The organism is Vulcanococcus limneticus LL (assembly GCF_002252705.1).
Lineage (GTDB): Bacteria > Cyanobacteriota > Cyanobacteriia > PCC-6307 > Cyanobiaceae > Vulcanococcus > Vulcanococcus limneticus.
This window is the reverse complement of record NZ_NQLA01000017.1, coordinates 1-54,925: the sequence shown is the minus strand read 5'-3', so window position 1 is coordinate 54,925 and position 54,925 is coordinate 1. Positions and strand designations below refer to the sequence as shown.

55 protein-coding genes and 1 pseudogene (1 of these 56 cut by a window edge) are annotated in these 54,925 nt (G+C 71.4%); 26 read left to right on the top strand and 30 right to left on the bottom strand.

Going from position 1 to position 54,925, the window contains the following annotated elements:
* Positions 1 to 242 carry the 5' portion of a hypothetical protein gene (locus CJZ98_RS08990; RefSeq protein ID WP_094590533.1) on the bottom strand. 13 nt of this gene lie to the left of the window's left edge, so only the first 242 of its 255 coding nucleotides appear in the window; its start codon is at positions 240 to 242; its stop codon lies beyond the left edge, outside the window.
* A gap of 159 nt (positions 243 to 401) precedes the next feature.
* A complete protein-coding gene (locus tag CJZ98_RS08985) occupies positions 402 to 1,526 on the bottom strand; it encodes a 3'-5' exonuclease (protein ID WP_094590531.1) in 1,125 nt (374 codons plus the stop codon).
* 77 nt (positions 1,527 to 1,603) lie between these two features.
* Between CJZ98_RS08985 and CJZ98_RS18790 the strand changes: the two genes are divergently transcribed.
* Positions 1,604 to 2,068 carry a peroxiredoxin gene (locus CJZ98_RS18790; RefSeq protein WP_198537631.1) on the top strand — a complete coding sequence of 155 codons (465 nt, stop codon included), beginning with the start codon at positions 1,604 to 1,606 and terminating at the stop codon, positions 2,066 to 2,068.
* Positions 2,065 to 2,811, top strand: a complete 747-nt coding sequence (locus tag CJZ98_RS08975) for a DUF1350 family protein (RefSeq protein ID WP_094590529.1) — start codon at positions 2,065 to 2,067, stop codon at positions 2,809 to 2,811. Before CJZ98_RS18790 ends, CJZ98_RS08975 begins: the two co-directional genes overlap by 4 nt.
* 34 nt (positions 2,812 to 2,845) lie before the next feature.
* Here CJZ98_RS08975 and acs read toward each other — a convergent pair whose 3' ends face one another.
* Entirely contained in the window at positions 2,846 to 4,816 is a 1,971-nt protein-coding gene (gene acs / locus CJZ98_RS08970; RefSeq protein WP_094590527.1) for an acetate--CoA ligase, read from the bottom strand.
* Between the two features lie 215 nt (positions 4,817 to 5,031).
* Between acs and CJZ98_RS08965 the strand changes: the two genes are divergently transcribed.
* Positions 5,032 to 5,706: an HAD family hydrolase gene (locus CJZ98_RS08965; protein ID WP_094590525.1), complete on the top strand. Its 675-nt coding sequence runs from the start codon at positions 5,032 to 5,034 to the stop codon at positions 5,704 to 5,706.
* 8 nt (positions 5,707 to 5,714) lie between these two features.
* Here CJZ98_RS08965 and sds read toward each other — a convergent pair whose 3' ends face one another.
* The 5 genes from sds to CJZ98_RS08940 form a co-directional block, all read right to left on the bottom strand.
* A complete protein-coding gene (sds, locus tag CJZ98_RS08960) occupies positions 5,715 to 6,686 on the bottom strand; it encodes a solanesyl diphosphate synthase (RefSeq protein WP_094590523.1) in 972 nt (323 codons plus the stop codon).
* A 22-nt stretch (positions 6,687 to 6,708) separates the two neighbouring features.
* Entirely contained in the window at positions 6,709 to 7,632 is a 924-nt protein-coding gene (murI, locus tag CJZ98_RS08955) for a glutamate racemase (protein WP_094590522.1), read from the bottom strand.
* A complete protein-coding gene (locus tag CJZ98_RS08950; RefSeq protein WP_390902059.1) occupies positions 7,629 to 8,723 on the bottom strand; it encodes an N-acetylmuramoyl-L-alanine amidase in 1,095 nt (364 codons plus the stop codon). Before CJZ98_RS08950 ends, murI begins: the two co-directional genes overlap by 4 nt.
* Before the next feature lie 5 nt (positions 8,724 to 8,728).
* Entirely contained in the window at positions 8,729 to 9,547 is an 819-nt protein-coding gene (locus CJZ98_RS08945; RefSeq protein WP_094590520.1) for a carbon-nitrogen hydrolase family protein, read from the bottom strand.
* Between the two features lie 87 nt (positions 9,548 to 9,634).
* A complete protein-coding gene (locus tag CJZ98_RS08940; RefSeq protein ID WP_094590518.1) occupies positions 9,635 to 10,390 on the bottom strand; it encodes a 2-phosphosulfolactate phosphatase family protein in 756 nt (251 codons plus the stop codon).
* Positions 10,391 to 10,557: 167 nt separating this feature from the next.
* Between CJZ98_RS08940 and CJZ98_RS08935 the strand changes: the two genes are divergently transcribed.
* Both CJZ98_RS08935 and CJZ98_RS08930 read left to right on the top strand, forming a co-directional pair.
* The gene (locus CJZ98_RS08935; protein WP_094590516.1) at positions 10,558 to 12,132 is read left to right on the top strand and encodes a UbiD family decarboxylase; all 1,575 of its coding nucleotides are present in this window, start codon (positions 10,558 to 10,560) and stop codon (positions 12,130 to 12,132) included.
* Position 12,133: 1 nt separating this feature from the next.
* Complete coding sequence (locus tag CJZ98_RS08930) at positions 12,134 to 12,619, top strand: Rrf2 family transcriptional regulator (RefSeq protein WP_094590514.1); 486 nt, start codon at positions 12,134 to 12,136, stop codon at positions 12,617 to 12,619.
* 40 nt (positions 12,620 to 12,659) lie between these two features.
* Here the strand turns inward: CJZ98_RS08930 and CJZ98_RS08925 are convergent, their stop codons facing one another.
* Positions 12,660 to 12,917, bottom strand: a complete 258-nt coding sequence (locus CJZ98_RS08925; RefSeq protein ID WP_094590512.1) for a Nif11-like leader peptide family natural product precursor — start codon at positions 12,915 to 12,917, stop codon at positions 12,660 to 12,662.
* A 166-nt stretch (positions 12,918 to 13,083) separates the two neighbouring features.
* On the opposite strand from CJZ98_RS08925, the gene CJZ98_RS08920 reads away from it, so the two are divergent.
* The 4 genes from CJZ98_RS08920 to glmU all read left to right on the top strand — a co-directional run bounded on the left by CJZ98_RS08920 (position 13,084) and on the right by glmU (position 17,388).
* Positions 13,084 to 13,473 (top strand): hypothetical protein, encoded by a 390-nt coding sequence (locus tag CJZ98_RS08920; protein ID WP_094590510.1) that lies wholly within the window; start codon positions 13,084 to 13,086, stop codon positions 13,471 to 13,473.
* Positions 13,474 to 13,555: 82 nt separating this feature from the next.
* The gene (aroA, locus tag CJZ98_RS08915) at positions 13,556 to 14,881 is read left to right on the top strand and encodes a 3-phosphoshikimate 1-carboxyvinyltransferase (protein ID WP_094590508.1); all 1,326 of its coding nucleotides are present in this window, start codon (positions 13,556 to 13,558) and stop codon (positions 14,879 to 14,881) included.
* The gene (locus CJZ98_RS08910) at positions 14,856 to 15,887 is read left to right on the top strand and encodes an MnmC family methyltransferase (RefSeq protein ID WP_094590506.1); all 1,032 of its coding nucleotides are present in this window, start codon (positions 14,856 to 14,858) and stop codon (positions 15,885 to 15,887) included. Before aroA ends, CJZ98_RS08910 begins: the two co-directional genes overlap by 26 nt.
* Before the next feature lie 100 nt (positions 15,888 to 15,987).
* The gene (gene glmU, locus CJZ98_RS08905) at positions 15,988 to 17,388 is read left to right on the top strand and encodes a bifunctional UDP-N-acetylglucosamine diphosphorylase/glucosamine-1-phosphate N-acetyltransferase GlmU (RefSeq protein ID WP_094590503.1); all 1,401 of its coding nucleotides are present in this window, start codon (positions 15,988 to 15,990) and stop codon (positions 17,386 to 17,388) included.
* Here glmU and CJZ98_RS08900 read toward each other — a convergent pair.
* A complete protein-coding gene (locus CJZ98_RS08900; protein WP_094590501.1) occupies positions 17,309 to 19,747 on the bottom strand; it encodes a cation-translocating P-type ATPase in 2,439 nt (812 codons plus the stop codon). The two genes, glmU and CJZ98_RS08900, sit on opposite strands and share 80 nt — an antisense overlap.
* Positions 19,748 to 19,929: 182 nt before the next feature.
* On the opposite strand from CJZ98_RS08900, the gene CJZ98_RS08895 reads away from it, so the two are divergent.
* Positions 19,930 to 20,187 carry a Nif11-like leader peptide family natural product precursor gene (locus CJZ98_RS08895; protein ID WP_094590499.1) on the top strand — a complete coding sequence of 86 codons (258 nt, stop codon included), beginning with the start codon at positions 19,930 to 19,932 and terminating at the stop codon, positions 20,185 to 20,187.
* Between the two features lie 140 nt (positions 20,188 to 20,327).
* Here the strand turns inward: CJZ98_RS08895 and CJZ98_RS08890 are convergent, their stop codons facing one another.
* A complete protein-coding gene (locus CJZ98_RS08890) occupies positions 20,328 to 21,347 on the bottom strand; it encodes a catalase family peroxidase (RefSeq protein ID WP_094590497.1) in 1,020 nt (339 codons plus the stop codon).
* Between the two features lie 199 nt (positions 21,348 to 21,546).
* Between CJZ98_RS08890 and epsC the strand changes: the two genes are divergently transcribed.
* On the top strand, positions 21,547 to 22,512 hold the full coding sequence (epsC, locus tag CJZ98_RS08885) for a serine O-acetyltransferase EpsC (protein ID WP_094590495.1): 966 nt from the start codon (positions 21,547 to 21,549) through the stop codon (positions 22,510 to 22,512).
* 210 nt (positions 22,513 to 22,722) lie between these two features.
* On the top strand, positions 22,723 to 23,055 hold the full coding sequence (locus CJZ98_RS08880) for a PilZ domain-containing protein (RefSeq protein WP_094590494.1): 333 nt from the start codon (positions 22,723 to 22,725) through the stop codon (positions 23,053 to 23,055).
* Here the strand turns inward: CJZ98_RS08880 and CJZ98_RS08875 are convergent.
* Genes CJZ98_RS08875 through CJZ98_RS08865 form a run of 3 tightly spaced genes read right to left on the bottom strand, consistent with a single transcriptional unit; the run spans position 23,028 to position 27,446 of the window.
* Positions 23,028 to 26,021, bottom strand: a complete 2,994-nt coding sequence (locus tag CJZ98_RS08875) for a cation-translocating P-type ATPase (protein ID WP_094590492.1) — start codon at positions 26,019 to 26,021, stop codon at positions 23,028 to 23,030. The genes CJZ98_RS08880 and CJZ98_RS08875 overlap by 28 nt on opposite strands.
* Before the next feature lie 27 nt (positions 26,022 to 26,048).
* A complete protein-coding gene (locus tag CJZ98_RS08870; RefSeq protein ID WP_157910934.1) occupies positions 26,049 to 26,537 on the bottom strand; it encodes a YbjN domain-containing protein in 489 nt (162 codons plus the stop codon).
* A gap of 45 nt (positions 26,538 to 26,582) precedes the next feature.
* Positions 26,583 to 27,446 carry a S1C family serine protease gene (locus CJZ98_RS08865; protein WP_108723292.1) on the bottom strand — a complete coding sequence of 288 codons (864 nt, stop codon included), beginning with the start codon at positions 27,444 to 27,446 and terminating at the stop codon, positions 26,583 to 26,585.
* Between the two features lie 210 nt (positions 27,447 to 27,656).
* Here CJZ98_RS08865 and CJZ98_RS08860 point away from each other — a divergent pair, with 210 nt between their 5' ends.
* Positions 27,657 to 28,043, top strand: coding sequence for a hypothetical protein (locus CJZ98_RS08860; RefSeq protein ID WP_094590486.1), 387 nt, complete (start codon positions 27,657 to 27,659; stop codon positions 28,041 to 28,043).
* Positions 28,044 to 28,079: 36 nt separating this feature from the next.
* On the opposite strand, the gene CJZ98_RS08855 is transcribed toward CJZ98_RS08860, so the two are convergent.
* On the bottom strand, positions 28,080 to 28,355 hold the full coding sequence (locus CJZ98_RS08855) for a hypothetical protein (protein WP_094590484.1): 276 nt from the start codon (positions 28,353 to 28,355) through the stop codon (positions 28,080 to 28,082).
* 130 nt (positions 28,356 to 28,485) lie between these two features.
* Between CJZ98_RS08855 and CJZ98_RS08850 the strand changes: the two genes are divergently transcribed.
* Positions 28,486 to 29,574 carry a calcium/sodium antiporter gene (locus tag CJZ98_RS08850; RefSeq protein WP_094590482.1) on the top strand — a complete coding sequence of 363 codons (1,089 nt, stop codon included), beginning with the start codon at positions 28,486 to 28,488 and terminating at the stop codon, positions 29,572 to 29,574.
* Positions 29,575 to 29,680: 106 nt separating this feature from the next.
* Positions 29,681 to 29,944 (top strand): hypothetical protein, encoded by a 264-nt coding sequence (locus tag CJZ98_RS08845; RefSeq protein ID WP_157910933.1) that lies wholly within the window; start codon positions 29,681 to 29,683, stop codon positions 29,942 to 29,944.
* Positions 29,945 to 29,977: 33 nt separating this feature from the next.
* Here the strand turns inward: CJZ98_RS08845 and CJZ98_RS08840 are convergent, their stop codons facing one another.
* Positions 29,978 to 32,740, bottom strand: coding sequence for a cation-translocating P-type ATPase (locus CJZ98_RS08840; protein WP_094590478.1), 2,763 nt, complete (start codon positions 32,738 to 32,740; stop codon positions 29,978 to 29,980).
* A gap of 63 nt (positions 32,741 to 32,803) precedes the next feature.
* Positions 32,804 to 33,817 carry a CNNM domain-containing protein gene (locus tag CJZ98_RS08835; RefSeq protein ID WP_094590476.1) on the bottom strand — a complete coding sequence of 338 codons (1,014 nt, stop codon included), beginning with the start codon at positions 33,815 to 33,817 and terminating at the stop codon, positions 32,804 to 32,806.
* A gap of 164 nt (positions 33,818 to 33,981) precedes the next feature.
* Here CJZ98_RS08835 and CJZ98_RS08830 point away from each other — a divergent pair, with 164 nt between their 5' ends.
* From CJZ98_RS08830 to CJZ98_RS08805, 6 genes are all read left to right on the top strand, one after another.
* Positions 33,982 to 35,388, top strand: a complete 1,407-nt coding sequence (locus tag CJZ98_RS08830) for a TrkH family potassium uptake protein (protein WP_094590474.1) — start codon at positions 33,982 to 33,984, stop codon at positions 35,386 to 35,388.
* A gap of 76 nt (positions 35,389 to 35,464) precedes the next feature.
* A complete protein-coding gene (locus tag CJZ98_RS08825) occupies positions 35,465 to 36,169 on the top strand; it encodes a potassium channel family protein (protein ID WP_094590472.1) in 705 nt (234 codons plus the stop codon).
* Positions 36,170 to 36,296: 127 nt separating this feature from the next.
* A complete protein-coding gene (locus CJZ98_RS08820; RefSeq protein WP_094590470.1) occupies positions 36,297 to 37,610 on the top strand; it encodes a ferredoxin:protochlorophyllide reductase (ATP-dependent) subunit N in 1,314 nt (437 codons plus the stop codon).
* A 90-nt stretch (positions 37,611 to 37,700) separates the two neighbouring features.
* Positions 37,701 to 39,362, top strand: coding sequence for a ferredoxin:protochlorophyllide reductase (ATP-dependent) subunit B (locus CJZ98_RS08815; protein WP_094590468.1), 1,662 nt, complete (start codon positions 37,701 to 37,703; stop codon positions 39,360 to 39,362).
* Between the two features lie 55 nt (positions 39,363 to 39,417).
* Positions 39,418 to 40,302: a ferredoxin:protochlorophyllide reductase (ATP-dependent) iron-sulfur ATP-binding protein gene (gene bchL / locus CJZ98_RS08810; RefSeq protein WP_094590466.1), complete on the top strand. Its 885-nt coding sequence runs from the start codon at positions 39,418 to 39,420 to the stop codon at positions 40,300 to 40,302.
* A gap of 48 nt (positions 40,303 to 40,350) precedes the next feature.
* On the top strand, positions 40,351 to 40,707 hold the full coding sequence (locus CJZ98_RS08805; protein WP_157910932.1) for a hypothetical protein: 357 nt from the start codon (positions 40,351 to 40,353) through the stop codon (positions 40,705 to 40,707).
* Between the two features lie 48 nt (positions 40,708 to 40,755).
* On the opposite strand, the gene CJZ98_RS08800 is transcribed toward CJZ98_RS08805, so the two are convergent.
* The 6 genes from CJZ98_RS08800 to psaM form a co-directional block, all read right to left on the bottom strand.
* The gene (locus CJZ98_RS08800) at positions 40,756 to 41,643 is read right to left on the bottom strand and encodes a hypothetical protein (protein WP_094590462.1); all 888 of its coding nucleotides are present in this window, start codon (positions 41,641 to 41,643) and stop codon (positions 40,756 to 40,758) included.
* A complete protein-coding gene (locus CJZ98_RS08795) occupies positions 41,640 to 42,254 on the bottom strand; it encodes a hypothetical protein (RefSeq protein WP_198537629.1) in 615 nt (204 codons plus the stop codon). The genes CJZ98_RS08800 and CJZ98_RS08795 overlap by 4 nt, the downstream gene beginning before the upstream one ends.
* A 97-nt stretch (positions 42,255 to 42,351) precedes the next feature.
* The gene (locus tag CJZ98_RS08790) at positions 42,352 to 43,044 is read right to left on the bottom strand and encodes a fumarylacetoacetate hydrolase family protein (RefSeq protein WP_157910931.1); all 693 of its coding nucleotides are present in this window, start codon (positions 43,042 to 43,044) and stop codon (positions 42,352 to 42,354) included.
* Between the two features lie 23 nt (positions 43,045 to 43,067).
* Entirely contained in the window at positions 43,068 to 44,072 is a 1,005-nt protein-coding gene (locus CJZ98_RS08785; RefSeq protein ID WP_094590458.1) for a protochlorophyllide reductase, read from the bottom strand.
* A 27-nt stretch (positions 44,073 to 44,099) separates the two neighbouring features.
* Positions 44,100 to 44,738, bottom strand: a complete 639-nt coding sequence (locus tag CJZ98_RS19080) for a hypothetical protein (protein ID WP_232756346.1) — start codon at positions 44,736 to 44,738, stop codon at positions 44,100 to 44,102.
* Between the two features lie 61 nt (positions 44,739 to 44,799).
* Positions 44,800 to 44,904: a photosystem I reaction center subunit XII gene (gene psaM, locus CJZ98_RS08775; protein ID WP_094590456.1), complete on the bottom strand. Its 105-nt coding sequence runs from the start codon at positions 44,902 to 44,904 to the stop codon at positions 44,800 to 44,802.
* A gap of 285 nt (positions 44,905 to 45,189) precedes the next feature.
* On the opposite strand from psaM, the gene CJZ98_RS08770 reads away from it, so the two are divergent.
* Together CJZ98_RS08770 and CJZ98_RS08765 are read left to right on the top strand one after the other, a co-directional pair.
* On the top strand, positions 45,190 to 45,672 hold the full coding sequence (locus tag CJZ98_RS08770) for a CRR6 family NdhI maturation factor (protein ID WP_255082353.1): 483 nt from the start codon (positions 45,190 to 45,192) through the stop codon (positions 45,670 to 45,672).
* Positions 45,673 to 45,696: 24 nt separating this feature from the next.
* Positions 45,697 to 46,515, top strand: coding sequence for a lipoyl protein ligase domain-containing protein (locus tag CJZ98_RS08765; RefSeq protein ID WP_232756345.1), 819 nt, complete (start codon positions 45,697 to 45,699; stop codon positions 46,513 to 46,515).
* Here CJZ98_RS08765 and CJZ98_RS08760 read toward each other — a convergent pair.
* Positions 46,428 to 47,711 (bottom strand): site-2 protease family protein, encoded by a 1,284-nt coding sequence (locus tag CJZ98_RS08760; protein ID WP_094590454.1) that lies wholly within the window; start codon positions 47,709 to 47,711, stop codon positions 46,428 to 46,430. The genes CJZ98_RS08765 and CJZ98_RS08760 overlap by 88 nt on opposite strands.
* Positions 47,712 to 47,829: 118 nt before the next feature.
* Between CJZ98_RS08760 and CJZ98_RS08755 the strand changes: the two genes are divergently transcribed.
* Together CJZ98_RS08755 and CJZ98_RS08750 are read left to right on the top strand one after the other, a co-directional pair.
* Positions 47,830 to 48,531, top strand: a complete 702-nt coding sequence (locus tag CJZ98_RS08755) for a phosphoribosylanthranilate isomerase (RefSeq protein ID WP_094590452.1) — start codon at positions 47,830 to 47,832, stop codon at positions 48,529 to 48,531.
* 9 nt (positions 48,532 to 48,540) lie between these two features.
* Positions 48,541 to 49,173, top strand: coding sequence for a hypothetical protein (locus tag CJZ98_RS08750; RefSeq protein ID WP_094590450.1), 633 nt, complete (start codon positions 48,541 to 48,543; stop codon positions 49,171 to 49,173).
* 62 nt (positions 49,174 to 49,235) lie between these two features.
* Here CJZ98_RS08750 and folE read toward each other — a convergent pair whose 3' ends face one another.
* The 6 genes from folE to CJZ98_RS08720 form a co-directional block, all read right to left on the bottom strand.
* On the bottom strand, positions 49,236 to 49,979 hold the full coding sequence (gene folE / locus CJZ98_RS08745; RefSeq protein ID WP_094590448.1) for a GTP cyclohydrolase I: 744 nt from the start codon (positions 49,977 to 49,979) through the stop codon (positions 49,236 to 49,238).
* A 9-nt stretch (positions 49,980 to 49,988) separates the two neighbouring features.
* On the bottom strand, positions 49,989 to 50,738 hold the full coding sequence (locus tag CJZ98_RS08740; RefSeq protein ID WP_094590541.1) for an SDR family oxidoreductase: 750 nt from the start codon (positions 50,736 to 50,738) through the stop codon (positions 49,989 to 49,991).
* Between the two features lie 82 nt (positions 50,739 to 50,820).
* The gene (locus CJZ98_RS08735) at positions 50,821 to 51,810 is read right to left on the bottom strand and encodes an acetyl-CoA carboxylase carboxyltransferase subunit alpha (protein WP_094590446.1); all 990 of its coding nucleotides are present in this window, start codon (positions 51,808 to 51,810) and stop codon (positions 50,821 to 50,823) included.
* Positions 51,811 to 51,948: 138 nt separating this feature from the next.
* Positions 51,949 to 52,992, bottom strand: coding sequence for a long-chain acyl-[acyl-carrier-protein] reductase (locus CJZ98_RS08730; RefSeq protein ID WP_094590444.1), 1,044 nt, complete (start codon positions 52,990 to 52,992; stop codon positions 51,949 to 51,951).
* A gap of 108 nt (positions 52,993 to 53,100) precedes the next feature.
* Positions 53,101 to 53,820 (bottom strand): aldehyde oxygenase (deformylating), encoded by a 720-nt coding sequence (locus tag CJZ98_RS08725; RefSeq protein WP_094590442.1) that lies wholly within the window; start codon positions 53,818 to 53,820, stop codon positions 53,101 to 53,103.
* 26 nt (positions 53,821 to 53,846) lie between these two features.
* Positions 53,847 to 54,668, bottom strand: a complete 822-nt coding sequence (locus tag CJZ98_RS08720) for a creatininase family protein (RefSeq protein ID WP_094590440.1) — start codon at positions 54,666 to 54,668, stop codon at positions 53,847 to 53,849.
* A gap of 54 nt (positions 54,669 to 54,722) precedes the next feature.
* On the opposite strand from CJZ98_RS08720, the pseudogene CJZ98_RS08715 reads away from it, so the two are divergent.
* Positions 54,723 to 54,925: pseudogene (locus tag CJZ98_RS08715) on the top strand (S1 RNA-binding domain-containing protein); the annotation flags it as partial.

Sequence of the window (54,925 nt, the reverse complement as noted above, 5' to 3'; positions counted from 1 at the left end):
GTGCTCACGCCATAGCAGGCGAGCCAGCGGTTGACGCGGGGCCGCAGCTCTGGCGGGACCTCCTCCAGCAGCTGGCCCAGCTCCATGGCGCCGAGGCGCCGCAAGTCGCGCACATCGACATGCCAGAGGGCCTCGGCCTCACGGATCAACCGGGCCCAGGTGCGGATGTCCTGCCAGCGCCGCACCTGCTCCCGCAGGCGGGCACCCCGGTGAAACCAGTGGGAGGGGGGCTGCCTCACCATCGCCACGGCGTGATGCGTCCAGCTTGGCCAGGCGAGAGCGGAGCGGGCCAAAGCCGCCGATCAGCTTCGGAAAGCGAAAGAGAATCGGAGCCGGTGAGACGGGCTGTTCAACTGGCGGAGTTCCTCAGCCGATGGAGCCCCTCCGGCGACAGGGCTGCCTCAGGCGGAGCGACGCAGCCCTGCGCCATCGCTCGGCACGGGCACCACCGGGAAGGGCAGCAGGGCCGCCTCCCGCTCCGAGAGCCGGCGGCTCCAGGCGCCACTGACAGGCTCGTTCCAGCGGAATCCCGCTTCGCGGGCCTTGTGGCGCTCCTCATAGGAGAGGCGGGCCCGATAGAGCTGGCGGGGCTCCAGGCCCGCCTGCAGCAGGGCCTCCAGGTCGGCGCAGCGCTCGAACACCTGGGCCAGGTAGATGCAGTCGGTGAGGGCGCGGTGGGCCGCCCAGACCGGCACGCCATAGGCCAGGGCCAGATCCCGCACCGAGGGGGTGGCCCGCAGGTTGCGCTCGGCCGGCCAGCGCAGGTCCTCCATGCTGCAGAGCCAGGGCTTGCGGATGGCGGGCAGCTCGCCCCGGCCGAACCACTGGCGATCAAAGGCCGCGTTGTGGGCCAGCACCACGTCGGCGGCCTCCAGCATCGCCTCGAAGCAGACCAGGCCGGAGCGCCAGGGCTGGGGCAAGCGGCTCACGGCGGCCGGGATGCCATTCACCGCTTCGGCGGGGTTGCTCTGGCAAGGGATCAGAAACGACACCTGGCTCAGCACGGCCCGGTGGGGCACGTCGAACAGCACGGCGCCGAGCTCGATGCAGCTGTGGTGCTCGGGATCCAGGCCGGTGGTCTCGGTGTCGAGGATCAGCAGGCGCTGGGGGCAGCGGGGCTGGCCGCCACCAGCCACGAAGGAGGGGAGCTGGACGGGCTCCGCGGCAGGCGGCGCCGGCAGCGCGACTGGGGCTGGGGCCTGGGGAGCCGGTGCTGGCTCCGGAGCCGGGGAAGCCGCCGCCTGCGGTTGCGCGCTCTGGAGCAGATCGGATTCGGTGCTGGCCGGCTGATCCGATGGTGTTGTTGGCTCCTGGGGTGGGCCAGCGGCGGCTTCCCCTGGGGCGCGGGGGTCGGGCAGGCCAGCGGCAGGAGCTGGCTGCTCCGGAGGGACGGCCTGCTCCAGGGTCGCGACCAGGGAGAGCAGGTCGGTCTGCTCCCACACCGCAGGGCCGGGCTGGATCGGGTCGCACTCGGCCGCGGCGGGGCGCGTCTGCCGCTCCGGCTGCTGGTCCCCCGCGCTGGCCATGGCCCTTCCCTGGATCGCGCCATGATCCCAGGCCAGGCAAGCCGCTGCCTAGGCTGGATCTACTGCTTAAGCACCCCGTGGCGAAGGCCCTTGGCGTCGGTGATCGCGCTCCCCTGATCGCCCTGGGCGACCAGGACGGCATCGAGCGGCGCAGCGATCAGCTGGCCGGCCGGCCACTGGTGCTGTTCTTCTACCCGAAGGACGACACCCCCGGCTGCACCATCGAGGCCTGCACCTTCCGCGACAGTCACGGCGTCCTCACCGAGCTCGGCGCCGAGGTGTGGGGCGTCAGCGGCGACGATGCCGCGAGCCACCGGCGCTTCGCCGAGCGCCACAGCCTGCCCTACCCCCTGCTGGCCGACCAGGGCAACCGCCTGCGCCAGGCCTTCGGGGTGCCCAACAGCCTGCTGGTGCTGCCCGGGCGGGTCACCTACGTGATCGATGGCGAGGGGGTGATCCGCCACGTCTTCAACGACCTGCTCAACGCGCCGGCCCACGTGGCCGAGGCCCGTCGGGCCCTGGAGGCCCTGCAGAGCGCATGAGCGCCAGCCCCCTGGCGGGCAACTGGCGGCAGCAGGGCAGCCTCTGGGTGCTGACGCCCCCTCGGCCCAGCGCCCTGGTGGAGTTCATCGGCGGCAGCTACCTGGCCGCCACGCCCCAGCTGAGCTACCGGCGCCTGCTGGAGGCCCTGGCCCGGCAGGGCCTGATGGTGCGGGCCTGGAGCTACGTGCCGGGCTTCGACCACCAGGCCCAGGCCAACGAGGCCTGGCGCGCCTTCCGTCAGGCCCGTGAGCGCCAGCCCCTGGAGCTGGCTGGCGGAATCCTGCGGCTGGGCCACAGCCTGGGCTGCAAGCTGCACCTGCTGGCCCCGGACAACGGCAGGGCCTGCAGCGGCCTGGCGGCCCTGAGCTTCAACAACTTCTCCGCCGAGCGCTCGGTGCCGCTGCTGGCGGAGCTGGGGCCCCGGCTGGGCATCAGCAGCGAGTTCAGCCCCTCGCCAGAGGAGACCCTGCGCCTGGCCGGGGCCCACTACCGCCAGCCCCGCAACCTGCTGGTGCGCTTCAAGTCCGACGGTCTGGACCAGAGCCAGCGGCTGCTGACGGTGCTGCAGGCCCGCAGCGGCGACCGCTCACGGCTGGTGGAGCGGTCGGGAGATCACCTCACCCCGGCCAGCGCCGGCCTGCGCCAGAACCTGCTGGGAAGCTGGGCCGACGATCCGCAGCGCCAGCGGGAGATCGACGCCCTGGCCGAGGGGATCCAGCGCTGGCACGCCGGCGGGGACTGACCCCCGCCCCCGCAGCCTGGTCGCGCCGCCACCGTCAGACCCGCAGGGCGTCCAGCACCGAGCGGTCCTCCAGGGTGGAGGTGTCGCCGCTCACCTCCTGGCCGGAGGCCAGGGAACGCAGGATCCGACGCATGATTTTGCCGCTGCGGGTCTTGGGCAGCGAATCGGTGAAGCGGATCTGATCGGGCTTGGCAATCGGACCGATCTCCTTGCCCACGTGGGCCCGCAGCTCCGCCACCAGGGCGTCATCGCCGCTGCGGCCGACCTCGAGGGTCACGAAGGCCACCACGCTCTCGCCCTTGAGTTCATCGGGGCGGCCCACCACAGCGGCCTCGGCCACGGCCGGATGACTCACCAGGGCACTCTCAATCTCCATCGTGCCCAGCCGGTGGCCACTCACGTTGATCACGTCATCGACCCGACCCATCACCCAGAAGTAGCCGTCGCCGTCGCGGCGGGCCCCATCGCCGGCGAAGTAGAGGTAGCTGCCGTCGGCGGGGCGGATCTCCTCCCAGTAGCTGCGGCGGAAGCGATCGGGATCGCCGTGAACGGTGCGCATCATCCCCGGCCAGGGGCGCCGGATCGCCAGGTACCCCCCCTGGTCCGCCGCCTGGGACACGCCGTTGTGGTCCACGACGTCGGCCACGATGCCAGGCAGGGGCAGGGTGCAGGAGCCGGGCTTGGTGGGGGTGGCTCCGGGCAGGGGGCTGATCATCACGCCGCCGGTCTCGGTCTGCCACCAGGTATCGACGACAGGACAGCGGCCGTGGCCGATCACCTGCTGGTACCAGATCCAGGCTTCCGGATTGATCGGCTCACCCACGGTGCCGAGGATCCGCAGACTGCCCATGTCGTACTGATCGGGCACCTCACGGCCGCTCTTCATGAAGGCGCGGATCGCCGTGGGGGCGGTGTAGAAGATCGTGACGCCGTGCTTCTGGATCACCTCCCAGAAGGCCCCAGGCTTGGAGGGGCGCGGCGCCCCCTCGTACATCACCGTGGTGGCCCCGTTGGAGAGCGGGCCGTAGACGATGTAGCTGTGGCCGGTGATCCAGCCCACATCGGCGGTGCACCAGTGGATGTCGTCCTCGCGGATGTCGAAGATCCACTGGAAGGTGAGGTGGGCCCAGAGGTTGTAGCCGGCGGTGGTGTGCACCACCCCCTTTGGCTTGCCGGTGGAACCGGAGGTGTAGAGCACGAACAGCCGGTCTTCGCTGGCCATCGGCTCGGCCGGGCAGTCAGCGCTCTGGCCATCGACGAGCTCGTGCCACCAGTGGTCGCGCCCAGGCTCGAAGGCCACCGGCTGGGCGGTGCGGCGCACCACCAGCACGTGCTCCACGCTGGGGGCCCCGCCCTGCTCCGCCAGGGCCTCATCCACCGCGGGCTTCAGCGCGACGGCCTTGTCCTTGCGGAAGCCGCCATCGGCGGTGATCACCGCCTTGGCCTCGCCGTCGATCAGGCGATCACGCAGGGCATCGGCGGAGAAGCCACCGAACACCACCGAATGCACGGCGCCGATGCGGGCGCAGGCCAGCATGGCGATGGCGGCCTCGGGGACCATCGGCATGTAGAGGGCCACCAGGTCACCCTTGCCGATTCCCAGGGCCTTGAGGGCGTTGGCGGCCCTGGCCACCTCGGCGTGCAGCTCCCGATAGGTGAAGCGGCGCACATCGCCGGGTTCGCCCTCCCAGATCAGGGCCGTCTTGTCAGCCCGGGGCCCGCCGAGGTGCCGATCCAGGCAATTGAAGGAGAGGTTGGTGCGGCCACCCTCGAACCACCTGGCGAAGGGCGGGTTGCTCCAATCGAGCACCGTGTGGAACGGCTCGAACCAGTGCAGCTGCTGGCGGGCCTGCTCGCCCCAGAAGCCGTCGGGATCAGCCTCGGCCTGGGCCACCAGGGCGCGGTAGGCCTCCAGGGAGCCGATGCGAGCCGAGGCCGCCAGCGCCGCCGGGGGCTGGAACACCCGCTGCTCCTGGAGCACCGATTCGATGGTGGCATCACTCATGGCGACGGGGACGCGGTGGTCGGCGAGCTGCCATTCAAGCGAGAAACGGGCCCGGGACACTCCGCTGTAACGGGCCGGGGTCGCCGCGCCGCTGCCAGGGCCGCCGACCGGGTCGGCCCAATCCAACGGCATCGCGTTCATGACGTGGGCAGAGACTCGCGCTGCCGTGCCGTGCACCGCGCTGACCCAGGCCCGCGTTGACCCAGGATGGCTCGATGGCCCGACCCGCCGCCTGCCTGTTCGACCTCGATGGCCTGCTGCTCGACACCGAGCCGCTGCACGCCCGGGCCTGGCGAGAAGCCGCCGCCCACTTCGGCCGCCAGCTCAATGCGGCGGAGCTGATGCAGCTGCGGGGCCGCCGCCGCCTCGACTGCGCCGAGCAGGTGCGCGGCTGGATCGCGGGGGCATCCGAGCAGGCAGAAGGCGCGGTCAGGAGCGATCCGCCGAGTCTCGAGGCCCTGCTAGCGGTGCGCCAGCCGATCGCCGAGGCCCTGCTGGTGCACGCCCAGCCGATGGCAGGGGCGCCTGAGCTGGTGCGGCGCTGCGCCGAGCTGGCGATCCCGATGGCCCTGGCCACCAGCAGTGCCCGAGCCGCCGTGGCCCTCAAGGCCGCGCCCCACCCCTGGCTGGAGCTGATCAGGGTCCGCGTCCATGGCGACGATCCGGAGCTGCGGGAGGGCAAGCCGGCGCCGGATGTGTTCCTGCTGGCGGCGGCGCGGCTGGGCCAGGCGCCCGGCAGCTGCTGGGCCTTCGAGGACTCGCCCGCCGGCGCCAAGGCGGCCGACACGGCCGGCTGCCGCGTGCATGTGCTGCTGCCGGAGGGCGGCGATCCGGCGGCCTATCCCGAGGGGGTGCGCTGGCTGGACTCGCTGCGGGAGCTGGTGCTGTGAACAGCGGCTCAGTAGAGCCGGCTCAGCACGAACTCCGGCAGGGCCAGCAGGGCACTGCGGCACTCGGAGGCGGGCAGCCAGGTGAGGGCCTCGCGGGCCTCGTTGGCGAAGCCCTCCGCCAGCACCCGCGAGCGGGGGATGGCCTCACTGCCCCGCACCAGCTCCAGGGCCTGCTCGAGATCGCCCTCCTGGCTGAACTCGCGCTCGATCAGGCCCGCCAGGGCCGGTCGCTCCTGCAGGGCATAGAGGGCGGGAGCCGTGAGGTAGCCGCTGGCCAGGTCGCTGGCGGCGGGCTTGCCCAGCTGCTGATCGCTGCCGGTGAAGTCGAGGATGTCGTCCACCACCTGGAAGGCCAGGCCCAGCTGGCGACCAAAGCGGTAAAGCGCATCGAGCTGGGACTCAGCCAGGCCGCTGAGCACGCCGGCGGCGCGGGCGCTGTTGGCGATCAGCGAGGCCGTCTTGCAGTAGCTCTTCTCGAGGTAGGTCTCGAAGCTCTGGCCGGTGTCGTAGCGGAACAAGCCCTGGCGCACCTCGCCATCGGCCAGATCCATGATCACGCGGCTGAGCAGCTTCACCACCTCGAGGTCGTCGAGGTTGGCCAGGTGCCAGCTGGCCTGGGCGAACAGGAAATCACCGGCCAGCACCGCCACCCGGTGGTTGAAGCGGCTGTGGACCGTGTCCACGCCGCGGCGGGTGGAGGCCCCGTCCACCACGTCGTCGTGGACGAGCGAGGCGGTGTGGATCATCTCGGTGATCTCCGCCAGGCGCCGGTGGCGAGCACTCAGCTCGCCATCGGGCGCCAGTGCCCGGGAGATCAGCAGCACGATGCCGGGCCGCAGGCGCTTGCCGCCGGCGCTGAACAGGTGCTCGGCGGCGGCCTGCAGGATCGGGTGACCTGCGCCGATCAGGCTGCGCAGGTCGCTGAGCAGGGCCTCCAGGTCGGCCTCGACGGGCTGAAGCAGCTCTGCGACCGTTGCCATGACCCCCTGCGGTGGGCCGATCCTAGAAGGCGCCCGCTGCTGGCCGGGAGTGCTGGGCCTCCCGGATCAGGGCCTGGCGCTCCGAATCGCGCCATAGCAGGCCCTCGCTGCTGGCGTGGAGGCCCAGCAGCCGACCGGCGGCGCGATCGAAGCAGGCGGGCTCGGCGCTGGTGAAGAACCGGTGTCGCGGGAAGCCGACCCCGGCCGGGGCCTCCAATGCAAAGTGGCGCAGCACCTGCCCCAGGTGGCGCGCCACAGCAGGCGCCGGATCCACCACCTCCAGCGCGGGACCCGCCAGGCGGCGGATGGCCTCGATCACGAAAGGGTAGTGGGTGCAGCCCAGCACGATCGTGTCGGCGCCGGCGGCGAGCATCGGCCCCACGAAGCCCTGCAGCAGCGCCTCGCAGCCGGGCCCCTCCAGCTCGCCCCGCTCCACCAGGTCCGCCAGGCCGATGCACACCTGCTCCACCACCCGCACATCGGCGGCATGGCGGCCCACGGTGGCCCGGTAGAGGCGCCCCTGGAAGGTGGCCGGTGTGGCCATCACCCCCACCACGCCCGAGCGGGTCAGCGACACCGCCGGCTTCACCGCCGGTTCCAGGCCCAGGATCGGCACGCCGGGAAAGCGCTCGCGCAGGCCGTGCAGGGCCACGGCCGAGGCCGTGTTGCAGGCCACGACGATCGCCTTGCAGCCCTCGGCCACCAGGAAGTCGGCGATGGCCTCGCTGAAGCGGCGGATCTCGGCGCTGCTGCGGTTGCCGTAGGGAACGTGGGCCCGGTCCGCCACGTAGACCGTGGATTCGGCGGGCAGCTGGGCCACCAGCTCCCGCCAGACGCTCAGCCCGCCAACCCCGGAATCGAAGATGCCGATCGGGGCAGCCGCCCGCTGGCTTCCAGAACGCTGGCTCCCGGGATCCCCAGAGTCAGTCGGTCGCGGGCGGCTCATCGGCCGCCGAGGTGGTTGAGCAACCCGGTGGCGATCGCCACGGCCAGGCGGCGGCGGAAGCCGGCATCGGCCAGGCGCGGAGCGTCGATCTGACCGGTCACGAAGCCCATCTCCACCAGGGCCGAGGGCATCACGGTGCGGCGGATCACGAAGAAGCGGCCCGGCCGCACGCCGCGATCGGGGGAGCCCGGTGAGATGGCCACCATCTGCTCCTGCACGGCCTGGGCCAGGGCGCGGGACAGGGAACTCTGGAAAAAGAAGGTCTCGATGCCGTTCACATCCGGGCGGGCCATGCTCAGGGCATTGGCGTGGATGCTCAGGAACACATCGGCGCCGCTGTTGTTGGCCAGGGCCACCCGTGGCGGCAGGTCCACATCCACCTCGGAGGTGCGGGTCAGCAGCACCTGCACGCCGCGGGCCTGGAGCAGCTGGGCCACCTGCAGGCCCACATCCAGCACCACATCGGTCTCGCGCAGGCCGCCGATGCCCACGGCCCCGGGATCGGGGCCGCCATGGCCCGGATCGAGCACCACCTTGAAGCGGCCCCGGGGCACCTGGGGCAGGCTGCCGGCGTTGACCGAGCCGCGGGGCACGAAGGCGGTGGCCGGCGGACCCTGGCGCCAGGTGGGCGCGCTCGGGGCCTCCACATCCCCTTCCCCCAGGGGCACCAAGCCGGCCCCCAGGGCCTTGAGATCCATGCGCCAGCGGTCCCGGGCGGTGCCCACCAGGCGCAGGTCCGCCGGGTTGATCGGCGTGCCGGGCTGGAACTCCAGCACCAGCCGGGTCTCGTAGGGGGTTGGCTTGCCGATCCGCACCTGGCGCACCAGGCCGGCCCCCGGAATCGTGCGGGTGCGGATCGGCGCGCCGGGCAGGTCCACCCAGATGCGCGGCCCGGAGCGGCCGCGGCCCGACTCGTAGAAGGCCTGGATCTGGATGTCGGGGGAGGTGCGCAGCTCCAGCTGCCCCTCGCGACTGATCCGCCAGGCGCCCAGCGCGCTGCCCGCCCAGGCCGGCAGGGCCGAGAAGAGCGTGGCCAGGCCCGCCACTAGGGGAAGACCCGCCGCCAGCAGAGATCGGCCGCGCACGCTCACCGTCTTCAGAACAGGGCGGGACGGCGGTGCTGGAGGCTGGGCATCTGGGCCCGCACCCGCTCGCGGTGCACCGGATCGATCGGCGCCACCGCCAGCCCCGGAGCCACCCCCGCATCGGCCAGCACCGTGCCCCAGGGGTCGATCACCAGGGCGTGGCCATGGGTCTGGCGGCGGCCGCCGTGGTTGCCGGTCTGGGCCGGGGCCACCACGTAGGCCGTGTTCTCGATCGCCCGGGCCTGCAGCAGCACCTGCCAGTGGTCCTTGCCGGTGAAGGCGGTGAAGGCGGCGGGGATCATCAGCAGGTCGGCGCCGGCGCCGGCCAGGTGGCGGTACAGCTCAGGAAAGCGCACGTCGTAGCAGATGGACAGGCCTACGCGGCACAGGCCCGGCACCTCCACCACGGGGGGCAGCTCATTGCCCGGCTGCACCGTGGCCGACTCCCGGTAGGTGTTGCCGTCAGGCAGGTCCACATCGAACAGGTGGATCTTGTCGTAGCGGGCCAGCAGCTGCCCGTCCTTGCCCACCAGCTCGGACCGGTTGAGGGTGAGCCGCTCGCCGGCGGGCACCGGGAAGCCACCGCCCAGCAGGGTCACCTGGTAGCGGCGCGCCATGGTGACGAGAAAGCGGCTACAGCGCTCCGCGAGGGCCGGGGCCAGCTCGAGCCGGCGCCCATCGTCGCCCATGAAGGCGAAGTTCTCGGGCAGGCCCACCAGTTCGGCGCCGCGGCGCGCTGCCAGCTCGATCTGCTCCTCGGCGGCGGCGAAGTTGGCCTCGGGATCCGGCGTGCTCGTGAGCTGCAGGGCTGCCGCCAGAAAGCTTGTCACCGCTGGAGTCTCGCTGTCGGCGGCACTGTAGGGGAGCCGCCGCGGCCAGCCACGGGGCCCACGGCCAGCCTGAGGCGCCGGCGGCCCTCAGACCAGCTGGAGCACGCCCGGGCTGGTCTGGGTCGGCACCACCGGCAGGCTGTCCACGGCGGCGCAGCAGGCGAAGTCGGCATCGTGGTCTCCCAGGCCGATCAGGCGCTGGCCATGGCTGGCGGCCCGCAGGCAGGTCTCGGGCTCATGGCGCCACTGCTGCCACAGAGCCAGGGCCGCCAGGGCCTCGTCGTTGCCGGTGGTCACACCCACATGGGGGGCCACCGCCAGCTCGGTGGCGGCCGAGATCACCGCGCCGGCCGCCAGGCTGTCCTCCAGGGAGTAGTCGCCCTCCCAGCCGCTGCCCACGATCCACACCCGCTGGGCGCCGGCGGCGATCAGCCGCTGGGCCACGGCCGTGCGGTTGGGCAGGCAGGCGGTGAGGAGCAGCGGCACGGCACGCACCGCCGCCAGGGAACGGGTGCCGTTGGTGGTGCTCATGAAGATGCGCTTGCCCCCCACCAGCTCCGGTGTCACGGCCAGGGGCGAATTGCCCAGCTCATAGCCGTCGACGCGCTTGCCGCCCCGCTCGCCGGCCCGCAGGCGCCGCTCGGCCGGCCAGGCGGCGGCCGCCGCCTCCAGCTCCGCCAGGTCGGCGAAGGCCTGGATCGCCTCGGCGCCATTGCGCAGCGACCAGGCGATGGTGGTGGTGGCCCGCAGCACATCGATCGCCACGGCGGCATCCGGGCCGCCCTCGGCCATGGGACGCACCGCCGGCACGGCTTCGGAGGTGTGGAAATAGGAGATCTGCACGGCCGCCGCCAGGGGAAGAGTTGGCCACCGTAGGCAGCCGAGCCTGGGGCGGGCTGCAGGCTGGACCGCCCGCTTCCGGGCTGAACCGCAAGCGATGCCGCGCACCCGCGGGCACCCACCCGCCTGCGTCACAGTGGCCAGATCCCTTTCCCCACCCCAGCCAGCCCATGGCAGCGCCCCTGATCAGCCAGCGCAGCCGCCGGGATCTGCGCGGCTTTCTGGAGCTGCTGGAGCAGCGGGGCCGGCTGCGGCGCATCACCGCCCCGGTGGATCCCGATCTGGAGCTGGCGGCGATCGCCGATCGGGTGCTGAGCCTGGGGGGCCCGGCCCTGCTGTTCGAGAACGTGATCGGCAGTTCGATGCCGGTGGCGGTGAACCTGCTCGGCACCCAGGAGCGGGTGCTGTGGAGCATGGGCATGGAGCGGCCCGAGGAGCTGGAGTCCCTCGGTGAACGGCTGGCGCTGCTGCAGCAGCCGCGGCCGCCCAAGGGCCTCAAGGAGGCCGCCCGCTTCGGCGGGGTGCTCTGGGATGTGCTGAAGGCCCGGCCGGATCTGGATCTCACCCCCCCCTGCCACCAGCAGGTGTTCAGGGGCGAGGCCGTGAACCTCGATGCCCTGCCGCTGCTGCGGCCCTGGCCGGGGGATGGCGGCCGGATCATCACCCTGGGCCTGGTGATCACCAAAGACCCCGAAACTGGCACCCCCAACGTGGGCGTGTACCGGCTGCAGCAGCAGTCGATCAACACGATGACCGTGCACTGGCTGAGCGTGCGCGGCGGCGCCCGCCACCTGCGCAAGGCGGCGGCGATGGGCAAGAAGCTGGAGGTCGCCATCGCCATCGGGGTGCACCCGCTGCTGGTGATGGCGGCGGCCACGCCGATCCCGGTGCAGCTGAGCGAGTGGCTGTTCGCCGGCCTCTATGCCGGTGAAGGGGTTCGCCTGGCCAAGTGCAAGACGGTGAACCTGGAGGTGCCCAGCCACAGCGAGGTGGTGCTCGAAGGCACGATCACGCCCGGCGAGGAGCTGGCCGATGGCCCCTTCGGTGACCACATGGGCTTCTACGGCGGTGTGGAAGATTCTCCGCTCTTGCGCATCCAGGCCGTCACCCAGCGGCGCGACCCGATCTACTTCACCACCTTCAGCGGCCGGCCGCCCAAGGAGGACGCGATGCTGGCGATTGCGCTCAACCGGATCTACACACCCATCCTGCGCCAGCAGATCCCGGAGATCGTCGATTTCTTCCTGCCGATGGAGGGCCTCAGCTACAAGCTGGCCGTGATCGCCATCGACAAGGCCTACCCGGGCCAGGCCAAGCGAGCGGCGATGGCCTTCTGGAGTGCCCTGCCCCAGTTCACCTACACCAAGTTCGTGGTGGTGGTCGACAAGAGCATCAACATCCGCGACCCGCGCCAGGTGATCTGGGCGATCAGCGCCCTGGTGGATCCCCAGCGGGATCTGTTCGTGCTGGAGAACACGCCCTTCGACACCCTGGATTTCGCCAGCGAGCGCCTGGGGCTGGGCGGCCGGCTGGCCATCGATGCCACCACCAAGATCGGCCCCGAGAAGCGCCACGACTGGGGGGAGGCCCTGGAACGGCCCGCCGAGCTGGAGGCGCGCCTCGATGCCCGCTGGGCCGAGCTGGGCCTGGCGGACCTCGGCGATGCCGCACCCGATCCGGCCCTGTTCGGCTACACGCTGGAGCACGTGCTCGAGCGGCTGGCGGGCGATCGGACCAGACGCTGAGATGCTGCGCCAGAGCGGGGTGCAGGCGCTGCGGGCCGCCCTGGAGCTGGCGGCGGGGGATCCGCGCCAGTGGCGCTCGGTGGCCGCCATCGCCAGCGCCCAGGACCTACCGGCCCCGATGCTCGAACAGCTGCTGCTGCAACTGCGGCGGGCCCAGCTGGTGGAGGCCCGGCGGGGGCGCCTCGGGGGCTACCGGCTGCGCCGGCCGGCGCGGGAGATCCCGGTGGCGGAGCTACTGGCGGCGGTGGGGGCGATGCCCGACCTGGGGGGACGGGCTCCCCAGGCCATGGCCGCGACATCAGCTAGCGGCCCAGACGGTGACACGGCTCCGGCTGATCCCGAAGCCCAGGTGCTGCTGGCCCTGGAGCGGCGGCTGCGGCGGGCCCTGGAGCGGGAACTGGCCGCCCTCAGCCTGGAGGAACTGCTCTACGACCTGCGCAGCTGGCGGGAAACCCTCAGCAATGGGGGCGGCCTGATGCTCGGCTGAACCCGGACCCGGCGAGCCTGCTGCGGGCTGAGCCGGGCCGTCAGCCAGCGACCAGGCTCTGGCGCCGCAGCCAGACGCGAATCAGCTTCTCATCCATCAGGCCGCTGCGGGCGATCGGTGCCTCGTTGCAGCGCTGGAACAGTTCCAGCAGGGTGGCCGCCGGCACGGCGTAGCCCCGCTCGGCGGCGATCGCCTCCACTTCGTCTGCGGTGCAGACCTCATTGAGGCGGGCGCGCAGGTCGGCATCGCCCTGGATCAGGCCCAGGAACACGAAGACGGCCTCAAGCTGGTTGGCCATGGAATGGCGGCAGGGCGTCCTCGTGGTAGCGGCGCCGGCGGAGCGGCGCCACCGGGGGAAGGAGAACTGGGCGCCCTGGTGACCTGGCGCCAAAGGATCGGGCGACCCATGCCGCAGGATTGGGACCCTGGGGTTCCGCCGACCCTGGCCTCCGCTGCGCTGCGCCATGGCCGACGCCCCCTATCTGATCATCCTGGCCCTGCTGGAGCAGGGGGGCCAAAGGGCCATGCCCCTGCAGGGCCTCTCGTTGCGGGAGCCGTTGCCGCCCGCTGGCGATCCCGGCGAGGTGGCCCGGGCCCAGGCCCTGGAGCTGCTGCTGCGGGTGTGGCAGCGCAGCGCAGCCGCGCCCCTACGCCAGGCGGCGGGCGACCAGAGCCTGCTGGTGCTCACCGTGCCGATCGACGCGCTGCAGGAGCAGCTGCCGGCCCTCAAGGCCCGCTGGATCGCCACGGGCGACACCACCGCCCTGGTGGAGGAGCTGCGAGCCCTGGCGGGCGGTCTCTGGAGCCTGGGGATGGAGCCCCGGGGCCCGTTGCGCTTCCTGCCTCTGGCCTGAACGGCTCTGGCGGGGCCAGCAACGTCCGACCGGCCCCCTCCGGGGCGCTCCATAGGATCCCCCCACCGGATCCCCTCCCGCCTTGGCCCATCCCGCCGCTGACCCCAGCCCGCTGACCCTGACGGGAGGCGGCAGCCTGCGGGGCACGGTCACGGTGCCGGGCGATAAATCCATTTCGCACCGCGCGCTGCTGTTCGGCGCCATCGCCGAGGGCGCCACCCGCATCGAAGGGCTGCTGCCGGCCGAGGATCCGCTCAGCACCGCCGCCTGCCTGCGGGCGATGGGGGTGGCCGTCTCGCCGATCGAGGCGGGCCAGCCGGTGACCGTGCAGGGCGTGGGCCTCGATGGCTTCCGGGAGCCGGAAGACGTGCTCGACTGCGGCAACTCCGGCACCACGATGCGGCTGATGCTGGGCCTGCTGGCGGGCCGCGCCAGTCGCCACTTCGTCCTCAACGGCGACGCCTCGCTGCGGCGCCGGCCGATGCGGCGCGTCGGCGGGCCGCTGGCGGAAATGGGCGCCACGATCGCCGGGCGCGACGGCGGCAACCTGGCCCCACTGGCCATCCAGGGTCGGGGGCTGCAGGGCGCCACGGTCCGCACGCCCGTGGCCTCGGCCCAGGTCAAGAGCGCGATCCTGCTGGCGGGCCTGACCGCTGACGGCCCCACCACCGTGATCGAGCCGGTCCAGAGCCGCGACCACAGCGAGCGGATGCTGCGGGCCTTCGGGGCCGACCTGGTGGTGGGGGGGGCAGGCAACACGCAAGTCACCGTCACCCCCGGCGCCGCCCTGCGGGGCCAGCATGTGATCGTGCCCGGCGACATCAGCTCGGCCGCCTTCTGGCTCGTGGCCGGCGCCATCACCCCCGGCGCCGAGCTGACGGTGCAGAACGTGGGCCTCAACCCCAGCCGCACCGGCATTCTCGAGGTGCTGGAGCAGATGGGCGCCCGCATCACCGTGCTCAATGCCCGCGACGTGGCCGGCGAGCCCGTGGGCGACCTGCAGGTGAGCCACGGCCCGCTGCAGGCCTTCACGATCGGCGAGGAGCTGATCCCCCGGCTGGTGGATGAGATCCCGGTGCTGGCGGTGGCCGCCTGCTGCGCCGAGGGCGTCAGCCGCGTCACGGGGGCCGCCGAGCTGCGGGTGAAGGAGACCGACCGGCTGGCGGTGATGGCCCGCCAGCTGGGCGCCATGGGCGCCCGCATCGAGGAGCACGCCGACGGCCTCACCATCCAGGGGGAGACGACGCTGCACGGCGCCGAGGTGGACAGCGAGACCGACCACCGGGTGGCCATGAGCCTGGCGGTGGCGGCCCAGATCGCCAGCGGCACCACCAGGCTGCATCGCCCCGAGGCGGCGGCCGTGTCCTACCCGACCTTCTGGGATGACCTCGAGCGACTGCGGGCCTGAGGGGGCCCGCGCCGCCGCCGCCGCCGAAGTTGGCGCGCCCGGCGGCCGGCTGGAGGCCCGCCGCACCGGCGACGGCAGCCTGAGCCTCTGGAGCGAGGACTTTGGCGAGGCCTTCCACTGCGGCCGCGGTGCCCTGGCGGAGGCCCATGCCAAGTTCGTGGCCCCCGCCCAACTGGAGCGCTTTGCCCCGGGCAGCAGCCTGCAGGTGGTGGATGTGTGCGTGGGCCTTGGCTACAACAGCGCCGCCCTGCTGGAAGCCGCCGCCGATCGGGGGCTGGCGGTGCGCTGGTGGGGACTGGAGCTCGATCCCCGGCCGCTGCAGCTGGCCCTGGCGGATCCGGGCTTTCGGGGCCTGTGGCGGCCGGGCACCGTGGCACTGCTGGAGCAGCTGCGGGATCAGGGCGCCTGGCACCGCCCCGCCGCGGGGGCGGTGCCAGGCGGCAGCCGCGGCCGCTGGTGGCTGGGCGATGCCCGTCAGCAGCTGGCGGCGGTGCTGGCCGAGGCGCGGGGCCAGTGCGATCTGGTGCTGCACGACGCCTTCTCACCGGGCCACTGCCCCCAGCTCTGGAGCATGGAGTTCCTGGCGGCTCTGGCGGCCCTGTTGCGGCCTGACGGCCGGCTACTGACCTACTGCGCCGCCGCCGCCGTGCGCCGGAGCCTGCAGCTGGCTGGGCTGCAGCTGGCCAGCATCGCGGCGGCCGGTGAGGACGCTGCCGACGCCCAGGGCCAGCCTCCCGGGGCGGGGCAGCTCTGGAGCCACGGCACCGCCGCCAGCCCCCAGGCCCTGCCGGTGCTGGACGGCCGGGGGCTCCCGCCAGCCAGGATCCTGCGGGCCCTGGGCCCCCTGGAGCTGGAACACCTGCAGACCCGCGCCGCCGAGCCCTACCGGGACCCCAGCGGCAGGGCCCCAGCCGCCGAGATCCTGGCGGAGCGGCAGCGGGCCCAGGGCACCAGCACGGCCGGCAGCACCAGCGCCTGGCGCCGCCGCTGGGGCCTGGCTCCCTGAGCTGACCCGGCCGCCCGCCGGACTCCACGGTGCCGGTCCAGCGGCTTCGGCCCAGCGGGCCAGCCCCGGTAGATTCCCGCCCAACCGCCCGCTGCTGCCGATGCTCGCCGTTGCCGTCCTGGCCGCCGGAAAGGGCACCCGCATGAAGAGCGAGCTGCCCAAGGTGCTGCAGCCGATCGCCGGCGCCACCCTGGTGGAGCGGGTGCTTTCGAGCTGCGAAGCGCTGGAACCGGAGCGGCGCCTGCTGATCGTGGGCCACCAGGCCGAGCGCGTGGAGCACTCCCTGGCGGCCCACAGCGGCCTGGAATTCGTGCTGCAGCAGCCACAGCGGGGCACCGGCCACGCCGTGCAGCAGCTGCTCGAGCCCCTGGCCGGCTTCCAGGGCGACCTGCTGGTGCTCAACGGCGATGTGCCGCTGCTGCGCCCCCAGACCATCGCCGAACTGGTGGAGCGGCACCGCGCCAGTGGCGCCGCCGTGACCCTGCTGAGCGCACGCCTGGTCGACCCCACGGGCTACGGCCGGGTGTTCGCCGATGGGGCCGGCAACGTGTCCGGGATCATCGAGCACCGCGACTGCACCGACGCCCAGCGCGACAACACCCTCACCAACGCCGGCATCTACATCTTCAACTGGCCCAAGCTGGCCGCCGTGCTGCCCCAGCTGCGCGCCGACAACGACCAGGGCGAGCTCTACCTCACCGACACCGTGGCGCTGCTGCGGCCGGCCATGCACCTGGAGGTGGCGGACCCGGATGAGATCAACGGCATCAACGACCGCCTGCAGCTGGCCCAGTGCGAGGCGGTGCTGCAGCAGCGGCTGCGCCAGCACTGGATGCGCGAGGGCGTGACCTTCGTGGATCCGGCCAGCTGCACCCTCAGCGACCGCACCGTGTTCGGGAGGGATGTGCTGGTGGAGCCGGGCTGCCACTTCCGCGGCGCCAACCAGATCGGCGATGGCTGCCACATCGGCCCCGGCTCCCTGCTGGAGAACGCCCACCTCGGCCGCAATGTGGAGGTGCTCTATTCGGTGGTGCGCGAGGCCCGCGTGGCGGACGACTGCGCCATCGGCCCCTTCGCCCAGCTCCGCCCAGGAGCCGATCTGGCAGCGGACTGCCGTGTGGGCAACTTCGTGGAGATCAAGAAGAGCCGCATCGGCGCCGGCTCCAAGGTGAATCACCTCAGCTACATCGGCGATGCCGAACTCGGCGAGCGGGTGAACGTGGGGGCCGGCACGATCACCGCCAACTACGACGGCGTGGCCAAGCACCGCACCGTGATCGGCTCCGGCAGCAAGACCGGGGCCAACAGCGTGCTGGTGGCGCCGATCGCACTCGGCGCCAACGTGACGGTGGCCGCCGGCTCCACACTTACCAAGGATGTGCCCGCCGGCGCCCTGGCCCTGGGCCGCGCCCGGCAGCTGGTCAAGCAGAACTGGCAGCCCCGCCAGGACGCAGCCGACGCTGCAGCAACCCCGCCAGCAGCAGCGCCAGAGCCGCGCTGATCAGGACCGCCAGGATCTGGGGGCCGGCCAGGGGCGTCAGGCCCAACAGCCGCTGCAGCCCCGGAACGACCAGTACCAGCAGCCACAGGCCCAGGCCCAGCCCGGCACCCATGGTCGTGATCGGGCTGCGGGGATCGCCGTTGAGCCATACCAAGCCCCCGCCCGCCACCAGCAACAGCCCGAACACCAGGCTTCGCTGAACCGCCACGGCGTCTGCCCCGTCGCGCAGCCCGCTGGCCAGCACGCCCCCCAGGCCGGTAGCGGCGGGCCAGAACAGCAGCGCCAGGGCAGCCAGGGTCACCAGCCCGCCCTGGACCAGGGCGCGGTGCCAGGTGGCGGGCCCGAACAGGGGCGCATCAGGCCGCCGCGGCGGCTGGCGCAGCAAGGCGGCACCACCCGGCAGGGCCTCGAAGACCACCGTGCAGGCCGGATCGATCACCAGGTGCAGCAGGGCGATGTGCACCGGCAGCAGGATCAGGGCCTGGCCCGGCAGCAGCAGAGGCACCAGCCCGAGCACCGCGATCGGCAGGTGCACGGCCAGGGTGTAGGCCAGGGCGCGGTGCAGGTTGGCATCCACCCGCCGCCCCAGGGCCAGGGCCTGCACCAGATCGCTGAAGGTGTCGTGGAGCAGTACCAGATCGGCGGATTCACGGGCCACGGCCGTGCCGCGCTTGCCCATGGCCACGCCGATGTCGGCGGCCTTGAGGGCGGGGGCGTCGTTGACGCCATCGCCGGTCATGGCCACCACCTCCCCCGCCGCCTGCAGGGCCCGCACCAGCTGCAGCTTCTGCTGGGGCATCACCCGCGCAAACACCGGCGCCGTAGCGGCGGCGGCGGCCAGGGCCCCGGGCTCGAGCGATTCGAGCTCCGCTCCGCTGAGCACGGCGCCCGCGGGCAGGCCGGCCTGATCGGCGATGGCCCGCGCCGTGGCCGGGCCATCGCCGGTGATCATCACCACGCGCACCCCGGCCGCCTGGGCCGTGGCGATCGCCGCCGGCACGTCCGGGCGCAGCGGATCGGCCAGGGCGATGAACCCGAGCGGCTCAAACAGGAAGTCGTGCACCTGCTCGGGGGGCTGGCCGGGGGCACTCGCCGCCCGCTCGGGCTGCAGCTCCGGATGCAGCGGCGCCCCATCCAGGCCGCAGGCCACCGCCAGCACCCGCAGCCCCTGGCAGGCCAGGCCGTCAGCGGCGGCCAGCAGCGCGGCGGCCGGCCCAGGCTCCAGGTGGCAGAGGTCGGCGATCGCCTCCGGCGCCCCCTTGGCGGCCAGCTGCCAGGCCCCCGCGCCATCGCGCCACAGCTGGGAGAACACCAGCAGGTCGCTCTGCAGGGGATAGTCCCGCTCCAGGGGCCAGTCGGGATGGAGGTGCTCCGTGCCCCCCAGCTGGGCCGTCGCGAGCCGCTGGATGGCCAGCTCCATCGCATCCACCGGATCGCCACGGCTAGCCAGCACGCCCAGCTCCAGCAGCCGGTGAAACGGTTCCTCCAGGAGGCTGCCCGCGCGCCAGCCCAACTGCCCGGGCCAGGTGAGCAGCTGCTGCACCGCCATGCGGTTCTCGGTGAGGGTGCCGGTCTTGTCGACCGCCAGCACCGTGGCGCTGCCCAGACTCTCCACCGCCGCGGGCCAGCGGGCCAGCACGCCGATCCGCGCCAGCCGCAGCGCCCCCAGGGCCAGGAACAGGGCCAGCACCACGGGGATCTCGTTGGGCAGCACCGCCAGGGCCAGGGCCAGGGCGGCCAGCAGGGCCCGGGGCCAGTCGCCGCTCACGGCCCCCTGCACCACGGCCAGGGCCGCGCACAGCCCCAGGGCCAAAAGGGTGAGCCGGCCGGTGAGCCGGCGGGTCTGGCGCTGGAGGCGGGTGGAGGGCGGCTGCACCGTGGCCAGACTGCGGCCAAGCCGACCCAGCTCGGTGCCCTCCGCCACGGCCACCACCTCGGCCCAGCCGCGGCCGCTGGCCACGAGCGACCCCGCCAGGATCCGCTCGCCGGGCTGGGTCCGGGCCACCGGCAGCGATTCGCCCGTGAGCAGCGACTCATCCAGCCACAGCCCCACGGCCTCCGTGATCGCCGCATCGGCCGCCACCCGGTCGCCCTCCTCCAGGCGCAGCAGGTCGCCGAGGCGCAGCTGCTCGGCGGGCAGCTCCAGCTCCTGGCCATCGCGGCGCACGTGGGCCCGGGGCGCCGAGAGCCGCGCCAGTTCCGCCAGGGCCCGGCTGCTGCGCCGCTGCTGCACGGCATCGAGCAGCGCGATCGCCACCACGAACACCAGCAGGATGGCGCCGTCCACCGGCTCGCCGATCAGGGCGTAGATCAGGGCGCAGGCCAGCAACAGCAAGTTGGTGGGCTCCAGCAGGCTCATGGGTCTCCCCGGGGGCTCACGGTGCTCCAGGGCTAGCCAGATCGGCCCGCCAGCGCCGGCCGCCCACCCAGCCCATCGCTGGGGTGGGCGGGTAGTGGGAGCGATAAAGGCATGTGGATGCCGCTACATCACAGTGCGGAGGTGATTTTTAGGGTCAAGGGCGTTCGATTGCGCTGTCACCGATGTCGTCGGATCATTTCTATCTGTTCACCGCCCTGGCCACCTTCAGCAGCCCCGTGCAGGAGAAACTCCGCCAGGTCCAGTCCCCGGAGGAGATCGTCGCCGTCGCCGCCGAGAACGGCTACCAGATCACCGTGCCCCAGCTGAGCTTCTTCTCCAAGCGCCTCAACGGCGACCACTGGGTTTGGGCCCGCAAGGGTGATGACTGGCGCGAGAGCTTCTTCGCCGCCGCCGAGCGCTCCAACCTGCAGGCGGTCTGAGCCGCTACGCCTTCTCTCGATCAATGGAAAGCCGGGGAGATGGATCCATCTCCCCGGCTTTGTTGTCAGAGGCTTGGTTATCAGAGGCTTTGTTATCAGAGGCTTTGTTATCAGAGGCTTGGTTATCAGAGGCTCTGTTGTCAGACGCCGCGGTTGCGCCGGTCGTAGGAGATGGCATAGGACCCGGAGCGGAACTGCAGCACCGGATCGTTGGTGGCCACGATGCCATCGCCCAGCACCAGCGGATCGAACGCCACCGCCTCGCAGGCACCGCCCTTCTGGGGTGAGGCTCCGCTCAGCGTCAGGGTGCCGACGGTGACGGTCTTGCGGTCCTCGGGCCAGGCCACGGAGGGGTCGTTGTCCACATCGCCGGGCCTGCCGAGGGTGAGAACCAGATCCCACTTCACCGGCCCCTGCTGGGTGCGCTCCAGCAGCCGCTGCTCCAGGAAATTGGCGGGCGCCGCCTTGAGCTCCTCATCGCTCAGGCGCCGTTCACCGTCCTGGGGAACGAAGGCCCAGCGCACCAGCTGGGAGCGGTTGGCGCTGTTCAGAAAGCGGAAAGCGTGCAGGCTGTAGTAGCTGCTGCTCGTGTAGCTCGCCACCGGATTGTTGGCGGCCAGGAAGGCAGCCTGGGGCTTGGTATCGGGATGGCTGGCGCGGAACGCCTTGACCGTGTCCGGATCGGGTTTACCGGTGGCCGGATCGGGCCGGGTGGCGATCAGGTTGCCGTGGAAGCTCTCGGGCGTGGCCGCCCCGAACACGGGGGTGTTGATCAGTGCCATGTTGACCACCCCGGCACCCCTGGGCTTGAACTGCAGCCCCAGGCCCCTGGGCGAGCGGGCGGTATCGGGGGCCTTGGGATTGCCTCCGGCCAGGGAGAAGCGGGCGACCACCGGCACCGGCTGGCCAGAGAAGATCGGCGAGCGCGAATACTGGCGCGCGTTGGCGTTGGCCACGAAGCTGCCGCTGGCGCAGCTGCCCTTGATGTGGTTGCGGCGCTGGCCGGAGTGCACGCCGAAGTTCTGCTCGAAGGTGGCGATCACCTGCTGGGGGGTGACGCCGCCCGCCGCCAGTCCTGCCGTGGCGATTCCCACCGAGGCCACCAGCGCCACCAGGGCCAGGGAGAGGCGGCGCTGCCAGCGCGTGAGCGGGTCAACCATGGACGACGTGATGGATCTGGCCTGGGACCCTATGCAGCGCCAGCCCCGCCAGGGCGTGCCCCCAGGCTGGCCCCGGCGTGCCCCAGGGAACAGGCCAAGCGCCCTGTCCCGTCCCCGTTGCCAGGGGCTGGAGGGGGCACGGCCCACCCCATCAGTACCGTGCAGCACAGATGCCCCACACTGAGCAGGGTCTGGCCCCATGAGCACGCCGCTGAGCCACTGGGACCTGGACTGGATCGTGGGGGCCCTGCGCGATGGACGCGAGCGCTGGCAGCAGGAGTGGCCCCATCCCCGCACCCTGCTGCCCCTGCCATCCCAGGCTGTCCTGACCCAGGTGGTGGAGGCCCTCAGCAGCGCCCTCTACCCCACCAGCCGGGTCGCGGGCGATGACCACGACGTGGACGGCGCCGTGGCCCGCAGCCTGGAGGAGGCCCTGGAAGCCCTGGCGAAGCAGGTGCGCATCGAGCTGGAGGTGAACCAGGCAGAAGGGCGCAGCGCCCAAGGTCCGGGCGCCCCGGATCCGGCGGAACCCGGGGGCACGGACAGCGCCGACCTCCTGGCCAGGGCACGGGCGCTGGTGCAGGACTTCGCCAGCCAGCTACCCACCATCCGCCACCTGCTCGACACCGATCTGCGCGCCGCCTACATCGGCGATCCCGCCGCCGACAGCCTGCACGAGGTGCTGGCCTGCTATCCAGGCTTCAAGGCGATCACCTACCACCGCTTCGCCCATGCCCTGCATGGGCTGGGGGTACCGGTGATCGCGCGGATCATCGGCGAGACGGCCCACTCCTGCACCGGCGTGGACATCCACCCCGGCGCCCGCATCGGCGACAGCTTCTTCATCGACCACGGCACCGGCGTGGTGATCGGCGGCACGGCGGTGATCGGCAACCGGGTGCGGCTCTACCAGGCGGTGACCCTGGGAGCCAAGCGCTTCCCGGTGGACCAGAACGGCCATCTGGTCAAGGGCGAACCGCGCCACCCGATCGTCGAAGACGACGTGGTGATCTACTCCGGCGCCACGATCCTGGGGCGCGTCACCATCGGCAGCGGCGCCACGATCGGCGGCAATGTGTGGCTCACCTCCTCGGTGCCGGCGGGGGCCACGGTGACCCAGGCCATGGCCCGAAACGAGACCTTCGCCGACGGCGCTGGCATCTGAGGGCAAGCCCCCCGGAGGGCGAGAGACCGCACAGGACACCTCCATGGGAGGTAGGAGCATCCCCTAAGAGGCCCCATGAAGGGACTTGTCCTGGCCCGGACCCCTGGCTAGTAAAGATCGGTGGATTGGTTTGAAGTGAGAAAGGGCGACAGCGCGGCGAGGGATCGGCAGCTCCATCAGCAGGCAGGACAGCGAATCGAGCGCCGGGCCATGAGGCGAACCCCCGTGCCGCTGATGACGGGGGCGGTGCGGGCCGAGCTGGTGACGGCGGAGCAGGTCTTCCCGCGGGGTCAGCTCTGGGACATCAGCCCGATCGGGGCCTGCCTGGTGGTGCGCGACTTCATCGACGAGCTGCTGGACGGTGCGCTGGTGACGGTGCGCCTGATCTGCGAGTCCACCCACCAGAGCCTGGAGGTGCAGGGCCAGGCACGCTGGAGTCACCCCGAGCTCAGGTCCACCTTCCTCGGGATCCACTTCGCCGAGGGAAGCCTGCGCCAAGGGCAGTTCCTCGAGTCCTATCTGGACCCGCACTGGGCTGACTGAGCCGGGAGCGTCTGATCCGGATCCAGCTGAACGGTCGGCGTCTGGATGGTCGGCGCCCGCCGCCACAGGCGCACGGCCTTCTCGGCCTCCAGGTAGGCGACGAACAGCCCACTGCAACCCAGGCAGATGGCCAGGTTGGTCGCCGTCAGGGGCGTGAGCTGAAAGAAACGGGCCAGGGCAGGCACCTGCAGCAGGGCCAGCTGGGCCGTGGCGCTGAGCAGCACCGACCCCAGCAGCCAGGGGTTGCGCAGGGGGCTGGTGGCCAGCAGGGGCCGCTCGCTGCCGGCCGAGAGGGCATGGCCCAGCTGGGCCAGGCAGAGGGTGGTGAACACCATCGTGGGCCAGGGGGCTCCGGAGCGCGCCGCCACCAGCATCAGCCCCAGGGTGAGGGCCGCGAACACCAGGCCGATGCGCAGGATGGCGGCGCCGGTGCCCTGGGCGAAGATCGGCTCGCGGGCCGGCAGTGGCGGCCGCTGCATCAGCGCCTGATCCACGGGGCCGAGGGCCAGGGCCAGGGCCGGCACCCCGTCGGTCACCAGGTTGATCCAGAGGATCTGCAGGGGGGTGAGCGGCACACCCAGCAGTGGGGCGGCGCTGATCGCCACCAGCTCGCCGATGTTGCTGGCCAGCACGTAGGTCACGAAGCGGCGGATCGTGACCAGCACCCGCCGGCCCTCCTCCACGGCACTCACGATCGTGGCGAAGTCGTCGTCGAGCAGCACCATGTCCGCAGCCTCCTTGCACACCTCCGTGCCCTGCTGCCCCATGGCCACGCCGATATGGGCCTGGCGCAGGGCCGGGGAGTCGTTGATGCCATCGCCGGTCATCGCCACGATCGCGCCCCCCGCCTGCAGCGCCTGGACGATGCGCAGCTTCTGCTCCGGTGGCACCCGGGCGTAGATGTCGCAGCCGGCAACGGCGACCGCCAGTTCGGCGTCGCTGAGCAGCTCCAGCTCCTGGCCCAGCAGCACCGGGCTCTGGGGGTCGGCCAGGCCGATGCCGGCGCCGATGCTGCGGGCCGTGAGGGGATGGTCGCCGGTGATCATCACCACGCGGATGCCGGCGCTGCGGCAGCGGGCCAGGGCCTCCGGCACCTCCGGCCGGGCGGGATCCCGCTGGCCCACAAGCCCCAGCAGGATCCAGTCGTCGCTGGCGTCGAACTGGGCCAGCGCCCGGGGCGATCCGCAGGCCAGGGCCAGCACCCGCTGGCCGGAAGCCGCCAGACCCTGGGCCTGCTCCAGCCACCAGCGCCGCTGGAGATCGTCCAGCGGCGCCACGCCAGCGCCATCCAGCCAGCGGTTGCAGCGGGCCAGCAGCACTTCGGGCGCCCCCTTGGCGAGGGCGAGCTGCCCGGCTGCGGCCAGGGAGTCCGTCCCAGCCGCCGGATCCGCCAGGCCAGCTTGGAGAGCGCCGTCGCCGTCCAGCACCGCCACCGCCATCCACTGGCGCTCGGCCGAGAAGGCCAGCTCGGCCGAGCGCGGGTGGCGCCGGCGGATCGCCTCGCCATCGAGGCCGGCGCGCTCGGCGGCCAGCAATAGGGCCCCCTCGGTCGGATCGCCCAGCAGGGTTCGCGCCTCAAGGGTTGGCCCCGCAAGGGTTGGCCCAGCGCAGGCCGTTGGCTCGCCAGTCGCCTGCTTCCCGCCAGCCGCCGGGCTGCCGGCGATCACCGCCGCACTCCAGCGGGCGTCATTGCAGAGCACCCCGGCGCTCAGCAGCAGCGACAGGGCCCCGGACGTGCTGCCGGGCCGGGCCCCGGCCGGTGGTGGCAGCACCTCCCGTCGCAAGGGCTCGGGATCTGCCGGATGCCCGGGGACCTCCCGGGTCCAGGAGCTGCGAGTGAGCTGGCCGGGAACAGCAGGATCTGGAGCGAGCCTGGACGCGCTCCCCCAGCCCAGGCTCACGGTGCCCACCCGCAGGGTCTGCACCACCTGGCGGTTTTCGGTGAGGGTGCCGGTCTTGTCGGTGCAGATCACCGTCACCGAACCGAGGGTCTCCACCGCCGGCAGGCGCCGGATCAGGGCATGGCGGCGCACCATCCGCTGGGTGCCGAGGGCCAGGGTCACGGTGATCACGGCCGGCAGCCCCTCCGGAACCACCGCCACCGCGGCCGCCAGCGCCATCTCCAGCAGCTCCAGCAGGGGCTGCCCCCGCCAGGCTCCCACCAGCATCGCCGCCCCCACCAGCACCAGGGCCCCGCCCACCAGCTGCTGCGAGAGCTGATCCAGCCGCCTCTGCAGCGGCGAGCGCTCCCGCGGCGTGCGGCGCAGCAGCAGGGCGATGCGCCCCAGCTCGGTGGCCAGGCCGGTGGCGGTCACCAGCGCCAGGCCCTGGCCGCGCACCACCTCGGTGCCCTGGAACACGCAGTTGCGCCGCTCCGCCACCGGCGTGCCAGCGGGAAGCACCAGCTCGGCCCGCTTGTCCACCGTGTCCGACTCGCCCGTGAGGGACGCCTCGCGCACCCCCAGTTCGCTGCCCTCCAGCAGGCGGGCATCGGCGGCCACCCGATCGCCCGCCGCCAGGCGGATCAGATCGCCCGGCACCAGCTGCTCGGCGGCCAGAACCTGCCACTGACCGTCGCGGCAGACCGGCACCTGGGGCTGGGCCAGCTGGCGCAGGGCCAGCAGGGCCCGCTCGGCCCTGCTCTCCTGCAGGTAGCCCAGTGCTGCGTTAAGCACCACGATCAGGCCGATGGCGATCGTGTCCCGCGGGAGCCGCTGGGCGCTGAGATCCAGCCAGGCCGCCACCCCGGCCACCGCCAGCAGCAACAGGAGCATCACGTTGCCGAACTGGTCGAGCAGGATGCGCACACGGCTCCGGCCCCGCTCCGGCTCCAGCCGATTGGGACCCGACTGAGCCAGCCGTCTGGCCGCCTGTTCCGACGTCAGCCCCAGCGGCGCGGCCGCGAGGGCAGCCAGGCAGGCCTGCGGCGCGAGGGCATGCCAGCTCGGCGGGGCGGGATCAGACACGCGCCGAGGGGCGGCTTGAACCCCACGCTAGGGAGCCTGGCCCAGTTGCTCGGCGCCGAATTCCCGGGCCAGCTCGTCATCGAACTGGTCGGCCACGCTGGCCACATCCAGCAGCATCCGCGCGACCTCCGGCTTACCCAGGCCGGGCAGGGTGCGCTCCGTCGCCACGACCACCACGTCCTCGTCCACCCCGAAGCAGCAGCCCACCACGATCCGGTTCAGCTCCAGGCAGCGCCGGTAGAAGGCCAGCAGGTTGCGCTCGGGCAGCCGCAGGATCGGGGAACGCACCTCCAGGGTGTCCTCATCGAGGATCACGTTGTGGTGCAGGCCCAGCTCGAGGGTGGCGCTGCCCACCTGCAACGACCAGTCGGCCCCGTCGTCGCCGTCCTCGCGCTGGCCATCGATGCCCAGCCCCGCCAGCACCTCATCCACCAGGTCCACCACCTGCTCCAGGGAGGGGCTGGCCGGTTCGTGGGGCAACCAGCGGGCCAGCAGATCGGGGAGGAAGCCCGTCATCGCCACGTCCGCCCGTGTCGCGGCTGCCCGTGCCGCGGCCGACCGTCAGAGGGTGGCGCCGCAGACCGGGCAGTAGGGCAGGTGCTCGGGGTTGGGCACCCCACAGACAGGGCAGCGCTCGGCGGCGGGGGGCTCAGGATCTGCCGCGGCTCCGGGGGCTTCCGGGGATCCGGCCGTGGCGCCCAGCTCCTCGAACGCATCGGCCAGGGCGATCAGGGCGCCGCAATTGTGGCAGTAGTCGGCGCTGCGGGAGGCCATGCCGCAGCTGGGGCAGTAGTGGACGCCGCCCTGGGCCCGCTCCTGCAGGTAGTCGTTGAAGCGGCGGTAGAGCAGCGGCGCAGGGATCGCGAAGTTGAGGCCCTGGGATTCGGCCCGACTGCAGGTGATCAGCCCCACCAGCCGGGCCCGGTCGTCGCAGATGGGGCCACCGCTGTTGCCCGGATTGATCGCCGCATCGAGCTGGATGTAGCGGCGCCCTTCGATCGACCGATCGATGCCACTCACCACGCCGGAGCTGAGGCTGTACTCGAGGCCGAGGGGATGGCCGATCGCATACACGGTCTCACCCACCTGGGGCATCCGCCCCTCCGGGGCCCGCTCGCCGATCAGGGGCTGGGAGGCCAGGCCGATCGCCTCCTGCAGCAGCGGCGGCTCCAGCTGCACGAAGGCCAGGTCGGGATCGCGGTAGGCCCGCACCACCCGGCCCGCCCCCCGGTGGCCGTTGGTCAGCCGCACCAGCACCGTGCTCCAGCCCTCCACCAGGTGGTGGTTCGTGGCCACCAGCCCCGCGCGGCTGAGCAGCACGCCGCCGCCGGACCCGTCGGGCACGTCGATCGCCACCACCGAACCCGAGACCCGGCGGAACACCTCGGAAGCCGGCAGCGGCGGCTCCAGGCACTGCAAGGCCATCCGCAGGCGAGACCATTGGGTTGGCAGCCCCCGCCGCCACCGCACGAGCCAACGCCCGAGCCACCTCCCGAGCCAACGTCCCAGCCTCCGCACGCACCGCACGCCTGCCTGGCCCATGCCGTCGCCCAAGCCCTGCGGCGAACCGTAAGCACCCAGCTAGCAACCCTGGGAAACATCCCTAGGCTGAGGCTGCGTCCTCCCACGGCTGCGATGCCGAACGTGCAGAAGGTCCCCCGGGGCCACAAGCGTCAGCCGATCCCCTTCTCCGCCGGGGTGATCGTGGTGGAGGTGAGCTTTGCCGGGGACGGCGATGGCCAGGACGGCGCTGGCCTCACCTACCCGGCCACCCTTTGGGACATCACGCGGGAGGGCTGCTGTGCCCTGGTGCAGGGCCATCTCGACGAACAGGTGGGCCACCGCTGCCAGCTCACGATGCGCGATGCCCAGTCGCCCGAGGTGGTGAGCCTGGAGGCCACGGTGCAGTGGTGCGATCCGGAGATGCACAACGCCTTCTGTGGCTTCTCCTTCCTGCAGCAGGGCGGCCTGCCGGTCGATACGTTCCTGGAGAGCTACCTCCAGGACAGCTGGGCCGACTGAGGCCAGGCCCAGGCCATCCGCCCTACCCCCAGCCCGTCAGAACAGGATCGGCAGGTTGCTGGGCTGGGTGCCGCTGCGGTCGCTCCAATCGACACGGCAGGTGTAGGTCACGGTGCCGCCCTGGCGGCCGACCCATGCCCGGGTGCGGGTGACGATGGCGTTGGCCGGCAGTGGCAGCTGGGCCCGGTTGCAGGCATCCACCTCAGAGATGTAGGAGCCGAAGGTCGCGCTGGCGGCCTGGGCCGGGCTCGCCGCGCCGCTCAGGCCCCCGATGGCGCCGAGGAGGGCCAGGCAAAGCAGGGGTCGGGTCATGGCGGGGGTGGGGGGAGTGGATGGGCGGGGCTCGCGGCCATCGTATGGAGATCGGCCCGGCCCGGCCACGGCGCTCGGCCGCAGCCTGCGGGCCGCAGGTGCCGATAATGCCCGCACCCTTGCCCCCGCCATGCCCTACCTCTGGAACGTGCTTGAGATCCTCGGCGGGATCCTGCTCCTCTTCGGCGGAGGTGAACTGTTCGTGGCCGGCTCGATCGCCATCTCGCTGCTGCTGGGCATTCCCCAGATCGTGATCGGCCTCACGGTGGTGTCGCTCGGCACCAGCGCGCCGGAGCTGTTCGTGAGCCTGCTCTCCACCATCCAGGGCAACGCCGCCGGCGATGCCATCGCCGTGAGCAACGTGGTGGGCAGCAACATCTTCAATGTGCTGGTGGTGCTCGGCGCCAGCGCCCTGGTGATGCCGCTGCGGGTCAAGAGCCGGCTGGTGCGCCGCGACGTGCCGCTGTTGCTCGGGGTGTCGATGGCCACCTGGGGCATGGCCTCGGGCGGCCGGCTCACCTGGGTGGCGGGCCTGGCGCTGCTCACCGGCACGGTGATCAATGTGATCTGGGAGATGCGCACGGCCAAGGAGGAGCCGGAGGCGGACGGCGATGAGCTCGATGCCGCCGACGCGGCCCCCACCCCGGTGGCCTTGGCCAAGCTGGCCGCGGGTCTGGGCCTGCTGGTGGTGGGTTCCCAGCTGCTGGTGAAGGGCGCCACCGCCGCGGCCCTGGGCCTGGGGGTGAGCGAAACCGTGATCGGCCTCACGATCGTGTCCGCCGGCACTTCGATGCCCGAACTGGTCACCTCGCTGGTGGCCGCCTACCGCGGCAAGGCCGACATCGCCATCGGCAACGTGGTGGGCAGCAACCTGCTCAACCAGCTCGTGATCCTGGGGCTGTGCGGGGTGGTGAGCGGCGGGCGCGGCCTGGGGGTGGATCCCGTGATGCTCGTCCGCGATTTCCCGGTGATGGTGGCCACCACCCTGGCCTGCCTGCCGATCTTCTGGACCGGGGGCGTGATCAACCGCCTGGAGGGCGGCCTGCTGATGGCCCTCTACGGGCTCTACCTGGTGGACCAGGTGCTCTCCACCAGTCTGCCGGACTCGGCGGATGAGTTCCGACTGGTGGTGCTGGTGGGGATCCTGCCGCTGCTGCTGGTGTTCCTGGCCTGGAGCAGCCTGAAGTGGCGGCGGGTGCGCCGCATCGCCGAGATCTGAACCGCCCTCCAGCTCCGGACAGACGGCCCCACAGCCCGACTGTTCACAGGGAACAGCGGGCATTCAGCCCCAGCTGCCAGGGTTGAACCTTGTTTCAAGATTCCGCATGGCCTGTCCCCACTGCGGTGACCACATGCTCAGCCTGGTCGGCCGGCAGCTGGTGTGCTGTGGCTGCGGGCGTCCCCAGCCGCAGCATGCCCCCAACCCAATGGTGGGCTGGCTGAGGGCCCACGGCCTGATCCTGCTGGGGGTGGTGATGCTGGTGCCCCTCGCCATCGGTATCGGCATGCTGGAAGAGCTGCAGATGGCAGCCGAAGCCCATGCCGATGAACCCACCGCAACGGAGCGGGTCGTGGAGCGCCAGCCCTGAGGGCGGCCGGCGCTGCTGGATTCAGCGGCAGATTCAGGCGTTGGCGCTGGAACGGCGCCGCCACAGCCGCCACCACTTCTCCAGCTCCAGGTAGACGAAGAACACGAGGCTGAAGCCCACGCACACCAGCAGGTCGTGGCCGGCCAGGGGCACCGTGCCGAAGAAGCTCGAGAGGGCTGGCACGTAGAGCAGGGCCAGCTGCAGACCCGTGGTGAGCACCACGGCCCAGAGCAGCCAGGGGTTGGAAAAGGGGGCGACCCGGCTCAGGGGCAGGTCACTGCGGGCCGACAGGGCGTGGCCCATCTGGGCGAGGCAGAGGGTGGTGAACACCATGGGCTGCCAGGGGGCTCCGCTGCGGGCGGCATACACCATCATCACGATCGTGATGGCAGCGAACACCAGGCCGATGCGCACGATGTAGCGGCCGATGCCGCGGGCGAAGATCGACTCGCCGGGGCGGGCCGGTGGCCGCAGCATCAAGCCGTCCTCCCCAGGCTCCAGGGCCAGGGCCAGGGCCGGAACGCCGTCGGTCACCAGGTTCATCCAGAGGATCTGCAGCGGCGTCATCGGCACGCCGGTGAGGCCCAGCAGGGGCGCGGCACCGATGGTGATCAGCTCGCCAACGTTGCTGCCGAGGATGTACTTCACGAAGCGGCGGATGTTGGCGTACACCAGCCGCCCCTCCTCCACCGCGCTCACGATCGTGGCGAAGTTGTCGTCGAGCAGCACCATGTCGGCGGCTTCCTTGCTCACCTCGGTGCCGGTGATGCCCATGGCCACCCCGATGTGGGCCTGCTTCAGGGCCGGGGCGTCGTTGACGCCGTCGCCGGTCATGGCCACCACCTGGCCGTTGGCCTGCAGGGCCTTGACGATCCGCAGCTTCTGCTCGGGGGCCACCCGGGCGTAGACGCTGCAGCGGGCCACCACCTGCTGCAGGGTGGCGTCATCGAAGCCCTCCAGCTCCCGGCCCAGCACCACCTCGCCATCGGCGCTGGTGAGGCCGATGCCCGCGCCGATGGCCCGGGCGGTGAGCGGGTGGTCGCCGGTGATCATCACGGGGCGGATGCCGGCCTGCCGGCAGGTGGCCACGGCCTCGGTCACCTCGGGGCGGGCGGGATCGAGCTGGGCCATCAGGCCCAGCAGCACCTGCCGCTCCAGCTCCAGCTCCGGGCTGGGATGGTGGGGGGCGCAGGCGAAGGCCAGCACCCGCAGCCCGCCGGCGGCCAGCTCCCGGGCCTGCTCCAGCCACCACTGGGCCTGGGCCGGATCCAGAGGCACCACGCCGGAGCCATCCAGCCAGCGGTCGCAGCTGGCCACGATCACTTCCGGAGCGCCCTTGGTGATCAGCAGCCGGCTGGAACCCGCGGCCACCGCCCCCAGGGGCGCCTGCAGAGTGCCGTCCGGGTCCTCCACCCAGACGGCCATCAGCTGGCGCTCGGAACTGAAGGGGATCTCAGCCGAGCGCGGGAAGCGGTTGCGCAGGGCGAAGTCGTCCACCCCGTCCTTGGCGGCCACCACCACCAGGGCCCCCTCGGTGGGATCACCCAGGATCTCCCAGGCGCTGGGGCCATCCTGCTTGAGTTCGGCGTCGCTGCAGAGCACCCCGGCCTGGAGCAAAAGCGACCGACCGCCGGGCACGCTGCCCGGGCTGGCCCCGGCCGGGGCGGTCAGGGCGGTGGCGCTGAAGGAGCCCACCGGCTCGTAACCCTGACCCCCCACGGTCACCGCCTCGGTGCCGCTGCGCAGTTCCTGCACCACCTGGCGGTTCTGGGTGAGGGTGCCGGTCTTGTCGGAGCAGATCACGGTCACCGACCCGAGGGCCTCCACGGCCGGCAGGCGCCGGATCAGGGCGGCGCGGCGCACCATGCGCTGGGTGCCGATCGCCAGGGTCACGGTGATCACGGCGGGCAGACCCTCCGGCACGATCGCCACCGCCATCGAGAGGGCCACCTCCAGCAGGTTGAGCAGGTCCAGCCCCATGGCCACACCAACCCCCATCACCACCGCCACCAGGGCGAGGGCACCGCTCACCAGCACCTTGGCCAGGCCATCCAGCCGCTGCTGCAGGGGCGTGTCCTCGCCGCCGGCCGTGTTGATCAGCTCGGCGATCTGGCCCAGTTCGGTGGCCATGCCCGTGGCCGTCACCAAGGCCACGCCGCGGCCGCGCACCACCTCGGTGCCCTGGAACAGGCAGTTCTGGCGCTCGAGCACCGGCGTACCCGGCTCCAGCACCAGCTCCGCCTTCTTGAACACGGCCTCGGCCTCGCCGGTGAGGGCCGCCTCCCGCAGGCCCAGTTCGGCCACCTCCAGCAGGCGGGCATCGGCGGGCACCCGGTCGCCCGCCTCCAGGCGGATCAGGTCACCGGGCACCAGCTGCTCGCTGGACAGCCGCTGCCACTGGCCATCGCGGCGCACCTGAACCATCGGTTGGGCCATGTTGCGCAGGGCCAGCAGCGCCTGCTGGGCCTTGCTCTCCTGCAGGTAGCCCAGCAGGCCGTTGAGCACCACGATCAGCACGATCGCGATGGCGTCCTTGGGGAAGCGGGCTTCCACGTGGGCCACCACCGCCGACACCGCCGCCACGGCCAGCAGCATGATCAGCATCACGTTGCTGAACTGATCCCAGAGGATCTGCAGATCGCTGCGGCCGGCCGCCAGCTCCAGGCGGTTCAGGCCCAGGCGGGCGAGGCGCTCGGAGGTCTGGGCCGTGGACAGGCCGGCCCGGCTCGCGTCCAGCTGCTGCAGGCACTCATCGGCGGCCAGGGCGTGCCAGGCAGGAGACGCTGGGCGTGTCAAGGGCGCGTTTACAAAGCTGGCCCGAACCTTAGATGGGGTGGGGGCGAACTTGGCCAGCACCCTCTAGGCGTCGAGACTCTCGGGACGGCCCTGAATCCGCTTCCATCCCGCCAGCACCCCCAGGATGGCCGCGGCGCTCACCAGGCCCACAAAGGCCCCGTGCTCGTCGACCACCACCCGCACGGCGCTGCGGTCACCGCGGCGGAAGCTGGTGAGCAGGCGGTCGACCCGGATCATTTCGGGCACGAACAGGGGCGCATCGCACACCTCGCACACCTGGCGACCTCCGCCTCCCCGCAGCAGGATCGCCATCGCCTCCTCGCGGCTCAGCACCCCCAGCACCTGGTCGACTCCTTCGCCCAGCACCACCCACCAGGTGTCCTCCGGGGCCGCCACGATCTGGTCGCGGGCCAGCTCCAGGCTCAGGCTCCCCGCCAGGGCTGGGGTGGCCACCCGCGACACCATCAGCTCCCGGGCCGTGAGGTCGTTGAGGGCGAAGACCTTGCCGATCATGGCGGCCTCGTCCGCCTCGATCTGGCCCTGTTCGGAACCGAGCCTCGCCAGCAGGTGGATCTCCCGCTCGTTGGTGGTGAGTTCGGCCTCGGCGGTGATGGCCGGCATCAGGCGCTCGAGCAGCAGCAGCAGCGGCAGGCTGAGGCGTTCGATCACCAGCAGCACCCGAGCCGACACCAGCGACAGCGGCATGGCCAGGTTGTTGCCGATCGCCTTGGGCAGGATCTCGGCGAAGAGGATCACCAGCAGGGTGAACACCACGTTGAAGATCACCAGGCCGGCCGCGCCGCCATAGCCGCCCTGGAACACCCCGTCGGCATGGCTGCCCAGCACCATCGAGCCGGAGATGTTGAACAGGTTGTTGGCCACCACCAGCACCGCCAGGGCCCGACCGGGTCGGTTCTTGATCCGCTCGAGCGCCCGGGCCCCCGGGACGCCCCGCTTGGTGAGGGTGTGCACCTGGATCGGGTTCACCGTGAGAATCGCCGCCTCCACCCCGGTGGCGATGGCGGAGCCCACCAGAATCACCCCCGCCATCAGCAGCAGCACGACGATCGGATCCATCGACGGGTCCTGCAGAGCTGCGGGGAACCTACCGCCGGTCTTCTTCTGGGCCGTTGCGAGACAGAGAAAGACCAGCACTCCGGCTACGGTTGCCCGTCTGGCGCCCGTGCCACGCCTCCCGATCCGGGAGTTCCACCACCCCGCCGCCGCCGCAACAGCACCCGATGACCCTGAGCGCGCCGCTGACCCTCTGGGTGCGCCTGCAGCGCTGGCGACACCAGCTCACGGTGCCCCAGTTCACGGCTGTCACGGGCCTGCTGGTGATCGCCTCCGGCACGGTGATCCTGGCCTCGCCGCTCTGCTCCACCGACGCGGTGGGCCTCTGGCAGGCCCTGTTCACCGTCACCTCCGCCATCACGGTCACGGGGCTGTCGGTGATCGTGGTGGAGCGCGACCTCACGCCCTTCGGCCAGATCGTGCTGGCCGGCCTGATCGTGACCGGCGGCCTGGGCCTGATGGCGATCACCACCTTCCTGCAGGGCTTCGTGCAGGGGCGCTCCGGGCTGCGCCACCGGCTCGACAAGGGCCGCTCCCTCGATGAATTCGGCGTGGGGGGCATCGGCCCCACCTTCCACAGCATCCTGCTCACGGGCTTCTGCGTGATGGGGCTGGGCACGGTGGTGCTCTACGCCTTCGGCTTCGCCGACATCCCGAACCCTCTGGCCCGCCTGTGGGCCTCGCTGTTCCACTGCATCAGCGCCTACAACAACGCCGGCTTCGGCCTATGGGCCAACAACCTGGAGAACTACCGCGACAACCCGGTGGTGAACGGCGTGATCGCCAGCCTGATCGTGGTGGGCGGCATCGGCTGGCGGGTGATCAACGACCTCTGGGCCAACCGCCGGCGACTCGCCAGGCTGCGGCGCCTGAGCCTGCACACGCGCCTGGTGCTGCGCAGCACGATCGGCCTGATCCTCTTGGGGGCCGTGGGCCTGCTGCTCACCGAGCACTTCGCCCCAGACGGCACGCTGCAGAAGTTCAGCCTCTTGCAGCAGCTGCAGATCACGCTGTTCCAGTCGATCACCACCCGCACCGCCGGCTTCAACACCATCCCCCTCACGATCGAGACCCTCTCGGACGCGGGTCTGCTGCTGATGGTCGTGCTGATGTTCATTGGCGCCAGCCCCGGCGGCACCGGCGGCGGCATCAAGACCACCACCTTCGCGATCCTGATGGGGGCCACCCGCTCCACCCTCGAGGGCCGCGACGACGTCGTGATCGGCCGACGGCTGATCCCCTCCTCCACCGTGCTGCGGGCCGTGGGGGTGACCCTGGCCTCGGCCCTGTTCGTGGTGCTGATGACCCTGCTCCTGCAGGTGGGTCCCAGCGCGGCGGGGGTGCCCGGCCATGAGCCGTTCAGCTTCCTCGAGAAACTGTTCACCTGCGTGTCGGCCTTCGGCACCGTGGGCCTGGATGTGGGCGTGACGGCCAACCTCAACCGCTGGGGCCAGCTGGTGCTGATGGTGTGCATGTTCGTGGGGCGGCTGGGGATCCTGCTGCTGCTCTCGGCCCTCTATGCCAATCGACCCCAGGCCCGGGTCGGCTATCCCCGGGAGGACCTCTACGTGTAGGCCCCCCATTGCCTGGCTTGCCGGCCAGCGCCTCTCTCTGAGCTTTTCCCCTTTTTCCGTTGTGCCTTCCAGTCCAATGAACCAATGGTGGCAATGGCCCGCCGACCAGGCGGGCGGGCGGGCCAGTTTCGCCGTGATCGGCGTGGGGCGTTTCGGCTCCGCCGTGATCACCGAACTGGTGCGCTGCGGCGCGGATGTGCTGGCGGTGGACCTGAACCAGCGGGCCATCGACGAGCTGCGTCAGATCGACCCCTCGATCGAGGCCCGGGTGGTGGACTGCACCGACGAGGAGGCGCTGCGGGCGGCCGGCGTGCTCGACCTCGACACGGTGGTGGTGGGCATCAGCGAGCCGATCGAGGCCAGCATCACCGCCACCCTGATCTGCAAGGACGGCGAGGGCACCCGGGTGCGCCAGGTGATCGCCCGCGCCACCAGCGACCTGCACGAAAAGATGCTGCGCCGGGTGGGTGCCGACCGGGTGGTGTTCCCCTCCAAGATGCAGGGCCAGCGCCTGGGCCTGGAGCTGATGCGCCCCAACCTGCTGGAGCAGCTGCGCCTCGACGACCGCAACAGCATCGAGGAGATCCGCGTGCCTTCGGCCTTCGTGGGCCGCACCCTGCGGGATCTGAACCTGCGCAAGACCCACAACGTGAGCGTGCTGGCGGCTGGCCCCAGCCAGCGGCTCACGGTGAACCCGCCGGCCTCCCAGGTGCTCCAGGCCGGCGAGTTGCTGGTGGTGATGGGCTCCGCCGCCGCCCTGGAGGCCCTGCCTCCTGAGTGAGGCCGCCAGGGGCCAGCGGGGCTGCTGGCGTGCGGATCCGCACACCTGATCCCGAAGACTTCCCCCCAGGGGCTGCCGGCCAGGGCCGGCGCGGCTACCCAGGAGGGGACCTTCGGCATGGGCATCCATGGCCCAGACCCTCGCCAGCCCCAAACCCACCGGCAGCCCGGACGCCCCGGCACTGATCCGGGAGAACGGCCAGCGGGAAGTGTTCTGCGGCCTCACCTCGATCGTGTGGCTGCATCGGCGTATGCCGGATGCCTTCTTCCTGGTGGTTGGCTCGCGCACCTGCGCCCACCTGGTGCAGAGCGCCGCCGGCGTGATGATCTTCGCTGAGCCCCGCTTCGGCACCGCGATCCTGGGGGAACGGGACCTGGCGGGCCTGGCCGATGCCAACGCCGAACTGGACCGGCTGGTGGGCCATCTGCTGGAGCGGCGCCCCGAGATCCGCACCCTGTTCCTGGTGGGCTCCTGCCCCAGCGAGGTGATCAAGCTCGATCTGGCGAAGGCAGCGGAGCGGCTCAATGGCCAGCTGGCGGGCCGGGTGCAGGTGCTGAGCTACTCCGGCAGCGGCATCGAGACCACCTTCACCCAGGGGGAGGACAACGCCCTGCTGGCCCTGGTGCCGCTGCTGCCGGCGGCGCCGGTCGCGATGGCTGCAGGCAGCGGCGCAGCTCCCCCGGACCAGCTGCTGATCGTCGGCACCCTCGCCGATGGGGTGGAGGACCGCTTTCGCTCCCTGTTCAGCCGCCTCGGCATCCCCAGGATCGACAGCCTGCCGCCGCGCCGCGCCAGCGAGCTGCCGCCGGTGGGGCCCGGCACCCGGGTGCTGCTGGCCCAGCCCTTCCTCTCGGCCACGGCCCGGGCCCTGGTGTCGCGGGGGGCCCAGCTGATCCCGGCGCCCTATCCCCTTGGGGTGGAGGGCAGCCGGGCCTGGATGGCGGCGGCGGCGGCGGCCTTCGGGGTGGCGCCAGCCCACGTGCAGGCGGTGCTGGCGCCGCTGGTGGAGCGGGGCCAGCGGGCCCTGGCGCCCCACCGGGAGGTGCTGGCCGGTAAACGGCTGTTCCTCATGCCCGATTCCCAGCTGGAGATTCCCCTGGCCCGCTTCCTGGCCCGCGAGTGCGGCATGGAGCTGCTGGAGGTGGGCACGCCCTATCTGGACCGCAGCCTGATGGCCGAGGAGCTGGCCCTGCTGCCGCCGGGTGTGCAGCTCAGCGAGGGCCAGCATGTGGAGCACCAGCTGGATCGGCTGCGGGCCGCCCGCCCCGACCTGGTGCTCTGCGGCCTCGGCCTGGCCAATCCGCTCGAGGCCGAGGGCATTGCCACCAAGTGGTCGATCGAGCTGGTGTTCAGCCCCATCCACGGCATCGACCAGGCGGGCGATCTGGCCGAACTGTTCGCCCGCCCGCTGCGCCGGCGCGCCCTGCTCAGCTTCGCCTGAGACGGCCGCCAGCCTCCGATCCACCACGCCCGGCTCACCAACCCGTCCGCGACGGGTTCCGCTTTCCCCACTCGCTCCCACCCGAACCCCTTGGAACTCACCCTCTGGACCTACGAAGGTCCCCCCCACGTGGGCGCCCTGCGCGTCGCGGCCTCGATGGAAGGGGTGCACCTGGTGCTGCATGCCCCCCAGGGCGACACCTACGCCGACCTGCTGTTCACGATGATCGAACGGCGCGGACGGCGCCCCCCCGTGACGTACACCACCTTCCAGGCCCGCGACCTGGGCGGCGACACCGCCGAGCTGGTGAAGCGCTCGATCGCCGAGGCGGCGGAGCGCTTCCAGCCCGAGGCGCTGCTGGTGGGCGAGAGCTGCACCGCCGAGCTGATCCAGGACCAGCCCGCCGCCCTGGCCCAGGGCATGGGCCTGGGGGATCTGCCGGTGGTGGGCCTGGAGCTGCCCGCTTACTCCAAGAAGGAGAACTGGGGCGCCGCCGAGACCTTCTACCAACTGGTGCGGAGCTTGCTGAAGGGCCAGATGCCGCCACCGGGCCAGCCGAAGCCGGAACCGACCCGCTGGCGCCAGGAGGGCCGCCGGCCGCGGGTGAACCTGCTGGGACCCACCCTGCTGGGCTTCCGCTGCCGCGACGACGTGCGGGAGATCAGCCGACTGCTGGCCGAACACGGCATCGACGTGTCGGTGGTGGCGCCCCTCGGCGCCCGCCCCGCCGACCTGCAGCGGCTGCCCAGCGCCGATCTGAACGTGTGCCTCTACCCGGAGCTGGCGGGGCCGGTCTGCAGCTGGCTGGAGCGCAGCTTCGGGATGGCGACGGTGCGCACGGTGCCGATCGGCATCGGCGCCACCGCCGCCTTCCTGCGGGAGCTGCACGGCCTGCTGGGCCTGGAGCTGCCGGCCGAGCTGGAGCCGGGTGCCGGTGGGGTCTCCGAGGCTGAGCGGCGCTCGCGCCTGCCCTGGTATTCGCGCTCGGTGGATTCCACCTACCTCACCGGCAAGCGGGTGTTCATCTTCGGCGACGCGAGCCACGCCATCGCCGCGGCCCGGGTGGCGACCCAGGAACTCGGCTTCCAGGTGGTGGGCCTGGGCAGCTACAGCCGCGAACTGGCCCGGGAGGTGCGCGCCGCGGCGGCCGAGCTGGGGCTGGAGGCCCTGATCTCCGACGACTACCTGGCGGTGGAGGCGGCCATGGCCGCCGCGGCGCCCGAGCTGGTGCTCGGCACCCAGATGGAGCGCCACAGCGCCAAGCGGCTCGGCATCCCCTGCGCCGTGATCAGCACGCCGCTGCACGTGCAGGACGTGCCGGCCCGCCAGGCCCCCCAGATGGGCTGGGAGGGGGCCAACGAGCTGTTCGACGCCTGGGTGCACCCGCTGATGATGGGCCTGGAGGAACACCTGATCGGCATGTTCCGCCACGACTTCGAGTTCGTGGAGGGCCACCGCAGCCACCTGGGCGGGGCGCCAGCCGCCGAGGCCACGGGGACAAACACCGTGCCGGCGGAGACCTCAGGGGTGTCGGCGGCGGCGGCCACCGCAACACCCGCCGCTGCTCCGGCCTCGGGGGCGATCGACGCGGCTCTGGCCTGGACCCCGGACGGCGAGGCCCAGCTGGCCCGCATCCCCTTCTTCGTCCGCGGCAAGGTGCGCCGCAACACCGAGCGCTACGCCCGCGACCACGGCCTCAGCGCCATCAGCGAGGAGGTGCTGTTCGACGCCAAGGCCCACTACAGCGCCTAGGTCCCGCCCCCGCTGTTCCATCCCTCTACCCCTTTTCCCCCCTTTTCCCCCTCCCATGACCACGACCCTCTCCCGTCCCGATGGCGAAGGCTCCCTGCAGGTGCACCAGGACCCGAGCCTTCACATCGAGGCGGGCGCCCTGGTGATCGCCGTTTACGGCAAGGGGGGGATCGGCAAATCCACCACCTCCTCCAACCTCTCGGCGGCCTTCTCCAAGCTCGGCAAGCGGGTGCTGCAGATCGGCTGCGATCCCAAGCACGACAGCACCTTCACCCTCACCAAGTCGATGGTGCCCACCGTGATCGACATCCTCGAGACGGTTGACTTCCACACCGAAGAACTGCGGCCCGAGGACTTCGTGTTCCAGGGCTTCAATGGCGTGATGTGCGTGGAATCGGGTGGCCCGCCGGCGGGCACCGGCTGCGGTGGCTACGTGACCGGCCAGACCGTGAAGCTGCTCAAGGAGCACCACCTGCTGGAAGACACCGACGTGGTGATCTTCGACGTGCTCGGCGATGTGGTCTGCGGTGGGTTTGCGGCGCCCCTGCAACATGCCGACTACTGCCTGATCGTGACGGCGAATGACTTTGATTCGATCTTCGCCATGAACCGGATCATCGCCGCGATCCAGGCCAAGGCCAAGAACTACAAGGTTCGGCTCGGCGGCGTGGTAGCCAACCGCTCCAAGGACACCGACCAGATCGATCGTTTCAACGCGCGGGTGGGCATGAAGACCATGGCCCACTTCCCCGATCTCGATGCCATCCGCCGCTCGCGCCTGAAGAAGTGCACGATCTTCGAGATGGAGGCCAGCCCCGAGGTGGAGGCTGTGCAGCAGGAGTATCTGAACCTGGCCCAGCGCATGCTCGACAAGGTGGAGCCCCTGGAGGCCGAGTCACTCAAGGATCGCGAGATCTTCGACCTGCTGGGCTTCGACTGATCGGGATCCCCCTGTTCAGGTCAGGTCATCCATGGCATGGTGCAACCCATGCCGTCCTCCAGACCCACCCCGGATTCCAGGGGCCGCAGCAGCGGGATCCGGCGGAGTGCCGGCCCCGGCCAACGGCGCCGTGGGGGGATCAGCCAGGCCAGCCAGTGGATCTCCGGCCTGATCGGCCTGCTGTTTCTCGGCACGGCCCTGTTGTTCGCCTACCTGGTGGTGGGTGAGGGAATCGACCACATGGCCCAGGACTACGAGGCCGGAGCCCTGATGGAGAGCCCTTCGCTGGAGGAGGCTGAACGGCGCCGGGCCCAGCGCCCCCCCAGGCCCTACCCCCTGGAGCCCACCCTGCAGGGGCGGATCCTGAGCCGACTGCAGCGGCTGCTCCAGGGCCGCATTCCCTGATCTGGGCGGGCAGGGCCCGGATCCTGGCGTCAGCTCAGACGCGACTGCTCAGATCTCGGCAACGGCCCGCTCCACCAGCCGCCGGGCCACCGCCTGCACGCCAGTGTGGGCATAGGTGTCGGTGAAGGCATCCAGGAAGGCCGCCAGCCCTTCCATCCGCCCCTGCCAAGGCCCGAGCGTGCCCTCCAGCGCCTGCACCGCCCTCTGGCCTGTGAGACCGAGCTGGCCGATGAAGCCGCCGGCCCAGCCCGCCCAGCTCTCCACGCCACGGCGCAGGAAGCCCAGGTGGGCCTGGTCGCCGCGGCCGGGCAGCAGGCCACTGAGGCGGCCGTAGGCCGGAAGCTGCCGCAACTCGCCGCCGCTCACCTGGCCCAGCAGGCCGTCGAGGCGCTCCAGGGCCTGGTTGCCCAGGGGCAGTAAGGCGTCGAAGCAGATCAGCGCCGCCATGCGCACCCGGGCATCGCCGGCGTAGTCCGCCAGGGCGGCCGTGAAGTCGCCGAAGGAGTCTCCAGGCAGGCCATTCACCTGGGTGAAGGCCAGCAGCTCGGCGCCCACCTTGAGGCTGAGGTCGGCGGCCTGGAGCCTGTCGCTGGGGGGCGTGATGCTGCCGATGCGCTTGAGCAGGGGCAGGCCCGCGGTCACGTTGGCCAGCACCCGCAGGCCGCCACTGGCCCGCTGGGAACGGTTCACGGCGTCGTAGAGGCTGAGGGCCCGGCCGTAGCCCTCGTGGCGGGCGCGGCTGAGCAGGTCAGCCCGGGCCCGCACCTGGCGCACCAGGGACGGATCGTCGTCGCCGAGTACCTCGGCGATCAGGGCATCGGCGTTGGTGGGGTTGCTCCAACCGCCGGGCACCAGGGTGGCGATGCCCCGCAGGGCCAGCACCGTGAGGCCCCGGCGGGGCAGGCGATCGAGGCGATCGAGAACGGTGGGGCTCATGCGGCCTCCTGCAGGGCGGACTCAGAGCTGTAGGCGCCGTTGCGGATCCCCGGGGCGGCCGCTACCGGCGGAGGGCCCGCCGCTCCGGCCGGCAGGCGGCCCGCGGCAGTCCGCCCCCGGGCGGGGGCCAGGGCCGCCAGACCCGGCAGATCGAAGCCCTCCAGCAGCACGTGGCGCTGATCGGCCGCCAGGCCCTGGCCCTGGCCGATCACCTTCACCTGGAAGCGATCGGCCACCAGCAGGGCACTGGCCTGGGCCCCCTGCTCCAGCAGCGGCCAGCCCTGGAGGCGCTCCCGGCTGCCCTCAAACTTGGCGCGGGCTTCAGGGGCGGTGCGGGTGTCGGAGATGGCGAGCAGGGCCAGGGCCTCGCCGCCCTGCTTGAGCCTGGCCTCGCTGAAGCCGCGCTTCTCCTGGGTGAACACCAGTTGCTGGCCGGCCTCCGGAGCCGGGAACAGGCGGTTGAAGGCGCTGCCATTCACCACCTGGGCCAGGGGCACATCGGCCACGGTGCCGCCGGGCAGCCAGGAGCTGAAGGGCGCCAGCACCACGGCACCCACCAGCAGACCTGTCGCCAGCAGGGCCGCCAGGCCCCAGCGCAGGGCACGGTTCATCGTCTGCTCAGGCAGTGCCCCCGGGTCTTAGCAACGGAGGGCCCGGCCGGCTGCCCTGGCCCGTCGGGAAGACGGAAGGAGCGGCGGGGCCGCCGGTTCAACCCTCTGACAGCAGCGGATCGAGCACCGGATTGCTGAGGGTTCCCACGCCGCTGATGCTCACCTCCACCCGGTCGCCATGGCGCAGGAAGCGGGGCGGCGTGCGGCCGGCCCCCACGCCCGAGGGGGTGCCGGTGAGAATCACCGTGCCCCGCAGCAGGGTGGTGCCGCGACTCAGATCGGCGATCAGCCGCGCCACCGGGAACAGCATCGAGGCGGTGCTGTCGTGCTGCACCAGCGCGCCGTTGAGGCTGGTGCGCAGCTCCAGGGCCTGCAGATCCGGCACCTGGCCGATCGGCACGGGCTCACCCAGGGGACAGAAGCCATCGAAGCTCTTGCCACGGCACCACTGGCCGCCGCCACCATGCCACTGCCACCAGCGCTGGCTCACGTCGTTGGCCACGGCCACGTGGGAGAGCACGGAGCGGGCTTCACCCTCCGGCACATCGCGGGCATCACAGCCCAGGATCACCGCCAGTTCGCCCTCGTAGTCGACCCCGGGATCCGGGGTGTGCACCACCGGCGGCAGCAGGATGGGCTCGCCATCGCCGATCACCGCGGCAGGGTTCTTGAAGAACAGCACCGGCTCCGTGGGGGCCTCCAGGCCCAGCTCGCGGGCATGGGCCGCGTAGTTCTTGCCGATCCCGAGGATGGCGGGGGGATAGGCACGGCGGACCGGGGGCGAAGCCATCAGGGCGGTGCTGGGTTCGCGGCTCAGGGGCGGGCCACCAGCGTGCGGGAGTACTCCCACACCCCCTTGGCGGTGTCGGGATTGCTGGCCTTGTCGGAGAGCTCCTGGCTGAACTGCTTGCCGCCCTTGCTCTGGCGGTTGCCCCAGCTCCAGTGCACCCCCGACACGGCGAAGTCGGGATCGGCCACCACCTGGGCCACCCGTTCGCCGGCCAGGGCCTGGCTCACATAACCGCCGGTGATGTTCTTCTGGAACCAGGGGAAGATCCTCTGGAACGCCTTGGGGGTGTTGCGGAAGAGGGGGGTGTCCGCCACGCAGCCCGGATAGAGCGAGCTGAACACGATGCCGCTGGAGGCATGCAGGCGCCGGTGCAGCTCCTGGGTGGTGATCATGTTGCAGAGCTTGCTGTCCTTGTAGGCCTTGCCGGGCTTGAAGGGCTTGCCATCGGCCATGGCGATGGGCGCCTTGAAGCCCGCCTTGAAGCCGGAGAGATCGCCCAGATCGGCGGGGGCCGGGATCGGGATCTTGCCGCCGAGTTCCTTGGAATTGGCCGTCACGGTGCCGAGGATCACCACCCGGCGCGAGGGATGGGTGGATCTGTGCAGGTCGTCGAGCAGCAGCTGGATCAGCAGGAAATGGCCCAGGTGATTGGTGGCCATCGAGATCTCATAGCCCTGCGGCGACCACTCGGGTTGCTTGAGCCGCGGCTTGTAGACAGCGGCATTGACCACCAGGGCATCGATGGGAAAACCCAGGGAGCCCACCAGGGTCTCCACGCCAATACGCACGCTGTCCAGATCGCCCAGGTCGATGCGCAGATGGTGCAACCGCTCCTGGGGAATCCCCAGGGACTTGGCGGCGGCGGCGGCCCGGATCGGATCGCGGTTGGCGGTCACCACGGTCCAACCGCGGTCCACCAGCGCCTTGACGGCGTTGAGACCTACCCCCGAAGTGGTGCCTGTGATCAGGACTGCTCCGGGAGTGGCCGCCGTGGAGGAGGGAGTGCTGGTGGTGGAACTGGAAACCATGGCGCCCTGCGCGCGGCGGGTCACAACCTACGGATGGGAAGGGCGGGTGCCGGGGGTGCCAGGGGGCTGCTCAACAGTTGGAAACGGGCTGGAGGGGCCCGAGGAGCCGGCGGCGCCGATCTGCTGGTTCTGCTGTTCCCAGACCACCCGCAGCCGGTTGGGAGCAATCCACTGGTCCTGCTCCTCGATCAGGCGCTGCTCGCCCCCGGTGGCGAACAGCTGATCGAAGCGCTCGCGGGCCTTGAACAGCTTGGCCTTCTGGATCTCGAGCACAGCGGTGATCTCGCCGTGGCGATCGAGGCGTTCCTGGTAGGCCCCCGCCAGGCGCACAAGGCTCACCACGGCCACCAGCGACAGCCCCAGCTTGAGGGTGAGGCCCATGGCACTGCAGATCAGCTCCTGCTGGCCGCTGGAGGGCCTCAGACCGGGGTGCTCCGGAAGGGGGGAGGGGCTGCTGAGGGCGGAGCCCGCGGCCTGGAGGTCCGGGCTGCGGTTGTCAAGGCCGGCGGCCAGGGCACCCACAAGACCCCCTGGGGCCGCCGCTGCGGTGACACCCGGGCGACGCCCAGAGCCGGGGCGGGCGCTGGAGGGTTTGGGCGTGGAGGAGCTGGGGTCCCGGCGTGCGGATCTCCGCTGAGATGGCTGGGCGTGCCGGGGGGAGCTCAAGGCTGGGGTAGCGGCGGGGCTGGCCCGCTTGTAGCAGGCCGGCCCCAGCCTGCCAAGGGCATCAGGCGCGATAGAGACTGGCGGCCAGACGCACGGCCAGCACACCGGCGTGGGCAGCCACCACCAGGGCAATCAGCACTTCGGCCTGGGTGAGGGACGAAACCATGACCTGTTCTGAGCAAAAGATGTCGGGCCCATTGTCTGCGGCCCGGCCGCCCGCGCGCTTCGAGGTCGGAGGGCTGTCACAGCTCTTGATGGCGGCCCGGGATGGTCCCCCGCCCGCCCCCTCGCCCCCGGCGCGTTGGCCGAGAGACTGGTCTCCAATCCGGCCGATGGATCCGGCGGGACCCGCCAGGGCCCTCCGCTGGCACACGGACCACGCCCAGGCAGCGGGCAAGGTCACTCCCATCGCGAAGCCGCTACCGTCCAGGCCCTGCTGCCGCCCCGGACCGTGTCGCCCCTCCCCTCGGCCCCGCTGACGATTCCGGCGGAGGCCGTGAGCCGGCGCAGCCTGGCGCCCCTGAGTCCACTGCGGGGCCTGGCCGCGAGCGAGCTCCAAGCCCGCAGCGGCACGCTGGAACTCGCCTTCGAGTGGCCCCGCGATCCGGAGGATCCCCGTGAGCTCTCCGAGATCCCCGAACTGAGGGTGTGGAGCCTGCGGGCCGATGCCCTCTGCCCCTGGCTGCCCCTATTGCTGGAGCGCAGTGGCGGCCAGCTCACGCGCCATGTGGCGATGCTGCTGCCCCACAGCTTCAGCCGCAGCGAGGGGATCCGCTTTGCCCCCGAGGCCCTGGAACTGTGGATCACCCACCGGCTCTTCCTGCTGGATGGCTGGGGCCGGGAGCAGGGACTGAGCTGCCGCGGCAACCTGGAGCAGATGGCCGCGGTGCTGGGCTTTGAGCTGGACGGGAGCTTCTGGGATGGGCTCGACTGACGCAGCGCCCGGCGCCATGCGGCCTTGACGGCTCCCTGGCGCTGGATCCCCCTCCTGGAGGCCGATGGAGCCCTGCAGATGGCTCTGGATGACTGGCTGCTGGACCAGGCGCTGGCGGGCGGGCCGCCGGTGCTGCGCCTCTATGGCTGGAGCCGGCCGACCCTGTCGCTGGGCTTCCACCAGCGGCGCCTGGAGAGCCACTGGCCCTCCCTGGCCGCCGCCGGCCGGCTGGCTCTGGTGCGGCGCCCCAGCGGCGGCCGCGCCGTGCTGCACGAGCCGGAGCAGGCGGGCCTCACCTATGCCCTGGTCCAGAGGCCGGCCCAGGCCAATCGGCCACGGGCCTACGCCGACAGCTGCCGCTGGCTGCAGCGGGCGTTCCGGGAGCTGGGGCAGCCCCTGGCCATGGGCCGGGCGGCAGCCCGGGCAGAGGCCCCCCTGCAACGCGCCAGCTGCTTCGCCACCAGCACCGCTGCCGACCTGGTCCATGCCAACGGCGCCAAGCGCATCGGCAGCGCCCAGCTCTGGCGCCAGGGAACGCTTCTGCAGCACGGCAGCCTGCTGCTGGCCCCATCGGAAACCCTGTGGCGGGAGGTGTTCGGCGAAGCGCCGACACCGCTGCCGCCCCTGGGCCTGGGGGGCCATGAGCTCATGACGCTCCTGCGCCGCTGCGCCGAGCAGGACCTCTGCGCGGGAGGGCTGCAGGAGCAGCCCCTGGGTGGCGAAGAGTGGGCCGCCGTCCAGGCCCGCGCTGAGCGCTACCGCTGGCCGGCGGCCGGCGCGAGTCTGGTGTCGTCAGCGCCGGAGGCCACGTCGCCGCTGGCCACCATGGCCCGCGCCACCTGAGCCAGGGCCATGCCTAGGGGATAGCTGCCCTGGCGGCGGGCGGCCTCCAGCAGTGGCGGCGGCAGCTTCACCCCGAGGCGCGCCAGCACCACCTCGGCAATCTCGGGGCGCTCCAGGGTGCCACTGGGCAGACCCGCCGGCCCCAGCACCAGCAGCCGTGAGGCCGGATCCCCCTCCCGATCGAGCTGAAGCACCGCCTGCCAGAGGGGTGAGTCCTCCCGGATCGAGGGCAGGCTATCCAGGGGGCGCATGTGGTCCTCCACCCGCTCCTGGTCCCAGCACTGCACCGGCAGCGCATTGAGGGCAGCATCGTCGATCACGCCGCGCCAGCGCCCGCCCTCGCACACCAGCAGCCAGTCGGCCGGGCCCTTGGCTTCACCGATGCGGATCCGACTCAGGTCCCGCAGGCTGGCGCCGGCCTCGAGCACCCGGAAGCGGCGGCGGGCCGCATCGCGCACGGTCAGATCCTTGAGGGCCTGCTGCAGGGCCAGCATCTGGGTCTGGTTGCGGGCCGAGCCCAGGCCGAACCAGCCCAGCAGGATCAGCCACAGGCTGCCGACGCTGCCGCTGCGCAGCAGCAAGACCGTGCCCAGGCCCACCGCCAGCAGCGACAGGAAACGGCCGGTGGCGGTCGCCACCTGGGTGCCCTTGCGCTGGCTGCCTGTCCACTGCCACACCAGAGCCTTGAGGATCAGGCCGCCATCGAGGGGCAGGCCCGGCAGCAGGTTGAACAGAGCCAGCACCAGGTTGAGGGTGCCCAGCTCGGTGACCATCGCCCCCAGCAGGGGCGAGAGGTGGGCGGCGCCATGGCGGCTACCGATCAGCAGACCGGCCAGGGCCAGGCTCACGGCCGGACCGGCGGCGGCCACCAGCAGGGCGCCGCTGGCGCGGCTGCACTCCCGCTCCACGCTGGCCACACCGCCGAGCAGAAACAAGGTGATGCTGCGCACCTTCACCCCCTGGCTGAGGGCGGCCACGGAGTGGCCCAGCTCATGCAGCAGCACGGAGACGAACAGCAGCAGGGCCGTGGCCAGGGCCACGAGCCAGAGCAGCGGCGCGGCGCTGCCGCGGGCCGCGAACTCGGCGGCGAACTGCTGCTGGAAGGCCAGGGTGGCCAGGCCCAGGATCACAAACCAGCTGGGGTGGATACGCAGGGGGATGCCCCGGATCGTCAGCAGCTGCCAGCCTTCACCCACGCACGGAGCCCCAGTGCGCCGATCCTAGAAAGGTCGGACCCTTCAGGCCGCCGTCTCCGCCGCCGTGTCCGCCGTGTCCACCCCACCCACACCCCGCTCGGGTTCTGCCCGCGAGCTTGTGCCCGCAGCGCCCCAAGCTCCAGTGTGGCCTCGCCAGCGCCCGCTGCTCAAGGTGTGCGGCCTGCGCCAGCCCCAGCAAGCGGCCGCCGTGGCAGCCCTGGGGGTCGATGCCCTGGGCGTGATCGGCGTGCGGCGCTCGCCCCGCTGGCTAGCGCCAGACGAGCGCCCCGCCCTGTTTGCTGCGATGGCCGAGGCCGCCCCGGCCTGCCTGGGAGTGCTGGTGGTGGCCAACCCCGGCGAGGCCGAGCTGGCGGAGCTGGCGACGGGGCTGGGGCATCAGGTGGTGCAGCTCCATGGCGACGAGTCGCCCCAGCGCTGCGTCGAGCTGCGCCAGCGCCTGGGCCCGGAGCTGGGGCTGTGGAAGGCCCTGCGCATCCGCCGGCCCACGGATCTGGAGCTGGCGGAGGCCTACGCCCCCCACGTGGATGCGCTGCTGCTGGATGCCTGGGTGCCGGACCAGCTGGGCGGCACGGGCCACCGCATACCGATCGAGTGGCTGCAGGCATTCCGCCCGAGCCTGCCCTGGTGGCTGGCCGGCGGCATCGGCCCCGAGCGGGTGGCGCCGGTGCTGGCGTCCCTGCGCCCCGATGGCCTCGATGCCTCCAGTGCCCTTGAGTACGCCCCGGGCGACAAGGACCTCGGGCGGGTCGCCGCCCTGGTGGCTGCCCTGCGGCCTTTCCGCCAGGATCAGCCCAGCTGAGCTGCGTCCATGGCCCCCTCCCGGTTCCCCCTTCCCGTCGCCGGTGCCCACCTTGGCCACGGGGCGGCAGCCAGCATCGCTGCCACTGCCTTCGCTGCCACTGCCTTCGCTTCCACTGCCTTTGCTGCCACAGGCTTCATTGCCGCTGCCTTCGGCGCGACCGGCCTCACCGCGAGCGTCCTCGCCCTCGGGGGTGCCGCCCGAGCCCAGGATCTGGTGGGCTGCCAACTGGTGGGTGCAAACATCCAGTGCGTGCCGGGGGTGAGCGCCGATCCCCAGCAGCAGATCCGTGCCCTGGAGCAGCAGCTCTCGAACACCCTCCTGCAGGAGGGGGCCGTGCAGCAGCAGATCAATGGCCTGAGCCAGCTGGTGCTGGACGGCAATGCCGCCGTGGGGGGGCTGCTCACAGCCACCGCCGTCGCCTCCGCACAGGCGGCCCTGCCGACGGCCAACTACCACTGGTATCGCCTGGCCCCGGGCCAGCGCAGCTGGGTACTGATCGAAGGTGCCAAAGGCACCACCTACGTTCCCAGCCCGATCGACATTGGCCAGAAGCTGATGGTGGTGACCGTGGTGACGCAGAACGGCCAGGTCAAGCGGGTGGCGTCAGCGCCACTGGGGCCGGTCAAGGCCGCCCCCTGAAGAGCTACTCAGCTGGCCCCCAGTGGAGCCAGCTGATCTACGCGCCATTGGGCAACTGAGGCTCAGTGGCCCAGCAGCGATTCCTGCTGCTTCACCAGCTCGAAGAACTCGGCCTTGAGGCTGGGGTCGTGGCGGAAATCACCGCGAACCACCGAATTCACCATGCTGGTCTGGGGTTCCTTCACGCCGCGCCACTTCATGCAGTAGTGCTGAGCCTTGACAAGGATCGCCAGGCCCTGGGGCTCACAGAGGCGCTCGATCTCGTCGGCCAGGATCATCACCGCCTCCTCCTGGATGTGGGGTCGGGAGAAGACCCAGTCCGCCACCCGGGCGAACTTGGAGAGGCCGATCACCCGTTCACCCGGCTTGATGCCGATCCAGCAGGAGCCGAGAATCGGCACCAGGTGGTGCGAACAAGCGGAGCGCACCGTGATCGGTCCCACGGTGTAGATCTCATCAAGCTTCTTGACATTGGGGAAGCTGGCGATCTTGGGCTGCTGGTGATAGCGGCCTTTGAACACTTCATGCAGATACATCCGGGCGACGCGCTCGGCCGTCTCCTCGGTGTTGTGGTCGTTATCGATGTCGATCACGAGGCTGCGAAGCAGCTCCCGCACCTTGCCGGCCACCTCGATCTCCAGCTGGTCGAGTTCGCCCTCAAGCAGCTGGTTGGCGATGTTGTCGTTGGCGAGAAACGGCACCCCCGCGGCTTCCAGCCGCTGGCGGATGCGCAGACTCACAGGCAGCGGTGCCGAGTCCGGGGTGGTCGGCTGGCTGGTGAAGCCCGAGGGAAGGGTGGAGGTCATGGAGTGATCTCAGAGAGCGCCGGCGGCCGGCATGAGGGTGAGGTCCTCCACAACTTGGGAGGCGGGCTGTTGGGCGAGGAACAGCAGGGCTTCGGCCGCACGCTCGGGATCAAGCATGGCACGCCGATCAAAGGAACTGTGGACGGTTTCGCTATCCCACAGGGGCGTATTGACCGCACCCAGGGTGAGCGTGCTCACCCTGATCCCGTGGGGGCGCTCCTCCTCCGCCAGGCAGCGGCTGAAGGAGGCCAGGGCGGCCTTGCTGGCGCAGTAGGCCCCCCAGTCGGGGAAGGAGTTGCGGGCGGCATGGCTGCTCAGGTTGATCAGGTGACCGCCACCGGCCGCCCGCAGGGCGGGCAGCACCGCCTGGCTCACCTGGAACACGCTGGTCAAATTGAGCTGGAACAGCCACTGCCAGCGCTCCACGGGCATCGCGGCCAGGGGGCCGGTATAGGCGGCGCCGGCGTTGTTGATCACCACCTGGGGGGTGAGGCCGCGGCCCAGCAGCCCGGCCAGGCCAGGGGCAATGGCACCGGGATCGGCCAGATCCAGGGCCAGGGTCTCAATCCGGCGGGCTCCAGGGGGGAGGCCTCCAGCGGGGTTGAACTCGCCAGTGCCGTGGCGCAGCTCCTCGGCCAGCGCCTCCAAGGGGTCGGCGCTGCGGGAGAGCAGCAGCAGGTCGAAGCCGGCTGCGGCGAAGCGCCGGGCGGCGGCGGCGCCGATGCCCCTTGAGGCGCCGGTGATCAAGGCAACGGGCAAGCACACAGGGGGCACTGCCCCCGGGAAAGGAAACGAAACCTTAAAGGTTCGGATCCTCGAGCGGACGGGGCGAAGGCCCCGCTCAGGAACTCAGCGATGTATCGGTGGCACCCGCCTCCAGATAGCGCCCCATGGCACGGAACTTGGCGTAGCGCTGCTGGGTGAGCTCGGCCTCAGTCAGCCGCTGGAGTTCGCCCAGATGCCGCAGCAGCGCCTGCTTGAGCCCCTCAGCCGCCTGCAGCGGCGACCAATGGTTGCCGCCGGAAGGTTCGGTGATCACATCATCGATCACGCCCAGCTTGAGCAGGTCGCTGGCGGTGATCTTGAGGGCCTCGGCGGCGGCGGCGGCCTTGCCGGCATCCCGCCAGAGGATCGAGGCGCAGGCCTCGGGGCTGGCCACGGTATAGACGCTGTGTTCGAACATCAGCAGCCGGTCGGCCACACCGATGCCCAGGGCCCCGCCGGAGCCCCCCTCGCCGATCACGGTGGCAATGATCGGCACCCGCAACCGGAACATCTCGCGCAGGTTCACGGCGATGGCCTCGCCCTGGCCCTGCTCCTCGGCCAGCAGGCCGGCATAGGCGCCGGGGGTGTCGATGAAGGTCAGGATGGGCAGGCGGAAGCGGTCAGCGTGCTCCATCAGGCGCAGGGCCTTGCGGTAGCCCCCAGGGGAGGCCATGCCGAAGTTGCGGGCCACGTTCTCCTTGGTGTCGCGCCCCTTCTGGTGGCCCAACAGCACGCAGGCCTGGTCGCCGATGCGGCCGACGCCGCCCACCAGTGCCTGGTCATCGCTGCCACGGCGGTCGCCGTGCAGCTCGATCCACTCATCGGTGAGCACCTGGATGTAATCGAGGGTGCTGGGCCGCTGGGGATGGCGCGCCACCTGGATCTTCTGGGCCGGGGTGAGGTTGGTGAAGATCTCCTCACGGCGGCGGGCGGCAAGGGTTTCGAGCTGCAGCAGCTGCTGGCTCACGTCCACCTCGGAATCCTTGGCCAGCTGACGGATCTGCTCGATCTGCTCCTCCAGCTCCACCAGAGGCTTCTCAAACTCAAGCAGGGGGCGGCGGGCCATGGCGGGGGGCGGACTGGGGGGCGTAAGGAAGGGGCCTGGATGGAGAACTGACCTCGCGCGGCGGTGCGATCCAGGCTGCGGTGCGATTCAGATGGTGGTGCGATTTAGACAGCGGTGCGATTCAGACGGCGGTGCGATTCAGACAGCGGCCAACTGACCCAGGCGGGCCGGATCGAGGCCGAGGGCCTGGAAACCATGCCGCAGGGAGGCCCCACCGATCAGCTCCATCGCCTCCAGGGTGATGTTGTTACGGCCCCAGCTGAAATTGGTGTGGATGCCCTCGAACTCCAGCAGCATCGCCTCGGCGAAGCAGGCGAACAGCTGGCGCCTGGGGTTCTCCATCTCGGCGACTTCCATCATCTGCCAGCCAAGGTCCTGCCAGAACTCCACAATGCCGCCCTTCACCACATAGACGCCCTCACCGGCGAACTTGCTGTCCAGGTTCTTGGGATAGCCGCCGTCGATCATCAGGCAGGGCTTCTTGAGGCTGGCGGGATCGATGGCCAGGCCCTGGGGCAGGCTGGCGACCCACACCACCACATCGGCCTCGGGCAGGGCCTCCTCCAGGGGCAGGATGCGGCCGCCGCCCAGATCGCTCTGCAGCTCCTGCAGGCGCTGCTGTTGGCGGGCCACCAGCAGCAGCTCGCCCACGCCGGTGCGCTGCAGCCAACGGCAGACGGCACTGCCGATGTCGCCGGTGGCGCCCACCACGGCCACCTTGGCCTTGGCCAGGTCGATGCCGAGCAGGGGGGCGTTGCGCTCCACCTGCTGGCAGATCACCCAGGCGGTGTGGGTGTTGCCGGTGGTGAAGCGCTCCCACTCCAGGGTGGTGCCGCGGATGTGCTGCTCCTTGAGCAGGTTGAAGTTCTCGAAGATGATCGAGGTGAAGCCGCCCAGCGCCGTGATGGCGATGTCGTTTTTCTGGGCCAGCTCCATGGCGCTGAGCACCTTGCGGCGCGCTGTCTTGAAGCGGCTCAGCATCTCAGGCACGAACACCGAATCGATGTAGGCACCCTCGATCACCTGGCCGGTGCGGCTGGTGACATGCACCGTTTCCACCAACTGGGGCGGAGCCACGCACCACATGTCGAAATCGCCCTCGGCGTACTCGGGATAACCAAGGGCAAGGGCCTTGCTCCGGGCCTCGTCAAGACTGGTGGAGTGACCGATCAGGCCGAACATGCAGGTGGGTGGTAGCTGGAGGGCGGCGGGCGCAGGGTCAGATGTGACCGTGAACACAGTTTGCCACGGGCTGCCGGCCCGACCGGCTGACGCGACCGAACAGCCCCCTCAGCCCAGCAGGGCAGCAGTGGCCAGGCGGGCGATCTCGCGGGAGGTGAAGCCGATTTCGATCAGGGCCTCCTGATAGGAGGTCATGAAATCGGCCATCAGATCCTCTTTGTCCATGTGCAGGGCCGCGGCGTCATCGGCCACCTGCTCCAGCATCTTGCGCACCAGCGGCAGGTTGTCGCGGTTGGCCTGCTCCAGCTCCTCGCGCACGCTCTCCAGGTTGGCCTTGAGCCACTCCTGGCCATAGTTGAGGTGGGTGTACTCATCCTTCACCACACCCTCAGTGATCTTGCGGGCGAAGGGATCGGACACCGGAATATAGATGTGGTAAGCCGAGATGGCGAAGGCCTCGATCAGGATCGCCTGGATCAGCAGGCATGTGGTCACCTTGCCCTCGGCCAGGGCCACCTGGAAGTTGTCGTGCAGGGGGGTGAAGAACTGCTTGGCGAAGGCCATGTCCGCCTCCACGCCGAGGTTGGCGGCGCAGGCGGTGAAGCCCTTCTTGTGCTTGAGCTCCATGCGGGCCAGCTTGGTGAGCTCCTCGGCCTGCTCGGGGATCAGGCTGCCGATGGCGATGTAGTTGTCATGGGCCTCCTGCTCGCCCTCGATCACGATCGCGTTGATGCGGCTGTAGGCGTCCTTATAGGTAGCGCTCGCAAAATCGGGCAGTGCGGAGCCCTCGAGGGTGGCGGAGGCCGCTGCGGTGTCGAGGGTGGCCATGGCTACCGGAACAGGAACAGGTCAGGTCACGACTGTAACCATGGCGATCCGGAGCTGACGGGCGGCCAGGCGCTGGCCAACAGGTCGGAGAACAGCCGGGTCCAGCCCGCCACGAGCTGCTCGAACAGGCGCTCGCCCAGGGCGGCGTCGGCTCCGCGGGCATCCCCCACCACTCCCGAACGGGAGAGATCGGCGGTGAGCCAGGCCTGGGGCACCGCCCCCTCCAGACTCCAGCCGGGCGGCGGTGGCTCCGGCAGCAGCCCATCGACGGGGCGCTGCGGGCCCACCAGCTCCGGCGCCAGGTGCAGCATCAGGCTGGTTTCAGCCAGGCCGGCATGCAGCCCCTGGCTGCGCTCGGGCTCGGGAATCAGCTCGGCGACGCCCTCGGGGCCGCTCCACAGGAACAGCGGCAGCACCGCCAGCTCAGGATGGGCGGCCCGCAGCTGGCGGGCGGCCACCTGCAGCAGGGCGATCTGGCCGCCATGGCCGTTGAACAGCACCAGGCGCCGGAACCCGGCGGCGGCCAACTGGCCGCCGAGGGCCACGACCTGGGCGATCAGCAGCTCCGCCGGCAGGCTGAGGGTGCCGGGAAAGCCGCGGTGCTCCGGGGAGAAGCCAAAGCTCCAGCAGGGCAGGCTCCAGATCGGTGGGTCAGCACCGTCCTGCCCCAGCCGCTCCAGCACCGCCGCGGCCAGGCGCTCGGCGAACAGGGCATCGGTGCCGAGCGGCAGCTGGGGGCCGTGCTGCTCGAAGGCGCCGAAGGGCCAGATCACGGTGCTGCTCGGCCGGGCAGCCGCCCGCTGCAGCTCGGGCCAGCTGAGCTGCTCCAGACGGCGGTAGGGGCGCATCCAGAAAGCCCAGGGGACGTCTCTACAGTGTGGCGCTGTGCATCCCTCGTGGTCATGGCCGGATCCGGCACCCCGCAGCCCCCCCAGCCGCCGACCAGGCCCCAGGCCCAGTCCCCCCGGCCGACGCCGCCGGCGCCGGTGCGGCCCGCCGCAGCCCAGGCGCCGGTGCGCAAGCCGCCCCAGGTGCTGGCCATCAACCGCCGCGAGGAGCAGGACCGACTGGAGCGTGAGGCCACCGAGGCCCGGGCCGCCGCCGA

Coding starts and splice junctions, on each gene's coding strand:
- CJZ98_RS08865 (WP_108723292.1), bottom strand. CDS start 27,446: ATGGCCTTGCAGTGCCTGGAGCCGCCGCTGCCGGCTTCCGAGGTGTTC.
- CJZ98_RS08845 (WP_157910933.1), top strand. CDS start 29,681: ATGGCCTGTCCCCACTGCGGTGACCACATGCTCAGCCTGGTCGGCCGG.
- CJZ98_RS08910 (WP_094590506.1), top strand. CDS start 14,856: ATGACCTCGAGCGACTGCGGGCCTGAGGGGGCCCGCGCCGCCGCCGCC.
- CJZ98_RS08725 (WP_094590442.1), bottom strand. CDS start 53,820: ATGGCCACCCTCGACACCGCAGCGGCCTCCGCCACCCTCGAGGGCTCC.
- CJZ98_RS08730 (WP_094590444.1), bottom strand. CDS start 52,992: ATGTTCGGCCTGATCGGTCACTCCACCAGTCTTGACGAGGCCCGGAGC.
- CJZ98_RS08870 (WP_157910934.1), bottom strand. CDS start 26,537: ATGACGGGCTTCCTCCCCGATCTGCTGGCCCGCTGGTTGCCCCACGAA.
- CJZ98_RS08850 (WP_094590482.1), top strand. CDS start 28,486: ATGCCCTACCTCTGGAACGTGCTTGAGATCCTCGGCGGGATCCTGCTC.
- glmU (WP_094590503.1), top strand. CDS start 15,988: ATGCTCGCCGTTGCCGTCCTGGCCGCCGGAAAGGGCACCCGCATGAAG.
- CJZ98_RS08855 (WP_094590484.1), bottom strand. CDS start 28,355: ATGACCCGACCCCTGCTTTGCCTGGCCCTCCTCGGCGCCATCGGGGGC.
- CJZ98_RS08825 (WP_094590472.1), top strand. CDS start 35,465: ATGAACCAATGGTGGCAATGGCCCGCCGACCAGGCGGGCGGGCGGGCC.
- murI (WP_094590522.1), bottom strand. CDS start 7,632: ATGAGCCGCCCGCGACCGACTGACTCTGGGGATCCCGGGAGCCAGCGT.
- CJZ98_RS08735 (WP_094590446.1), bottom strand. CDS start 51,810: ATGGCCCGCCGCCCCCTGCTTGAGTTTGAGAAGCCTCTGGTGGAGCTG.
- CJZ98_RS08750 (WP_094590450.1), top strand. CDS start 48,541: ATGGCCCCCTCCCGGTTCCCCCTTCCCGTCGCCGGTGCCCACCTTGGC.
- CJZ98_RS08925 (WP_094590512.1), bottom strand. CDS start 12,917: ATGGCCAACCAGCTTGAGGCCGTCTTCGTGTTCCTGGGCCTGATCCAG.
- sds (WP_094590523.1), bottom strand. CDS start 6,686: ATGGCAACGGTCGCAGAGCTGCTTCAGCCCGTCGAGGCCGACCTGGAG.
- CJZ98_RS08975 (WP_094590529.1), top strand. CDS start 2,065: ATGAGCGCCAGCCCCCTGGCGGGCAACTGGCGGCAGCAGGGCAGCCTC.
- CJZ98_RS08795 (WP_198537629.1), bottom strand. CDS start 42,254: ATGAACCGTGCCCTGCGCTGGGGCCTGGCGGCCCTGCTGGCGACAGGT.
- CJZ98_RS08785 (WP_094590458.1), bottom strand. CDS start 44,072: ATGGTTTCCAGTTCCACCACCAGCACTCCCTCCTCCACGGCGGCCACT.
- CJZ98_RS08895 (WP_094590499.1), top strand. CDS start 19,930: ATGTCGTCGGATCATTTCTATCTGTTCACCGCCCTGGCCACCTTCAGC.
- psaM (WP_094590456.1), bottom strand. CDS start 44,904: ATGGTTTCGTCCCTCACCCAGGCCGAAGTGCTGATTGCCCTGGTGGTG.
- CJZ98_RS08890 (WP_094590497.1), bottom strand. CDS start 21,347: ATGGTTGACCCGCTCACGCGCTGGCAGCGCCGCCTCTCCCTGGCCCTG.
- CJZ98_RS08900 (WP_094590501.1), bottom strand. CDS start 19,747: ATGAGCCTGCTGGAGCCCACCAACTTGCTGTTGCTGGCCTGCGCCCTG.
- bchL (WP_094590466.1), top strand. CDS start 39,418: ATGACCACGACCCTCTCCCGTCCCGATGGCGAAGGCTCCCTGCAGGTG.
- folE (WP_094590448.1), bottom strand. CDS start 49,979: ATGACCTCCACCCTTCCCTCGGGCTTCACCAGCCAGCCGACCACCCCG.
- acs (WP_094590527.1), bottom strand. CDS start 4,816: ATGAGTGATGCCACCATCGAATCGGTGCTCCAGGAGCAGCGGGTGTTC.
- CJZ98_RS08805 (WP_157910932.1), top strand. CDS start 40,351: ATGCCGTCCTCCAGACCCACCCCGGATTCCAGGGGCCGCAGCAGCGGG.
- CJZ98_RS08835 (WP_094590476.1), bottom strand. CDS start 33,817: ATGGATCCGATCGTCGTGCTGCTGCTGATGGCGGGGGTGATTCTGGTG.
- CJZ98_RS08820 (WP_094590470.1), top strand. CDS start 36,297: ATGGCCCAGACCCTCGCCAGCCCCAAACCCACCGGCAGCCCGGACGCC.
- CJZ98_RS08860 (WP_094590486.1), top strand. CDS start 27,657: ATGCCGAACGTGCAGAAGGTCCCCCGGGGCCACAAGCGTCAGCCGATC.
- CJZ98_RS08790 (WP_157910931.1), bottom strand. CDS start 43,044: ATGGCTTCGCCCCCGGTCCGCCGTGCCTATCCCCCCGCCATCCTCGGG.
- CJZ98_RS08800 (WP_094590462.1), bottom strand. CDS start 41,643: ATGAGCCCCACCGTTCTCGATCGCCTCGATCGCCTGCCCCGCCGGGGC.
- CJZ98_RS08985 (WP_094590531.1), bottom strand. CDS start 1,526: ATGGCCAGCGCGGGGGACCAGCAGCCGGAGCGGCAGACGCGCCCCGCC.
- CJZ98_RS08830 (WP_094590474.1), top strand. CDS start 33,982: ATGACCCTGAGCGCGCCGCTGACCCTCTGGGTGCGCCTGCAGCGCTGG.
- CJZ98_RS08880 (WP_094590494.1), top strand. CDS start 22,723: ATGAGGCGAACCCCCGTGCCGCTGATGACGGGGGCGGTGCGGGCCGAG.
- epsC (WP_094590495.1), top strand. CDS start 21,547: ATGAGCACGCCGCTGAGCCACTGGGACCTGGACTGGATCGTGGGGGCC.
- CJZ98_RS08935 (WP_094590516.1), top strand. CDS start 10,558: ATGGCAGCGCCCCTGATCAGCCAGCGCAGCCGCCGGGATCTGCGCGGC.
- CJZ98_RS08920 (WP_094590510.1), top strand. CDS start 13,084: ATGGCCGACGCCCCCTATCTGATCATCCTGGCCCTGCTGGAGCAGGGG.
- CJZ98_RS08965 (WP_094590525.1), top strand. CDS start 5,032: ATGGCCCGACCCGCCGCCTGCCTGTTCGACCTCGATGGCCTGCTGCTC.
- CJZ98_RS08720 (WP_094590440.1), bottom strand. CDS start 54,668: ATGCGCCCCTACCGCCGTCTGGAGCAGCTCAGCTGGCCCGAGCTGCAG.
- CJZ98_RS08930 (WP_094590514.1), top strand. CDS start 12,134: ATGCTGCGCCAGAGCGGGGTGCAGGCGCTGCGGGCCGCCCTGGAGCTG.